General features: G+C 55.4%; 54 protein-coding genes (2 of these 54 only partly in view). 41 read left to right on the forward strand and 13 right to left on the reverse strand.

Features of this window, described 5'->3' with window-relative positions; genetic code table 11:
• The 5 genes from BLR08_RS00550 to glnA all read left to right on the forward strand — a co-directional run.
• A protein-coding gene (locus BLR08_RS00550; RefSeq protein WP_072329957.1) for a sensor histidine kinase crosses the window boundary here: on the forward strand, positions 1 to 1,199 show its 3' portion. It extends 349 nt beyond the left edge of the window; 1,199 of the gene's 1,548 nt are visible here — the last part of the coding sequence; its start codon lies off the left edge, out of view; its stop codon occupies positions 1,197 to 1,199.
• Between the two features lie 37 nt (positions 1,200 to 1,236).
• Positions 1,237 to 2,193 carry a 4-hydroxy-3-methylbut-2-enyl diphosphate reductase gene (locus BLR08_RS00555; protein WP_072329959.1) on the forward strand — a complete coding sequence of 319 codons (957 nt, stop codon included), beginning with the start codon at positions 1,237 to 1,239 and terminating at the stop codon, positions 2,191 to 2,193.
• A 25-nt stretch (positions 2,194 to 2,218) separates the two neighbouring features.
• On the forward strand, positions 2,219 to 2,737 hold the full coding sequence (locus BLR08_RS00560) for a DUF2062 domain-containing protein (protein WP_072329961.1): 519 nt from the start codon (positions 2,219 to 2,221) through the stop codon (positions 2,735 to 2,737).
• 444 nt (positions 2,738 to 3,181) lie between these two features.
• The gene (gene aroF, locus BLR08_RS00565) at positions 3,182 to 4,219 is read left to right on the forward strand and encodes a 3-deoxy-7-phosphoheptulonate synthase (RefSeq protein ID WP_072329963.1); all 1,038 of its coding nucleotides are present in this window, start codon (positions 3,182 to 3,184) and stop codon (positions 4,217 to 4,219) included.
• A gap of 269 nt (positions 4,220 to 4,488) precedes the next feature.
• The gene (gene glnA, locus BLR08_RS00570; RefSeq protein ID WP_072329964.1) at positions 4,489 to 5,913 is read left to right on the forward strand and encodes a type I glutamate--ammonia ligase; all 1,425 of its coding nucleotides are present in this window, start codon (positions 4,489 to 4,491) and stop codon (positions 5,911 to 5,913) included.
• A 290-nt stretch (positions 5,914 to 6,203) separates the two neighbouring features.
• Here the strand turns inward: glnA and BLR08_RS00575 are convergent, their stop codons facing one another.
• Positions 6,204 to 7,322 (reverse strand): acyltransferase family protein, encoded by a 1,119-nt coding sequence (locus BLR08_RS00575; RefSeq protein WP_072329966.1) that lies wholly within the window; start codon positions 7,320 to 7,322, stop codon positions 6,204 to 6,206.
• Between the two features lie 182 nt (positions 7,323 to 7,504).
• Between BLR08_RS00575 and BLR08_RS00580 the strand changes: the two genes are divergently transcribed.
• Positions 7,505 to 7,924, forward strand: a complete 420-nt coding sequence (locus BLR08_RS00580; RefSeq protein ID WP_072329968.1) for a hypothetical protein — start codon at positions 7,505 to 7,507, stop codon at positions 7,922 to 7,924.
• A 12-nt stretch (positions 7,925 to 7,936) separates the two neighbouring features.
• On the opposite strand, the gene BLR08_RS00585 is transcribed toward BLR08_RS00580, so the two are convergent.
• Both BLR08_RS00585 and BLR08_RS30915 read right to left on the reverse strand, forming a co-directional pair.
• The gene (locus BLR08_RS00585; protein ID WP_072329970.1) at positions 7,937 to 8,719 is read right to left on the reverse strand and encodes a metallophosphoesterase; all 783 of its coding nucleotides are present in this window, start codon (positions 8,717 to 8,719) and stop codon (positions 7,937 to 7,939) included.
• A 142-nt stretch (positions 8,720 to 8,861) separates the two neighbouring features.
• Positions 8,862 to 9,026 carry a hypothetical protein gene (locus BLR08_RS30915; RefSeq protein WP_176835379.1) on the reverse strand — a complete coding sequence of 55 codons (165 nt, stop codon included), beginning with the start codon at positions 9,024 to 9,026 and terminating at the stop codon, positions 8,862 to 8,864.
• Between the two features lie 312 nt (positions 9,027 to 9,338).
• Between BLR08_RS30915 and BLR08_RS00590 the strand changes: the two genes are divergently transcribed.
• The 7 genes from BLR08_RS00590 to BLR08_RS00620 all read left to right on the forward strand — a co-directional run bounded on the left by BLR08_RS00590 (position 9,339) and on the right by BLR08_RS00620 (position 15,217).
• Complete coding sequence (locus BLR08_RS00590) at positions 9,339 to 9,545, forward strand: helix-turn-helix domain-containing protein (RefSeq protein ID WP_072329972.1); 207 nt, start codon at positions 9,339 to 9,341, stop codon at positions 9,543 to 9,545.
• A gap of 176 nt (positions 9,546 to 9,721) precedes the next feature.
• Positions 9,722 to 10,684, forward strand: coding sequence for a nucleotidyltransferase domain-containing protein (locus BLR08_RS00595; RefSeq protein ID WP_072329974.1), 963 nt, complete (start codon positions 9,722 to 9,724; stop codon positions 10,682 to 10,684).
• Between the two features lie 27 nt (positions 10,685 to 10,711).
• Positions 10,712 to 11,512, forward strand: coding sequence for a hypothetical protein (locus BLR08_RS00600; protein WP_072329976.1), 801 nt, complete (start codon positions 10,712 to 10,714; stop codon positions 11,510 to 11,512).
• Positions 11,509 to 11,793: a PqqD family protein gene (locus BLR08_RS00605; RefSeq protein WP_072329978.1), complete on the forward strand. Its 285-nt coding sequence runs from the start codon at positions 11,509 to 11,511 to the stop codon at positions 11,791 to 11,793. Before BLR08_RS00600 ends, BLR08_RS00605 begins: the two co-directional genes overlap by 4 nt.
• Before the next feature lie 28 nt (positions 11,794 to 11,821).
• The gene (locus BLR08_RS00610; RefSeq protein WP_083537035.1) at positions 11,822 to 12,253 is read left to right on the forward strand and encodes a S24/S26 family peptidase; all 432 of its coding nucleotides are present in this window, start codon (positions 11,822 to 11,824) and stop codon (positions 12,251 to 12,253) included.
• On the forward strand, positions 12,250 to 14,061 hold the full coding sequence (locus BLR08_RS00615; protein WP_072329982.1) for an ABC transporter ATP-binding protein: 1,812 nt from the start codon (positions 12,250 to 12,252) through the stop codon (positions 14,059 to 14,061). Before BLR08_RS00610 ends, BLR08_RS00615 begins: the two co-directional genes overlap by 4 nt.
• 31 nt (positions 14,062 to 14,092) lie before the next feature.
• Positions 14,093 to 15,217, forward strand: a complete 1,125-nt coding sequence (locus tag BLR08_RS00620) for a glycosyltransferase family 4 protein (protein ID WP_072329984.1) — start codon at positions 14,093 to 14,095, stop codon at positions 15,215 to 15,217.
• A gap of 87 nt (positions 15,218 to 15,304) precedes the next feature.
• Here BLR08_RS00620 and BLR08_RS00625 read toward each other — a convergent pair whose 3' ends face one another.
• Together BLR08_RS00625 and BLR08_RS30920 are read right to left on the reverse strand one after the other, a co-directional pair.
• Entirely contained in the window at positions 15,305 to 18,115 is a 2,811-nt protein-coding gene (locus BLR08_RS00625; protein ID WP_072329986.1) for a PA14 domain-containing protein, read from the reverse strand.
• Positions 18,116 to 18,318: 203 nt separating this feature from the next.
• Entirely contained in the window at positions 18,319 to 18,477 is a 159-nt protein-coding gene (locus BLR08_RS30920) for a hypothetical protein (RefSeq protein WP_176835380.1), read from the reverse strand.
• 318 nt (positions 18,478 to 18,795) lie between these two features.
• Between BLR08_RS30920 and BLR08_RS00630 the strand changes: the two genes are divergently transcribed.
• The 20 genes from BLR08_RS00630 (at position 18,796) to BLR08_RS00725 (ending at position 42,460) form a co-directional block, all read left to right on the forward strand.
• Complete coding sequence (locus BLR08_RS00630) at positions 18,796 to 19,551, forward strand: YveK family protein (RefSeq protein WP_072329988.1); 756 nt, start codon at positions 18,796 to 18,798, stop codon at positions 19,549 to 19,551.
• Positions 19,532 to 20,170, forward strand: a complete 639-nt coding sequence (locus tag BLR08_RS00635; RefSeq protein ID WP_072329990.1) for a CpsD/CapB family tyrosine-protein kinase — start codon at positions 19,532 to 19,534, stop codon at positions 20,168 to 20,170. Before BLR08_RS00630 ends, BLR08_RS00635 begins: the two co-directional genes overlap by 20 nt.
• A 417-nt stretch (positions 20,171 to 20,587) precedes the next feature.
• The gene (gene galU / locus BLR08_RS00640; RefSeq protein ID WP_072329992.1) at positions 20,588 to 21,481 is read left to right on the forward strand and encodes a UTP--glucose-1-phosphate uridylyltransferase GalU; all 894 of its coding nucleotides are present in this window, start codon (positions 20,588 to 20,590) and stop codon (positions 21,479 to 21,481) included.
• A gap of 25 nt (positions 21,482 to 21,506) precedes the next feature.
• Positions 21,507 to 22,196, forward strand: coding sequence for a sugar transferase (locus tag BLR08_RS00645; protein ID WP_072329994.1), 690 nt, complete (start codon positions 21,507 to 21,509; stop codon positions 22,194 to 22,196).
• A 36-nt stretch (positions 22,197 to 22,232) separates the two neighbouring features.
• On the forward strand, positions 22,233 to 23,609 hold the full coding sequence (locus BLR08_RS00650) for a UDP-glucose dehydrogenase family protein (RefSeq protein ID WP_072329996.1): 1,377 nt from the start codon (positions 22,233 to 22,235) through the stop codon (positions 23,607 to 23,609).
• A 15-nt stretch (positions 23,610 to 23,624) separates the two neighbouring features.
• A complete protein-coding gene (locus BLR08_RS00655) occupies positions 23,625 to 24,782 on the forward strand; it encodes a glycosyltransferase (protein WP_072329998.1) in 1,158 nt (385 codons plus the stop codon).
• Complete coding sequence (locus BLR08_RS00660) at positions 24,779 to 25,972, forward strand: glycosyltransferase family 4 protein (RefSeq protein WP_072330000.1); 1,194 nt, start codon at positions 24,779 to 24,781, stop codon at positions 25,970 to 25,972. Before BLR08_RS00655 ends, BLR08_RS00660 begins: the two co-directional genes overlap by 4 nt.
• Positions 25,953 to 27,389, forward strand: coding sequence for a hypothetical protein (locus BLR08_RS00665; protein WP_143151540.1), 1,437 nt, complete (start codon positions 25,953 to 25,955; stop codon positions 27,387 to 27,389). The genes BLR08_RS00660 and BLR08_RS00665 overlap by 20 nt, the downstream gene beginning before the upstream one ends.
• On the forward strand, positions 27,386 to 28,657 hold the full coding sequence (locus BLR08_RS00670) for an efflux RND transporter periplasmic adaptor subunit (protein WP_072330004.1): 1,272 nt from the start codon (positions 27,386 to 27,388) through the stop codon (positions 28,655 to 28,657). The genes BLR08_RS00665 and BLR08_RS00670 overlap by 4 nt, the downstream gene beginning before the upstream one ends.
• A 57-nt stretch (positions 28,658 to 28,714) precedes the next feature.
• On the forward strand, positions 28,715 to 30,412 hold the full coding sequence (locus BLR08_RS00675; protein ID WP_072330006.1) for a hypothetical protein: 1,698 nt from the start codon (positions 28,715 to 28,717) through the stop codon (positions 30,410 to 30,412).
• 6 nt (positions 30,413 to 30,418) lie between these two features.
• Positions 30,419 to 31,768: an oligosaccharide flippase family protein gene (locus BLR08_RS00680; protein WP_072330008.1), complete on the forward strand. Its 1,350-nt coding sequence runs from the start codon at positions 30,419 to 30,421 to the stop codon at positions 31,766 to 31,768.
• Between the two features lie 3 nt (positions 31,769 to 31,771).
• Positions 31,772 to 32,920, forward strand: coding sequence for a glycosyltransferase family 4 protein (locus BLR08_RS00685; protein WP_072330010.1), 1,149 nt, complete (start codon positions 31,772 to 31,774; stop codon positions 32,918 to 32,920).
• 30 nt (positions 32,921 to 32,950) lie between these two features.
• On the forward strand, positions 32,951 to 34,126 hold the full coding sequence (locus BLR08_RS00690) for a glycosyltransferase family 4 protein (protein WP_072330012.1): 1,176 nt from the start codon (positions 32,951 to 32,953) through the stop codon (positions 34,124 to 34,126).
• Positions 34,127 to 34,139: 13 nt separating this feature from the next.
• Positions 34,140 to 35,102, forward strand: coding sequence for a glycosyltransferase family 2 protein (locus BLR08_RS00695; protein WP_072330014.1), 963 nt, complete (start codon positions 34,140 to 34,142; stop codon positions 35,100 to 35,102).
• Positions 35,102 to 36,304, forward strand: a complete 1,203-nt coding sequence (locus BLR08_RS00700) for a glycosyltransferase family 4 protein (protein WP_072330016.1) — start codon at positions 35,102 to 35,104, stop codon at positions 36,302 to 36,304. Before BLR08_RS00695 ends, BLR08_RS00700 begins: the two co-directional genes overlap by 1 nt.
• The gene (locus tag BLR08_RS00705) at positions 36,288 to 37,505 is read left to right on the forward strand and encodes an acyltransferase family protein (RefSeq protein WP_072330018.1); all 1,218 of its coding nucleotides are present in this window, start codon (positions 36,288 to 36,290) and stop codon (positions 37,503 to 37,505) included. The genes BLR08_RS00700 and BLR08_RS00705 overlap by 17 nt, the downstream gene beginning before the upstream one ends.
• A gap of 6 nt (positions 37,506 to 37,511) precedes the next feature.
• Positions 37,512 to 38,690, forward strand: a complete 1,179-nt coding sequence (locus BLR08_RS00710) for a glycosyltransferase family 4 protein (RefSeq protein WP_072330020.1) — start codon at positions 37,512 to 37,514, stop codon at positions 38,688 to 38,690.
• Entirely contained in the window at positions 38,687 to 39,928 is a 1,242-nt protein-coding gene (locus tag BLR08_RS00715) for a glycosyltransferase (protein WP_072330022.1), read from the forward strand. Before BLR08_RS00710 ends, BLR08_RS00715 begins: the two co-directional genes overlap by 4 nt.
• Positions 39,925 to 41,061, forward strand: coding sequence for a glycosyltransferase (locus tag BLR08_RS00720; protein ID WP_256257576.1), 1,137 nt, complete (start codon positions 39,925 to 39,927; stop codon positions 41,059 to 41,061). The genes BLR08_RS00715 and BLR08_RS00720 overlap by 4 nt, the downstream gene beginning before the upstream one ends.
• Before the next feature lie 28 nt (positions 41,062 to 41,089).
• Positions 41,090 to 42,460: a sugar phosphate nucleotidyltransferase gene (locus BLR08_RS00725; RefSeq protein ID WP_072330333.1), complete on the forward strand. Its 1,371-nt coding sequence runs from the start codon at positions 41,090 to 41,092 to the stop codon at positions 42,458 to 42,460.
• A 63-nt stretch (positions 42,461 to 42,523) separates the two neighbouring features.
• Here BLR08_RS00725 and BLR08_RS00730 read toward each other — a convergent pair whose 3' ends face one another.
• Positions 42,524 to 42,892, reverse strand: a complete 369-nt coding sequence (locus tag BLR08_RS00730) for a helix-turn-helix domain-containing protein (protein ID WP_072330024.1) — start codon at positions 42,890 to 42,892, stop codon at positions 42,524 to 42,526.
• Positions 42,893 to 43,312: 420 nt separating this feature from the next.
• Positions 43,313 to 43,684 carry a helix-turn-helix domain-containing protein gene (locus BLR08_RS00735; RefSeq protein ID WP_072330026.1) on the reverse strand — a complete coding sequence of 124 codons (372 nt, stop codon included), beginning with the start codon at positions 43,682 to 43,684 and terminating at the stop codon, positions 43,313 to 43,315.
• Between the two features lie 260 nt (positions 43,685 to 43,944).
• Between BLR08_RS00735 and BLR08_RS00740 the strand changes: the two genes are divergently transcribed.
• The 3 genes from BLR08_RS00740 (at position 43,945) to serC (ending at position 45,946) form a co-directional block, all read left to right on the forward strand.
• Positions 43,945 to 44,289 carry an XRE family transcriptional regulator gene (locus tag BLR08_RS00740; protein WP_072330028.1) on the forward strand — a complete coding sequence of 115 codons (345 nt, stop codon included), beginning with the start codon at positions 43,945 to 43,947 and terminating at the stop codon, positions 44,287 to 44,289.
• Positions 44,290 to 44,510: 221 nt separating this feature from the next.
• On the forward strand, positions 44,511 to 44,696 hold the full coding sequence (locus BLR08_RS00745) for a hypothetical protein (protein ID WP_072330030.1): 186 nt from the start codon (positions 44,511 to 44,513) through the stop codon (positions 44,694 to 44,696).
• Positions 44,697 to 44,857: 161 nt separating this feature from the next.
• Complete coding sequence (gene serC / locus BLR08_RS00750; RefSeq protein ID WP_072330335.1) at positions 44,858 to 45,946, forward strand: 3-phosphoserine/phosphohydroxythreonine transaminase; 1,089 nt, start codon at positions 44,858 to 44,860, stop codon at positions 45,944 to 45,946.
• A gap of 68 nt (positions 45,947 to 46,014) precedes the next feature.
• Here serC and BLR08_RS00755 read toward each other — a convergent pair whose 3' ends face one another.
• Positions 46,015 to 46,731 carry a response regulator transcription factor gene (locus BLR08_RS00755; RefSeq protein ID WP_072330032.1) on the reverse strand — a complete coding sequence of 239 codons (717 nt, stop codon included), beginning with the start codon at positions 46,729 to 46,731 and terminating at the stop codon, positions 46,015 to 46,017.
• 198 nt (positions 46,732 to 46,929) lie between these two features.
• Here BLR08_RS00755 and BLR08_RS00760 point away from each other — a divergent pair, with 198 nt between their 5' ends.
• On the forward strand, positions 46,930 to 47,394 hold the full coding sequence (locus BLR08_RS00760) for a tRNA (cytidine(34)-2'-O)-methyltransferase (RefSeq protein ID WP_072330034.1): 465 nt from the start codon (positions 46,930 to 46,932) through the stop codon (positions 47,392 to 47,394).
• Between the two features lie 183 nt (positions 47,395 to 47,577).
• The gene (locus BLR08_RS00765) at positions 47,578 to 47,841 is read left to right on the forward strand and encodes an AbrB/MazE/SpoVT family DNA-binding domain-containing protein (RefSeq protein WP_176835405.1); all 264 of its coding nucleotides are present in this window, start codon (positions 47,578 to 47,580) and stop codon (positions 47,839 to 47,841) included.
• Positions 47,842 to 47,897: 56 nt separating this feature from the next.
• Here the strand turns inward: BLR08_RS00765 and BLR08_RS00770 are convergent, their stop codons facing one another.
• Positions 47,898 to 49,466, reverse strand: a complete 1,569-nt coding sequence (locus BLR08_RS00770; RefSeq protein ID WP_072330038.1) for an alpha/beta hydrolase — start codon at positions 49,464 to 49,466, stop codon at positions 47,898 to 47,900.
• Positions 49,467 to 49,694: 228 nt separating this feature from the next.
• Between BLR08_RS00770 and BLR08_RS30500 the strand changes: the two genes are divergently transcribed.
• Positions 49,695 to 49,856 carry a valine--tRNA ligase gene (locus BLR08_RS30500; protein ID WP_143014308.1) on the forward strand — a complete coding sequence of 54 codons (162 nt, stop codon included), beginning with the start codon at positions 49,695 to 49,697 and terminating at the stop codon, positions 49,854 to 49,856.
• A 355-nt stretch (positions 49,857 to 50,211) separates the two neighbouring features.
• On the opposite strand, the gene BLR08_RS00775 is transcribed toward BLR08_RS30500, so the two are convergent.
• From BLR08_RS00775 to BLR08_RS00790, 4 genes are read right to left on the reverse strand one after another with little or no spacing between them, the layout of a single operon-like run.
• The gene (locus BLR08_RS00775) at positions 50,212 to 51,288 is read right to left on the reverse strand and encodes a phosphodiester glycosidase family protein (protein ID WP_072330337.1); all 1,077 of its coding nucleotides are present in this window, start codon (positions 51,286 to 51,288) and stop codon (positions 50,212 to 50,214) included.
• Positions 51,289 to 51,307: 19 nt separating this feature from the next.
• Complete coding sequence (locus BLR08_RS00780) at positions 51,308 to 51,751, reverse strand: hypothetical protein (RefSeq protein WP_072330040.1); 444 nt, start codon at positions 51,749 to 51,751, stop codon at positions 51,308 to 51,310.
• Positions 51,748 to 53,373 (reverse strand): response regulator, encoded by a 1,626-nt coding sequence (locus BLR08_RS00785; RefSeq protein WP_072330042.1) that lies wholly within the window; start codon positions 53,371 to 53,373, stop codon positions 51,748 to 51,750. The genes BLR08_RS00780 and BLR08_RS00785 overlap by 4 nt, the downstream gene beginning before the upstream one ends.
• Positions 53,354 to 55,171, reverse strand: a complete 1,818-nt coding sequence (locus BLR08_RS00790) for a sensor histidine kinase (protein WP_072330044.1) — start codon at positions 55,169 to 55,171, stop codon at positions 53,354 to 53,356. The genes BLR08_RS00785 and BLR08_RS00790 overlap by 20 nt, the downstream gene beginning before the upstream one ends.
• 242 nt (positions 55,172 to 55,413) lie before the next feature.
• Between BLR08_RS00790 and BLR08_RS00795 the strand changes: the two genes are divergently transcribed.
• Both BLR08_RS00795 and BLR08_RS00800 read left to right on the forward strand, forming a co-directional pair.
• Positions 55,414 to 56,298, forward strand: a complete 885-nt coding sequence (locus BLR08_RS00795) for a carbohydrate ABC transporter permease (RefSeq protein ID WP_072330046.1) — start codon at positions 55,414 to 55,416, stop codon at positions 56,296 to 56,298.
• On the forward strand, positions 56,298 to 57,020 hold the 5' portion of the coding sequence (locus BLR08_RS00800) for a carbohydrate ABC transporter permease (protein WP_072330048.1). The gene runs 114 nt beyond the window's last position; only the first 723 of its 837 coding nucleotides appear in the window; the start codon lies at positions 56,298 to 56,300; the stop codon falls past the right edge of the window. The genes BLR08_RS00795 and BLR08_RS00800 overlap by 1 nt, the downstream gene beginning before the upstream one ends.

Raw genomic sequence — 57,020 nt, forward strand, 5'->3', positions numbered from 1 at the left:
TGCTGGCCGGTGACAGCGATTGCCTGTACGAGAAGGTCCGGATCAAAGGCTACGACTTCCTGCTCTACAACGCGCCGGTCTATGCTTCTACCTTTTTCGGTGTGCAGGACCAGCCGATCGGGATGATGCAAGCGGCCTTCTTCATCGGGCATTACGAGCAATTATTCGGCAAGCTGCGGCTGGTGCTGACCGTTACGATGCTGCTGGGCATCGTGCTGGCGGCTTCGATCGGCTGGTTCCTCGCCCGAAAGGCACTGCGTCCTATCGAGCAGGTCATAGCGGCGACCAATCAGATCGAGAAGGGCGCCGATCTGCAGCGGCGCATCGAATACAAGGGGCCGGGGGACGAAATAGGCGTGCTGACCGAGACGATCAACGGCATGCTGGGCCGGCTTCAGGGCGCGTACCGGGAGATGGAGGAGGCTTATGCGGCGCAGCGGCGGTTTGTATCCGATGCGTCGCATGAGCTGAGGACCCCATTGACGACGATCCGGGGCAATGTGGAGCTGCTGGAGAAGATGTGGAAGCAAACTCAGCGGCAGCAGGAGGAGGCCCGGACGATGCCCGCCATCGAGCTGAGCCTGGAGGCGATGCGCGACATCTCGGACGAAGCCGAGCGCATGTCCCGGCTTGTCAACGATCTGCTGGCGCTGGCCAGGGCGGATGCGGGCTTCCAGATGACGAGGCAGCAGCTGGAGCTTAAGCCGCTGCTCGAGGATGTAGCGCGCAAGGCGTCCATGCTGCCCCGGACCTCGACCTGGACGGTGGGCGATCTGAGCGATGCGGAAGGGACTTTTATTTACGGCAATCCGGATTATATGCAGCAGCTGCTGTTCATCTTTATCGAGAACGCCTTCAAGTATACGGAGAAGGGCAGCGTTCGTTTGGAAACAAGGCGTCATGACGGCCAGATCGGAATCTGCATCCAGGATACGGGCATCGGGATGGATAAGGATGAGGTGCCGCATATTTTCGACCGGTTCTACCGGGCCGATATCTCCCGCGGGCAGAAGACGGGGATAGGACTCGGCTTGTCCATCGCCAAGTGGATTATCGATGAGCATGAAGGCTCGATCGAGGTGACGACGCGCAAGGGAGAGGGCACCGCCTTCGTGATCTGGTTTCCGATTACGCCAAGCGCCGTCTCAGGGAGCAGCGAATCGTCCACCCATTTCCTCTCTGACGGGAATCGGGTATAATGGAGTGACAGACTATTTTCGACAGGCGGTGCGAGGCATGGACGTCATCAGAATTTCTCCCAGAGGTTACTGCTACGGAGTCGTGGATGCGATGAAGCTGGCTATGCAGACGGCTCAAAATTTTAATTTGCCGAGGCCGGTTTATATATTGGGCATGATCGTTCATAATGCTCACGTGACCGATTTTTTCGAGAAGGAAGGCATCATCACCTTGGATGGGCCGAACCGGCTGGACATTTTGGAGCAAATCACGGAGGGCACCGTTATATTCACGGCGCATGGGGTATCTCCGGAAGTGCGCCGCCGTGCCAGGGAGCGCGGGTTATCCATCGTGGATGCGACCTGCCCGGATGTCACGAAGACGCATGATCTGATCAAGGAGAAAACGGCCGAGGACTATCATATTATTTATATCGGCAAGAAAGGCCATCCTGAGCCTGAGGGAGCGATCGGCGTGGCTCCGGAGAGGGTGCATCTGATCGAAAGCCTCCAGGATATTGACCATTTGGAGCTGTCATCGGAGAAAATCGTTATTACGAACCAGACGACGATGTCTCAGTGGGACATCAAGCATATTATGAACCGGCTGCTGGAGAAGTTCCCGCGGGCGGAGATTCATAACGAGATTTGCCTGGCTACTCAAGTGCGCCAAGAGGCGGTGGCAGAGCAGGCGAAGGATGCGGATCTGGTCATCGTCGTAGGAGACCCGCGCAGCAACAACTCCAACAGGCTGGCTCAGGTGTCGGAGGAGATTGCCGGCGTCAAGGCTTACCGGATCGGAGATATATCCGAGCTGAAGCGCGAATGGCTGGCTCCCGTGCGCCGGGTAGGCGTTACTTCGGGCGCTTCGACACCGACTCCGATTACGAAGGAAGTTATCGATTATCTGGAAAATTACCGGGAGGAAGATTCCTCGACTTGGGAAATACGCAGAACCGTCAATATGGACCGTCTGATTCCAGCAGTCCGAACGAAAGCCGGCAAAACAGACTGATCAGGAAAGAAAGGGATACAGGCCTATGCGCACAGCTGCGAAACCGAGAGACAAGTTCCGACTTCATTCCATGGGCCGCTGGTTCAAATACAAGTATGTGCTGCTGATTCGCGCCAAAGGCGGACCCGCAATGGTCGCCATGGGCTTCTCCATCGGATTGTTCGTGGAGATGTTCACCCTGCCTACGGCCGGCCTGGCTTTCTTTCTCATCTTTCCGCTGGTGTATGTGCTGAGAGGAAGTGTAGCCGCTGCGCTGATCGGCTTCGTATTCGGCAAGGTGATCTATATCCCTTTCTCCTTCCTTCATCGGGAGGTCGGAGGGCTCGTGATGCCGCACCGCATTAACGGCCAGTGGCTCCAGATGCTCCCGCACTGGCTGGATTCGTTCATCCGGTTTAATCTGAAGCTGTTTGTCGGGGGAGTCATCGACGGGTTGGTTCTCGGCCTTATCGTTTATTTTCCGATCAGATGGGCGCTGGAGTGGTTTCATCAGAAGCGCAAGGAGAAGCGGCAGAGGCGCAAGGAACAGCTGCTGCCGAGCTAGTTTGCCTGCCTGAGCTTAGTCTTAAGGCTTAAGTCACATATTTATCGATACAAGGAAGCTCCCGGCGGGGCTTCTTTTTTGCGCAGCAGAACGTTTGATATCCTTATGGAACGAAGCATAGGGGAAGAGGATTTTTTTTAAAGCGTTATCCAGAAGTTTCGCCGCGTCCATTCAAATGGGACATGACTTCAAGAGCGGTTGGAACCGCAAATCCATTCCCCCACGCACCAAAGGAGGGAGCCATACGCAGAGGGGAGTGAGACAAGACGCAGAGAGCAGAGAGTGGGGGGACACCTATCCGCAAGAAACGCTTGACGCTAGGCCGGATAGCAGTATATAATCACTTTAACGATTAAAAGCTTAAAAGCGAATAAGCGTTGAAGCGTCTAAGTAATGAATTCTTGTCCGATTCCGATTTCCGATTTTAGAAAGGATGGATATCCAATGATCGCAATTCTGTCTAACAAAACACCCGAAGAGCGCGTTCTGGAAGTCGTTCATTATATTGAAAAGCATGGCGTGCAGGCGCATGTTTCCCGAGGCGTGGACCGGACGGTCATCGGCATTATCGGGACGGCCAGCCCTGTCCTGGCCGAGCAGCTTCGCCAGCTGTCAGGCGTGGAGCAGGTTGTGAAAATTTCGAAGTCCTATAAGCTGGCCAGCCGCGATTTTCATCCTGACCCGACGGTTATCAAGATTAAGGATGTGGAAATTGGCGGCGATCAACTGGTCGTGATGGGAGGCCCTTGTGCGGTGGAATCGCCCGAGCAGATCGACGAGATTGCCCGGCTGGTCAAGGCTAGCGGGGCGCAGGTGCTGCGGGGCGGAGCGTTCAAGCCGAGAACAGGGCCATACAGCTTCCAGGGCGTAGGAGTGGAAGGGCTCGTCATGATGGCGGAAGCGGGACGCAAGCACGGAGTGCTGACGATTACGGAGGTCATGACGCCGGAATATGTGGACGTATGCGCGGAATACGCGGATATTCTTCAAGTGGGTACGCGCAATATGCAGAACTTTGATCTGCTCCGCAAGCTGGGGACGATCCAGACCCCGGTGCTGCTGAAGAGGGGCTTCAGCGCGACGTATGACGAGTTTCTGAATGCGGCGGAATATATTCTTGCGGGAGGGAATCCGAACGTTATGCTCTGTGAGCGCGGAATCCGAACGTTCGAGACATATACGCGCAATACGCTGGATCTGGCCGCCATTCCGGTGCTGCAATCGCTTAGCCATCTGCCGGTCATCTCGGACCCGAGTCATGGCACCGGGCGCCGTGAACTGGTCGAGCCGATGAGCAAGGCGTCGGTCGCGGCAGGGGCGAACGGGCTGATCGTCGAGATGCACACCGACCCGGATAACTCGATGACCGGAGACGGGGTCCAGTCGCTGTTCCCGGACCAGTTTGCCCGTCTGATGCAGGATTTGGAGCAGCTTGCGCCGCTTTGCGGGAAGCGGTTCGATACGCGCAAGCAGCCTGTGTAGATAACGGAAGGCCATGATATTCGGTTTTGCCAATGGATGAACTTGATGCTGCCTAGGGGAGAGGCGGCGTCAAGTTCTTTATTTTTGTCGGAACTGTGAACGTATTTGTTCGAGTGTGAGAATACCTCACATATCCATAAAAAATACCTTACATAAGTATTGACGATTCTCGTCGATAAGTTTTATAATAACCACATATTCAAGAGAAAACTTGAACAATGAGCGATCGAACAGCCTGAAATGTTCGGAATTTAGGAGGTAGGCAGTCTATGTCAGTTCAAAATGTGTTAAACACCATCAAGGAAAAAGGTATTGAGTGGGTAGACTTCCGTTTTGTCGATCTGAACGGCAGAGCGCATCATATTTCTTTGCCCGCGGTTGAAGTGGATGAGTCCACATTCGAAAACGGCGTAGCGTTTGACGGTTCTTCCATCGTGGGCTTCCGCGGCATCGAAGAATCCGATATGGTGATGCTGCCGGATACGGAATCCTCCTATATCGATCCATTTACGGCTCATCCGACTATGATCATTATGTGCAGCATTCATACGCCAGACGGCGAGCGCTATGAGCGCGATCCGCGCGGTATCGCCCAGAAGGCAGAAGAATATTTGCAGAAAGCCGGCGTCGGCACAACCGCATTTTTCGCGCCTGAATCCGAGTTCTTCATCTTCGACGAGGTTCGTTTCGAGAGCAAGCAAAACTCTTCCTCTTACTTCGTAGATTCCGAAGAGGCTCACTGGAACTCCAACCGCAAGGAAGAAGGCGGCAACCTGGGCTTCAAGATCGGCCACAAAGGCGGATACGTGCCTGTTGCTCCTACGGATACGCAGCAAGATATTCGTTCCGAAATGTGCCGCCTGCTGATGGAAGCCGGTCTTCGTATCGAGCGCCATCACCATGAAGTGGCAACAGCCGGTCAAGGCGAGATCAACTTCCGCTTCGACACGCTGACCAAAACAGCCGACAACCTGATGAAATACAAATATATCGTGCAAAACACAGCTCGCCAATATGGCAAAGTAGCTACCTTCATGCCTAAACCGCTTTTCGGCGATAACGGCAGCGGGATGCACGTTCACCAATCGATCTTCAATGGCGACGAGCCTTTGTTCTACGACAAAAATGGCTATGCCAACCTGAGCGAAATGGCTCTGAACTATATCGGCGGTATTCTGTACCATGCACCTGCGCTGATCGCCTTGACGAACCCGAGCACGAACTCGTTCAAGCGTTTGGTTCCTGGCTACGAAGCACCGGTTAACCTCGTATTCTCCAAAGGCAACCGTTCCGCAGCCGTCCGTATTCCGATCGCTGCCGTTACGCCTAAAGGCTGTAGAATCGAGTTCCGTACGCCGGACAGCACGGCCAACCCTTACCTGGCATTTGCAGCTATGCTGCTCGCAGGTCTGGATGGCATCAAGAAAAAGATCGATCCGCGCGAGCTGGGCTACGGTCCTTTCGACAAAAACATCTACGAGCTGTCCGATGCCGAGAAGAAAGAAATCCGCAGCGTTCCAGGTACGCTCGACGAAGCGCTTAACGCTCTGGAAGCCGACTATGAGTTCCTGACAGAAGGCGGCGTCTTCTCCAAAGACTTCATCGACAACTACGTGGCTCTGAAGCGTGACGAAGCTAAAGCGGTAGCGATTCGCATCCATCCGCACGAGTATTCCTTGTACTTCGATCTGTAAGAAATATAAAAGCTGCCTGAGGTCTTCGCAGACCTTGAGGCAGCTTTTTTTTAGCTGCGGAACTATAAATTCATAGAGCCGGGAGTCGTTTATACAGCATGGACCCGAATGCGGAGACTATCAGGACCTGGCCGGGCGGTCAGGTCCTTTCTAATACAACTATTGATGCCGGATCCAGAAGGTTCTCAAATCTGATGTTGACGGTATATCATAGCGTGACCGCGACCTCCCCTCTCCCGGGAAGGGATTCCATGGTGGATGGACAGGTTCGCTTCCGCAACTGCCGGTGTTTAGCTGCGTGTATCCGGCCAAGAGGCTCTTGGAGACGACATTTCCGGTCTTACAGGCTTGGCTGAGCTGGGCCCCGTTCGGCCGATCAGATAGATGCCTGCCCCGCTCATATTGAGCAGCCAGGCGATGCCGAGCGAGCCGAATAACCCAAGCGCAAATGCGACCGGGATAAACAGAAATACCGAAGCGGGAGATGAGACCGGGATGAGATACGGCATGATATACACCTGAAGTCCCAGATGAATCCAATAAATCGCAAAGGAATAGTTGCTGACAACCAGAAGCGGCGTAGGGATTCGCTTTAGCCGGGATGCCAGATAAAACAGCAGAATGATCACGCCGAAGGTATAGAACAGCACGTCAATCCGCTTGGAATGAACCGCTTCGATCACCCCGCTGCCGTTGAGGTAAAGCATGATGCCGGCGAAGCCGATGACGACCGCCGCCGCCGCATATTTGTAAGACGCGCAGAAGGCTTTGAAGGCCGCATAGTTTCTGCCGCAGTAGTAGGCTGCCGTGAAGTAAGCCAGCCAGGCCGGGAAAGCAATCGGAACCAGTCTCTTCCAATAATATTCGTTAAACAACGGAGGGGAGAAATTGAACAGTCCGAGATAAGCAAGCGTGATGCCTAGAGAGACGGTCATGACCAGGGCGGGGGAGAAACGTTCCATCCGCAGTTTTTGAAACAGAGCATGCATCACGTAAAATTGAAAAATAATAAGAATAAAATAACCGTGAAAATCGGCGAAGAACAGATTGCGGATGCTTTGAATCAGGAAGGCCCGGAGCACGTCTCCCGGATAGTGGCTAATAGCGAAGAGCAGCGCATAAATCAGAGCCATCGTGAGAAAAGGGAGGGCGATAAACTTCAGTCTTTTCGTAAAAAAGCCGGAAGGCAGACGATTCGGATACGAGTAAGAGAGCAGGAATTCGGAGATAAAAATAAACATCGGCGTGCCGAACATAAGCAGCATCTGACCGGATTCGAGAAGCTGAGCCATGGCGGCCGGAAGCTCAAGGGAATCGTACTTGCTGAATGTGATGGCATGGAGAAAGACAATAGCCAGACATGCGAGGCTTCGTAATAAAAAAATTTCATTTACTTGTTGTTTCGACATGTTCTCACCCTTCGTATGATACATTTTGTATCTATTATATCACTTTTGTAATAAGCGATGTAATGGTTCTCCAGTACCCATTGACTTGATACATTTTGTATCTTATATTGTTTATGATACAAAATGTGTCGTTTGGGGCGGATAACCCTACATAACGGCTCACAAAGGAAGGGGAAGAGAACATGCAGGGGATTCCGGATCTTCTAAAGATGGATTGCAGACTTTCCGTATCGCGTATCGATAACCGTCATGTGCAAACGAAGCAGGCGAAGGTTGAGCTCACCTATATGGACGGGAAAACGGTCCGCTTTGTCAGCCAGCTGGCGCTTCCCGTGCACCGGCACATCATCGTATCGTTTACGCTTGCGCTTCCGGGGCGCACGGTCGTTTTCACAGGCAGGCTGGCGGGAAGCGTGAGCGCAAACGGCGTTCACCGCTACACGGCTATCCATACGCTGGATGAGGCAAGCCGGAAGGAACTGCTGAAGCTCATCGGTCAGCGCCAAGGCTACAAGGAGCTGCAGCGGGATAAAGCGGCGGACTGTTACCTGTTTTTTCACTCCGCGCCGGAGCCTGTCTCATCGATCGACAGGCTCGCCTAAGCAGGGGCATGCTCATAGCTCATGAATCGTAACTTCGCTCCGCACCAGAAATCTGGCATTAAAAGCTGTTTGCCCCAGTCCCTTCGAAATGTAATAAGCCCCGTTATTCGTCGTGTGCAGCCCCTTGTATATCCCCCTGGCCGGCAGCGGTCCCATCGGTCTGAAGCGGAAAAACAGCGGCACGTTAAGCTGCCTGCCGTGCAGATGGCCTGCCATCAAATATCCGAACGGACGGTTCAGCTTCAGTACAATATTCGGATCATGGGTGATGACGACCGTGGGTTTATTCGGGGTAGTCCCGGAGAAAGCCAGGGCGGGATTGCTCTTGCCGCTGCTCAGATCATCGATGCCGACGAGCTGGAAGCGGGGGAAATCGACCGATTCATTGCGAAGCACTCTAATTCCGTAAAGCTCGATAAAACGAATCAGCCTCCGCACCTTGGGCTGCTGATAATCATGATTGCCCAGTACGGCATAAGCCGGAATAGCGCTGTCCCGGATAACGGCCAAGTACCGCCCCAGCCGGGGAAGCTGCGCGGGAAGCTTGGTGAAGTCTCCGGTTACAAACAGGTAGTCCGGTTTCTCTTCCGTCAAGACGCGTCTGATCCTTGCAGGGGGAATCCGCATTCTCTCCACATGCAGATCGCTAAGCTGCAGCGCCTTGATGCCAATTCCGGCGTGGAAGCGGATGCGCTCCACCTTCAGCCACTGGGTGGGCAGGATCAGCAAGGCGTATACAAGCAGCGCAGCGGTAAGCAGAGCAGCCGTCACGGCTATAATCGTGAATATATTCATCACCTTCCTTGCCCATGCGTTCGTGACTTAATTGTAGCATGCGGCAGGGGAGAAGAAAAACCTGCGCGCTGCAAAAAGACCTGTATGCTGCTCTCAAGCAAGAGCAGGATATCAGGTCTGATCGTCGACTTGGGATCAAGTCTTATTTGGGAAGAGGTCCCCAGGTGTGGTCCTGACGCAAGCATACTTTTTCCGGAGGATTTGTATGCTCAACCGTTGCGATTTTAATGCAGCTGGATAAGCCGGTTTCAAAAACGATGGATTCATGTTTCACGATTTCCGGCTTGCTGTACAACTTTTTGCTCATATTTGTCAGCTCCCTGTTCTTGATATGGTGATTGATACAATTTGTATCTAGGACTATTATACAATATCCTTTTCTTTTTTAGCAAGCCTATTGATTAAAATTTGATTTCTAGGAGTTTTGACGCATTTTGGCGAATATTTGGCGATTGAAAGCAAAGAAATCAGAGCCTAGCTTTGCGGGCGGAATACATCAAAAAAATATTAAGATACAAATTGTATCGAAAGGCGAAAGCGTGTATAATGTAACATAAACCACAAAAAGTTTGGGGGACGGAATGTTGATCAGTACAAGAGAGAGGAAGGATAGGCAACCATGAAGTTAGGAAAGAGAATTTCCCAGCTTAGGGAAACAAGACAGTTGACACAGGGCGAGCTGGCGCAAATACTCGGGGTAACCCGCGCAGCGCTTTCTCATTATGAGAATGACCGCAGGCAGCCGGCCTACGATACTTTGAAGAAGATCGCGCAATACTTTTCCGTAAGCGTAGAGTATGTAATGGAAGAAGTGGAAAGCAAGTAAAAAGAATCCTATAACATGAGATGAATACGCTTTCTAACGAGCCGGGGAGAAAAACGTCGGGAATGGCTTGACATGATACAATTCGTGTACTAAAGTAGGGTTTGAGTGATACGAATTGTATCCTTTTGTTTAATTCTAAGTAAATAGGGTAGCGAGAAAACGACTTGGAGGGTACCATGCTGATCCCTTTTTTGCAAGCCTTATACCATGACCATCTGCCCTTCCCGCGAACGGAGGAAGAATACCGGCAATTGATGGAAGAGATCGAACTATTCGTGCTGGCTCCGCAAGTGCATCATCTGCTCCAAGCGGGCGGCCGGCATGAGGAAATTCCCGCCTGGTTTCGGGAGAAGCTGAAGGAAAGAACGGCGCAGGCCAGCTATCACAACATGTTTATGAAGCATAAAGAGGACGAGATTTTGCAGCTGTTCGAAAGACAAGGGCGCCGGGTTATTCCGTTGAAAGGCATTCAGTTCGCCAAGCGTTATTTTGGCCATTTTGCCGCAAGGGTGACAAGCGATATTGATCTGCTGATTCCTGCCGCCGAGCTTCAGCAGGCTATCGCTCTGGTCGAGACGCTCGGCTACGAATTCGAGATTGTCAAAGATCACCATGCGAGGCTGCAGAAGAAAGACGGACTTATGGTCGAGCTTCATTGGACGCTTGACAAGCTGCAGTGGTCCGAGCTGCGCGCCGAGCCTTTCTGGAACAGCGCCGAGCCGCTTGGGGAGTTTCAGCATGTCAAGCAGCTCTCCGCTTTGCATACATTTTATTTTATATGTCTGCACGGAGCCAGGCATCAGATGGATTCCGTCCGTTATGTGCTGGATGTTGCCCAAATGCTGCATTCCGCCCAGGACGAAATCCCGCTGCGCGCGCTGATGGAGCTGGCCCGCCAGGATAAGACCTCGAGAAGAATACAGGCCGTATTGTCGATTGTGTACTCCCAATTTCCGCTTCTCCAATCCAGCCATCCTCTTCCCTTCGATATTCTGGATACGCATTGGGACTATCCGACGATCAGGAATGCGAGACTCGGGATCAGGTCCAACAAATATTACAGGTATAAACTGTTTTTCCGGCATTTTATATTCGATACGCTTAAGCATCAGATGAAGTCGGTTCGCAAGGCTTATTAAGATGCGGCGCAAGGAGCTGATAACGACATGACAAGGATCAAGGCCAAGATTGAAGTCGATATCGCGGACCATCACGTAGTCTTCGAGACGCAATCGGAGTGGATAGCGGCGTATATCCGGGATAAATTCGCCGAGCTGGCTGTCGAAGCCTCAGGCGCGGAGGCCGATCTGTATATTGCCGTAGAGGATGGGTACGGCGAAGCCTTCGTGGATTACGATGTGGCCGCCGAACGGGACGGCGAGCGTGTGATCTATACGCGCACGGATTACAGAATTGAGCTGGACAGCTCGTACCGGACGGCGCAGGTGGGGGTTTATGATGATTTTGCTTTAAAGCATGCGCTTGTCAATGTATTCAGCGCCTTTCTCACTCACCGGGAATGGGGACTGCTAGTTCATTCCTCCTGCATGCTGCAAAGCGGGCGCTCTTACTTGTTCGCCGGCCATTCCGGGGCGGGAAAGTCAACGGTTGCCCAGCTCTCCTACCCAAGACCTATTTTGTCGGATGAAGCGACACTGCTTCGGATAACGGAAGAAGGGGTTCAGGTGTATACGTCCCCGTTTCGCAGCGATACCCGGATGCCGGAGCTGAAGGGACCGTACCCCCTGGCGGCGGTTCAGTTTCTGCGCCAGTCTCCGGAAAACAGGCGGGTGCCCGTCTCCAAGGTCGAGGGGGTCGTAGGACTGATGAACCGCGTCTTTTATTGGGCGCATGATCCGGAGGAGACGAGAAAGGTGCTGCGCTTATGCCGGAAACTTATCGAGCATGTGCCTGCCTATGACCTGCATTTTCAGAAAAACGATACCTTCTGGGAGGAAATATCATGACCAATCCGATTGTTTCAACTGCGTACCGCCGGGCGGCGAATGCCGAAGCCTTTGAAGTCGAAGGGCAGTGGGTGATCATGCATGCGGATCAATATACGATAACGAAGCTCAATGAAGTGGGCGGCCTGATCTGGTCGAAGCTGGGCGAGGAGCAGACCTCGGAAGCGCTGGTCGGCGCGATCCTGGATCAATACGAGATAACGGAGCCGGAGGCGGAGCGGGACGTGGACGCATTCCTGACGCAGCTGCTTCAGCTCGGTCTGATCGAGTATGCGGGCTAGCGGACAGACGGCGCAGGCGATCCGCCGAATGCTGGCCTCCAAAGGATACGTCGACATTCCGTCGCATGGGGTAAGCATGTTTCCTCTGATCCGCACCGGCAATATTTGCAGGTTCGAGCCTTTCTCGGCCGAGCGCCTGCAGGCGGGCGATATTTTGCTTTATTTGTCGGATAAAGGCGTATTGGTCGGCCACCGCTATTGCCGGCAGACGAGGGAGAACGGGCGGACGCTGTTTATTTGCAAGGGAGATTCTCAGGATTACGACGATCCTCCGCTGACAAGCGAGCAGCTGCTCGGCAGACTGGTCTCGATCCGCAAGGGGCGCGTCGAGCTTCGGGCGGACGGCCTGCTGCTGGCGGGCTGGGGCAAGATCATCATCCGGCTGCCGCTCCTATCCACCGGTATCCACTGGTATCTGAGAGCGGCAAGAAAACTACGGGGAATGAAGGCTGTTACATGAAGAGTGCGGGCAAGCTGCAACGCAAAGTGAAAAAGCTGCTGGAAATCGGGGAATTCCGCAAGCCGATGGCCTTTCTGCTGCGGTACGTATTTCGATATTGGGAGACATACTTCTGGCTGTTCGTTTTCATGTTCACGAATATTGGAGTCACGCTGTTCTTCACATGGTTCATGCAGAATGTCACGGACGCGGCCATCGCCAAAAACGCGGAGCAGGTGACCCGGCTGCTGCTGTATGGCGTCGGTTTTATCGCGGTCACCAGCCTGATGTATTTCTTCGGCACGTATCTGGAAACGTCGGCGGTTCAAAAAATCCGCCGCGATGTGAAAAACGATTTATTCGCGCATATGCTCCGGCTGCCGAGCCGTTATTACGGAGAAAAGCATTCGGGCGAGCTGGTGTCGCATCTGACCAATGACGCCGGCAGCATCGACGGGGCGATCGGCGGCAATCTGATCGGCATGATCCGGCTCCCGTTAATGGGCATCGCCGCTTTTATTTATCTGGCGAACATCAACTGGCAGCTGACGATGATATGCGTGCTGCTGGGGCCGATCGCCGCTGTGTCGGGGCTTGTGTTCGGGAAGCTGCTTCGCTCGAACAGCAAGCTGCTGCATGAGAAGCTGGCCGGGCTGCACAGCTTCCTGAACGACAGCTTTGCCGGACAGACTGTCATCCGTTCCTTTACGCTGGAGAAGCTGGTTCACGATAAGTACAAGGGGCAGAACGAGGGCCTGCTGGGGCTGGAGCTGAAGCTGGCCAAGCTGCGCGGATTTTTCCAGGTGGGGGCGAGCGCAGCGGGCACGATAGCATTTATCGTAACGCTGGGGATCGGAGCGTACTTCATCATGCAGGACACGATGACGGTCGGAGCCCTGCTCGCCTTCATCAATCTGATGAACCATCTGGTCGCTCCGCTAACCGGGCTTGCGGCCATCTGGGGCTCCTTCCAGCGTTCCATCGCAGCGGTAGAGCGCATTCAGCGGGTGCTGGACATACCGGCCGAAAGTCCCGAGCTGCTGTCCCAGACGCCAGCGCCCAAGCTGGAGCATGGCATTGAGCTGCAGAACGTATCGTTCAGCTATGACGGGAGCAAGCCTGCCGTCGCCGGCTTCGGTCTGACGGTTCCGGCCGGGAAAGCGGTCGCGCTGGTTGGCCCGAGCGGGGCGGGCAAGAGCACGATCTTCAATCTCATGATGGGCTTCTATACGCCGGATGCCGGGCAAATTCTGATCGACCGCAAGCCGCTTCGTTCGTTTTCCTTCGCCGAATTGCGCAGCTGCACGGCTTATGTGCCGCAGGACACCTACTTATTCGCAGGGACGATCCGTGAGAATATCGCCTTCGGCAAAGCGGATGCAAGCGAGCTGGAAATCGTGAAGGCGGCGAAGGAGGCCAACGCGCATTCGTTTATCACCGAGCTGCCCGGCGGCTATGACACGGAGATCGGCGAGCGCGGCGCCAAGCTGTCCGGGGGCCAGAGACAGCGTCTGGCCATAGCCCGCGCGCTGCTCAAGAACGCCCCGATCCTGCTGCTGGACGAGGCGACCTCGGCGCTGGACAGTGAGACCGAGCACCAGGTGCAGGAAGCGCTGGAGCGCCTGATGCGCAATCGGACGACGATCGTCATCGCTCACCGGCTGTCCACAATCATGAATGCCGATCTGATCGTCGTAGTCGATGAAGGCAGGATCGTCGAACAGGGCACTCACCACGAGCTGCTGGCGAAGAAGGGAATGTATGCCCGTCTGTACCAGCTGCAGCTCGGCGATCAGGGAGGGCTTAGAACGGCCGGAGGGCTGATGTAAGCGTATGTGAAATCCGGGAGGACAATGAGTTATGAAAAAAATGAGGCTGCTTATCCTGAGTCCGGTTGCCGAGCGCGGCGGCGCCGAGCGCGTCATGGTCGATATTCTCAAGCATCTGAATGCCGACCGGTTCGAGGCGGAGGTTGTATTTTTCCAGCAGGGGAGACTGGTGCAGGAGGTGGAGCAATTAGGCTGCAGGACCCATGTGCTGGCAGCGGCCCGATTGCGCAATGTGACCTCCTACGTGCGGGTCATCAACCAGCTGCGCGGCCTGATTCGAAGCCGGGGCATCGACCTGGTGGTCAATTGGATGCCCAAGGCTCACTTATACGGCGGAGTGGCGGCGCGTCTCGAACGCAAGCCGGCGGTGTGGTGGCAGCATGGGGTCCCTGACAAGCATTGGCTGGACCGGCTTGTATCGCGAATCCCTGCGACCGGGGTGCTGTGTCCTTCCTTGATATCCAAGCATTATCAGGAGAAGCTGAAGCCCAGAGCGCCGGTGCTGCTCAATAATCTGGGCGTAGATCTGGAGGAGTTCCCTGTCGCGCCTCCTGAAGGAAGCGACTTCCGGGCCCGTCACGGCATACCGCAGGAAGCCATCGTATTTGCCTTCCTGGGCAGGCTGCAGCGCTGGAAAAGACCGGATGTTGTCATTCGCGCATTCAATCGGGTAAGCCGGATGCATCCCGTCTATATGCTGGTGATCGGCGGAGCGCTGTTCGGTCTGGAGACGGAATACGAGGATGAGCTTCGGGCGATCGCCCGGGAGGCCGGGCATCCGGAGCGCATTCTATTCCTAGGTCATCAGCAGCAGGTCGCTCCGATCCTGGCCGCTACCGATGTCGTCGTGCATGCGTCGCTGCTGGAGCCCTTCGGCATGGTCATTACCGAGTCGATGGCGCTGGGCAAAACGGTGCTTGCCGTAGGACGGGGAGGCCCCAAGGAAATTATTAACAGCGGATTCGACGGGCTGCTGTACGATGGAACGGAGGATCAGCTTGTCGAGCTAATGACGAGTATTATAGAAGGAAAGGTTTCCGTCCAGACGCTCGGCAAAAATGCCCGCTCCACGATAGAATCCCGCTTTACGGCTCATAAGATGGCCGAGCGGTTCGAAAACAACCTGAACCAGCTGCTGGTGCAGGCCAAGGCCTGATAGCGCATCCGGCGGCAACGCCAAAGAAGGCTGCTTCTTAAGCTCTTGCGAGCTGGAGAAGCAGCCTTCTTGCTGTCTGTCCGGCGGTTACTGACGGTTTTTCCAGAGCACGCCGCGCACATCGTAGTTCCATTGCGGGAAGGTCGCGGTAATGCCGTTCACCGTCGTCATCTGGATGCGAACCCCATCTCCATCCTTCACCTGCGGCAGGTCAATGGATTTGCGGACATTTTGCGTCACATTGACGATCGCCGCCTGATTGCTTTTTCCTGCCGTTACCAGCTCGCGGTGCTGGTTGGCGCTGGCCCAGAGCAATCTGACCGTTTGAGCGGTCGAATAAGGGGAGGAATAGGCCAGGGTTAACGTGTACGGCTGACCGGCTTTCAATTCGATGGAGCCGTTGCGCTTCGTTTCGCACCAGTTCACCAGCTTCTGATCCCCTACCCACAGCTCGACCCGGCAGTTAGGCGACTCGATGATGAAGGTATAGGTCTCCGAATATTTTGGGACGATAGTCCCGACCCATTTCCAGGAGCCTTTTCGGGCCGGAAGCATCTCCTCGGTCGTATCGAAATTAATGAGCTTGACGTCGCGGGCCGATTCTTCCTTCTTGAATTGCTCATCTACATACGTGATTTCCTTGAAGGTCGAGGAGGATCTGGCCGGATAAGGTCCCCAGGATATGGAGGCCAGCCCCGTGCTGTTGGGCACGAAGGACAGGACGGCTCCTCCGGCAGGCTTCCTCTCCAGCTTGACATCCCGAATCACCGGTCCCTGAAGCAGCTCTTCAATAACAAGGAATCTCGGGTAGTCTACCGTTTCCAGCTGAACCGTGATTGTCTGAAGGGTGGCCTTCTTTATTGTAACCGGCATATAGCGGTTGTCGATCGGGTCGTAAGCACTTACCTTGGCACCGAGCCCTTGAACATTGGATAAGGTGACCTCGATAGTTCTCGGAGCCATATCGTAACGGGCCGGATCAAGCGGATCCTTGCTCGCATCACGCGTTTGCGCCAGGTTGCGGGTTACGGCATAGTAGCCGACAGCGAACTTGTTTGCCTTCAGTTGGGTAGGCAGAATGGCAATGTCCTCATAACGGTCCGGATTCATGGCGCTGCTGTCTCCCTTGAAATCAAGCCGGGGGGCGGAATCCTTCAGCTCGGAAACCTGCAGCTCCCGCGGATTGTCGAGGGTATCACCCGTTTTCATCAGGCTGACTACTCCCGCCAGCGCTTTCAGCTGGGGACCGGATTTTTCCCGGACGGCCGGAGTCAGCACATATTTGTTTTTGCGCAGCTCGTCGAAGAAGGCCATCGGAATAACGCCGTTCGATAAGTCGTTATCCTTCGCCGCGAAGAGGGTAACGGCCTTGACCCCCTTATGGCTGAAAAAGGTATAGTGACGCAGGGTGGACTTGCTCCCGATCCGGTGCATCACGTTCAGCAGCGCAGGGTCCTGATTCGTGGCCCCGGTTTGCTTCATGAGCTCGCGGGCAAAGTTCAGGCGGGCCATGTTCACCTCGGACATCCAGACCTCGGTGGGAATTCCGTTTCCAGGGTTAGCATAGCGGCCATGCAGGCTCCATGGACCGGGGAAGGGCTGCAGATCCCGGACGGTAAACTCGGTTTGCACGGCGTAGAACCATTTTTCCGGAAAAAACGAGATGTAATCCGGGACAAAGGTGCTGGGTGTCCGTGTGTCGTCCAAAATTTTATCCTGCTGTACATTGAAACCGGCCGGATTGATGTAATCGTAGCCGGTATAAGGATGCCGGCTGAAGCCGTCCATTCCGTACCAGTTCTCGGTGCCGTTTTCCCAAGGGCGCTGATTGGAGAAGCCGCTGATGACTTTGACGCCGGGCAGCTGGTTGGACGCGTTTTTGACATAGTTGATCGTCAGCGGAAGAATGATTTCGGGGCCGGTCATCGTATTTCCCCCTGCGGAATAGCTGATGGGGGAGCTGAATTTGAAGCCGGGTTTGTAATAATTGTTAATATCCAGGAACTGGCTGCCGAACGTATACTCGTTCCATACTTCCAGATCGAACCCAGCATCGGCTGAACCGGCTGTACCCAGCGTATTTTTTACATACTTCGTGACGGTTGCCACGTATTTGACCCAGCCGTCCAGCGTTTCCTGAGCCGCCGGATTCGGAGCGCCGCCCTCGAATACGGCTCCGGAGAACGGCTGATACTTGAATTTGCGGAGCGTAAGCTCGCCCTTCGCGATTGCGCGAGGCAGCGGAGCGGACAGCTCGCATCTGCCGGTGACGGGATCAATGCTCGTGATGACCGGATACATGGACTGATAAGCCATATTCACCAGCCCCGTGTAGCGCGGAACGATGCCGGCCGTCGAGGTCAGATAAATTTCTTTGGCGCCTGCCGCTGCATTTTCCTTTAATGTAAATTTTAGGTCTTCAGCTGGCACCGGCAGACCGGCATTGGCATTTAATAGCACGAGAGGACGAATCTTGTGCTTCTTCAAGGCTTGCAGGATCTGGGTGAACTGAGTTTCCGAATAAGGCTTCAGCTTGGTATCGTCCTCATAAGAAAGGCTCCCCCAGCCAATCTCGATCCGCGCCCTGCGTATGCCCGACTCCGCCAGAACCTGTGCCGTGGCATCGGCTTCCTGCGCATTGACATTGAACACAATAGCCGGTGTTTCCAGGAAGCGATTCGCATCCCAGGTGTCCATATACGATTTCCAAGGCGCGTGATAGAAGGAACGATAGCCGAAAGGAACTTCCTGCTGCCGCCAATCCTCATACGATTGTCCCTCAGCCGCGGCACTGAAGCCGGGGGTGTTTGAATCACCGAATGGCACTGCCCCGGTCAAGCTCATGGCGGCGACAATCCATGCAAGTAATGACAATCGCTTCCATCCTGGTTTTTTCATCCTTGCCCCTCCTTCATAAATTGTTGTTGCCTCTGGCTACTTTACCATCTAGGGTATGAAAAAAATATCGGACTTGTTCCTCAAATCCCGAGGCAGCACTCTTTTCTCCATTAACCGCCTATAGGGATTAAGACACCCGTCCGACATTAAAAAAAAGAAAACACCAGAGACGATTGATCGCCTCTGGTGTTCGTTTTTGTTTTTTAAAGATTATGCCAAGTATTGTCTGACTTCAGGCATACGCGCTGAACCGGATCGGTACCGTCAACGGTCGCGACTTTGATGCAGCTGGACAAACCCGTTTCGAAACTGATCATTTCATGGTTCACAATCTCAGGTTTAGCATAATATTTCTTCTCCAACTCACTCACCTCCTACCCTATATCTCTATTTCTCGGAAATAAGATACGTTATGTATCTAGGTGGATTATATACGTTGTGTATCAAGATGTCTAGTCCCCAGATTTCGCTTATTTTAAATGATCGTAAAAAAGCAATCAAAAAAGTTAAATTTAGAGGAAATTACAAAGAAATGCGTAATTTCGTGACAAGGTTAACAAAAAAAGTGGTTGACAAGATACATATTGTATCATAGAGTAAGGGTATGATCTTTGATACATTGTGTATCCTTTTGATTCCTTTATCACGAACAATGCCATTATCCCATTACGGAGGTTAGTATGGAGCCCAAAGAACTGATGCGTGTGCTTAAGAAACGTTTATGGATTGTCCTGCTCGTGGTTGCTATAGCTACGATTACGACAGCGATGTACAACAAGTCCAATTATCAGCCTATTTATCAAGCTTCGACAAAAGTCATCGTCAATAAAACAGTCGAATTGGAGCAGCTTGGCAATGAACAAATGGACTTGGGCTCAATGGCCTACAGCATCCGTTTGATAGACACCTACAAGGAAATAATCCGGACGCCGGCGATTATGGAGAAGGTCGTCCAGCGTTATCCGGACCTCAAGCTGACGGCGGGCGAGCTGAGCCAGATCATCAACGTCCAGTCCATTAACAACACTCAGGTGATGACCATCATGGTCAGAGATTTTTCTTACGAACGGGCGATGCAAATCGTAAATGCGGTGACCGCTGTCTTCCAGAGCGAAATCCCGAAAATTATGAAAGTGAACAATATAGAAATTTTGCACAACGCGGAAATGAAAGAAAGGCCGGTTCCGGTTAATCAGCAATCGAACATGTATGTGTTCATCAGCGCTTTCGTCGCTCTCGTCTTTGCGCTTGGCGCCGTGCTGCTGCTGGAGTTCCTGGATGACACCTTGAAATCGGAGCAAGACGTAGAACGGGTCATGGGGCTGGAGCTGCTCGCGGCCGTCCCTGTCATGAAAAAAAATCGGGCGAAATTCGTGAAGCAGGCGCGGCCTCGGAATCAGGGAGGGGAGATCAGCTATGCGACAGTCGAAAACTAACGAAGCATCTCAGCCGGAGCTTCCGGACGCTTACGTGGAACTGCGGGTGAACATCGACTTCAAGTCTTCTTCGGAGAAAGGGATCGGGACAGTTGCCGTAACATCGGCCGGGCGCGGCGAAGGGCGGACGACGACCGCTGTCAATCTGGCCAGCGCCTACGCCCAATCGGGGAAAAGAACAGTTCTTGTCGATGCGGACATCCGCAATCCCGGCATCCATGCCGTGTATGGCGACTCCAATACGCGAGGCTTGACGAATGTTCTGAACGGGACGAGCGAATTATCCGAGGCGCTGGCAGTTTCCGACATGAGGAACTTGTCGCTGCTCTATGCCGGCCCGGGAACGGCACAGGCTTCGGATCTGCTCTCTTCCAAAGAGATGGATGATCTGCTGCTGAGGCTGAAGCGGGAATTCGACATCGTTGTTGTCGATGCGCCTCCGGTGATCGGTCATATCGATTCGAAAATTGTCAGCGCGAAATGTGACGGCGTTGTGTTTGTCGTGCAGCAGGGCAAGGTGAAGCGTTCTTTGGCCAAACGGTCGAAGGAAGAGCTGGAGCGCGTCAAAGCGAACATTTTGGGTGTCCTCATGAATAAGGACAAGACGGTCAAAGTTTAGCGGACCGGTTCGTAAGCATGCATGTTGTGAAGGTTGAAGAGAATTGACGAAATAGCGGGAAATCCTGCCGGACAGGAACAGGTAATGCCTACTGTACCTTTATCATTGTAGGCACTCGGCCATGCTGTGGGTGATTTCACCTTAGACATCTATTGTCAAGGGTGTGGCGTGAGGGGGGGTTCGATGCCCCGATTTTTCTAAAAAATCTATAAAAATGCTACTTATGCCGTTTTGCTGCAGCCGGTTTACCGGATGCGTGGAGGCGGGCGGCGAATCAAAAAAACGGCATAGTTAGTCTTTTTATCCATGATGGTGTACCGCGAAAACCTGGCTGCACGCACCTGAATTTCTTCATCTTGAATGGTTTTCGTCTTTTTATATATCATACTTATCCTATAAGACATGGAGGAATTAGTGATGAAGAAAGTAAGAAAAGCAATCATCCCGGCAGCGGGTCTCGGAACCAGATTCCTTCCTGCCACGAAGGCTATGCCCAAGGAAATGCTTCCTATCATCGACAAGCCTACCATCCAATATATCGTCGAAGAGGCGGTAGCGTCCGGCATCGAAGATATTATCATCGTGACCGGCAAAGGAAAGCGGGCGATCGAAGATCACTTCGATCATGCCTTCGAGCTTGAAAGCAATCTGGCTGAGAAAGGAAAGCTGAAGCTGCTGGAGGAAGTGCAGCGCTCGGCCAAGGTCGATATTCACTATATCCGCCAGAAGGAACCGAAAGGTCTCGGACATGCCGTATGGTGCGCGAGACGGTTTATAGGCGACGAGCCGTTCGCCGTGCTGCTCGGCGACGATATTGTAATGAGCGACAAGCAGCCCTGCCTGAAGCAGCTGATCGACCAATACGATCAGACAGGTTCCTCCGTCATCGGCGTTCAGCCGGTATCCGATCAGGAAACGCAGCGCTACGGGATCATCGATCCGGTCAGTAAGGCCGGCGATCTGTATGAAGTCCGGTCGTTCGTGGAGAAGCCGGCGCTGGGGACCGCGCCGTCCAATCTGGCGATTATGGGACGTTATGTGCTGACCGCGGATATTTTCCCGTTCCTCGATCTGCAGCTTGAAGGCGCCGGAGGCGAGATTCAGCTGACCGATGCGATTCAGAAGCTCAACGAGGCGCATCGCGTGTTCGCTTACCACTTTGCCGGCAAGCGGTACGATGTCGGCGAGAAGCTCGGCTTCATCCTGACGACGCTGGAGTTTGCGATGCGCAGCTCGGAGCTGCGCGCCCCGCTGCTGCGCGCGATGGAGCAAATGATTGAAGACAGCGCCCTGCCGCAGGCGATCGGCTAATCGGCTAGAGGAGGCACAATATACGATGTCGGATACGAACAATGCGGAGGCTTTGGGCTCGCGGCCTAATTATAAGGAAAGCAGTATCGGTGTGGAAGCCGGTTCCCGCAAAGCTTACTTGTGGGCCAAACGGGCCATGGACATTATCGGAGCATTCGCCGGTCTGCTGCTGCTGCTGCCGGTGTTTGCGGTCATTTCGGTGATGATCAAGCTGGAAGACCCTAAGGGAACCGTGTTTTTCCGCCAGATGCGGGTTGGAAAAAACGGCAAGCCGTTCGCCATGTATAAGTTCAGATCGATGGTATGGAATGCCGAAGCGCTGCTCCAGGAGCTGCTCGACAAAAACGAGATCCAGGGCGCGATGTTCAAAATGAAAGATGATCCGCGCATTACGAAGGTCGGCAAGCTATTGCGGGTGACCAGTCTCGATGAGCTGCCGCAGCTCTGGAATGTGCTGAAGGGCGAGATGAGCCTGGTCGGGCCGCGTCCTCCGCTGCAGCGGGAGGTCGATCAGTATACCCGCTACGACAAGCAGCGTCTGCTGGTTGTGCCCGGCTGCACGGGACTGTGGCAGGTAAGCGGCCGCAACGGACTGTCGTTCGAGCAGATGGTGGAGCTGGATTTGTATTATATTCGTCATCAAAGCCTGTGGATGGACATCAAGCTGATTGTCCGAACCGTATGGATCATGTTTTTTCCGAAAAATGCGTATTGACCGTACAATCTCAAGCTGGGTAAGGGGAAAAGGATAATGAACGTTAGCGTCATTGGAACGGGCTATGTGGGATTGACGACAGGCATTTCGCTTGCCTATCTCGGCCACCAAGTCACCTGCGTGGATATTGACGAACGAAAGATTGAAGGCTTGAAGGCAGGGGTTCTGCCCATCTATGAGCCCGGTCTGGATGAACTGCTGAAGGAGTCGGAGGAGCGCATCCGCTTCACGACTTCTTACGAAACGGCGGTATCCGAAGCCGAAGTCCTTATATTTGCCGTCGGCACGCCGGCTAATGATGACGGTTCGCCGAACCTCACTTATTTGTTCGGGGCGGCCGACGAAGTGATGACCCATCTGGTCGACAAGGATACGCCGACCGTACTTGTCAATAAAAGCACTGTACCGGTCGGGACCGCCGACTATATCGCCGAGAAGATCAAAGCCTTCGGCCTTCGGGACAAGGCCGTCATCGCTTCGAATCCCGAGTTTTTGCGCCAGAGCCGCGCCGTGTCGGATACGCTCTATCCGGAGCGTATTGTCGTGGGCGGAGACGAGGAGGCCGTGCGAACGCTGCGGGAGATGTATGAAGGTCTGGTGAGCCAGACCTTCCGCGCTCCGGCGTTTGCGCCAAGGCCGGAAGGTCTGACGGCCGTGCCGTTTCTGGCTATCGATCTGCGCAGCGCGGAGCTGGCCAAATATGCGGCCAATGCGTTCCTCGCGATGAAGATCAGCTTCATCAACGAAATCGCCAATGTGTGCGATGCGGTCGGAGCCGATGTCAGACGGGTTGCGGATGTGATCGGAGGCGATGCGCGGATCGGCAAAGCTTTCCTGCATGCCGGCATCGGGTACGGAGGCAGCTGCTTCCCGAAGGATACGCGGGCGCTGCATCATATCGCGGATACGAACGGCTACGACTTCAAGCTGCTGGCGGCCGTTATTGAAGTGAACGGAGCACAGAAGTTCAAGCTGATCGAGAAGGCCAGGGAAAGCCTCGGCACGCTCTACGGCAAGAAGATCGCGGTGCTGGGCTTGACCTTCAAGCCCGGAACCGACGATATCCGCGAAGCCCCGAGCCTGCCGATCATCCAGGCGCTGATCGCGGAAGGAGCCGAGGTGCGGGTTCACGACCCGATTGCGCTGGGCAAGTCCCGGCACTATTTGCCGGCCGAGGCTCGCGCTTGCGAGAGCGTGCGGGAGGCTCTGCTGGACGCTGAGGCTGCGCTGCTGGTGACGGAGTGGCCGGAGTATGCCGAGATCGGCCCGGACAACCTGAAGGCCTGGATGGCCCGGCCGCTCTGGATCGACGGGCGCAATGCCTTTGCCGACCGCTACTCGGAAGAGATGGAATATAGGGGCGTGGGGATTCGGGGCGGCGCCAGCCGCGAGCCGGTTCACGTTCATCTGTAAGGTGGAGAGATAACGATGAGAATCATGGCGATCAGTCATCCCTGCGTAACCGATGTGAATCAGCAATTTTATGCCGAGCTGGAGGCGCTCGGGCATACCGTCCAATTGATCGTGCCTTCCAACTTCCGCACGACCTACTCGGCCGATACGGTCGAAGTATCCAGATGGCCCGACTTTGCCGGCATGATTGAGCAGCGCAAGGTCGGCCTCTCCGGCAGCATTCCGCTCCATTACTACCAGTCCAACCTCCGTCCCTCCATCAAGGCGTTCCGTCCCGATGTGCTGTTCGTGGAAGAGGAGCCGTACTCCGCCAGCGCCTGGCAGGCTTTCTACGCTTCGCGGGACCTCCCGATGAAGCGGGTCGTCTACTCGGCGCAGAACATCCTCAAGCAATATCCGCTGCCCTTCCGCTGGATGGAGCGGTACGTGCTGGACCGGACCGACCTTGCGGCTGTCGTCAGCAGCGAGGTAGGAGAGGTGCTGCGCAAGAAGAACTTTCAAGGCGGGCTGCTTTCGTTTCCGCTCGGAGTCGATACGGGGCAATTTCGGCCGATGCTTGAGGAGCGGCGGAAGCTGAGGCGGGAGCTGGAAGCGGACGAGAAATTTATCGTCGGTTATGTGGGGCGATTCGTCGAAGAGAAGGGAATCCGCTTCCTGCTGGAAGCGGCCGAGAAGCTGGCCGGGCATCCGGTCAGCTTTGTCTTCGTCGGCAAGGGAGAGCTGCTGGAGGACATCCGCCGCGTCCAGGCCCGGCATCCCGGGTTGATCCGGATTCTCGATTCGGTTAAGCACAACGATGTTCACCGGTGGATGAATGCGATGGATGCGCTGGCGCTGCCGTCTCTGACCATGCCGAACTGGAAAGAGCAATTTGGCCGCGTCATCGTGGAGGCCATGGCCTGCGGAGTCCCTGTCATCGGCAGCGACAGCGGCCAGATTCCGGTGCTGCTGCGGGAAACCGGCGGCGGCTGGATCGTGCCCGAGCGGGACGCCGAGGCGTTGGCAGCCGTCATCCGCTCCTTGATGGAGCAGCCCGGAGAACGCGACCGCTGTGCGGAGGCCGGCCTTGCGGCCGTCAGCCGCACCTACAGCAAAAAGGGGCTGGCGAAGGCATTCGAGCAGGCTTTGATGAAAGGACAGCCCGAGGAGCAGTCCGGGAGGGCGGCGTTATGACGAGCAGGAAGAAAATTGTAATTGTCGCCCACGATGTCGGCGGCGGCGGGGGGATGGAGCGGCATCTGGAGGAAGTCATCATGCGTCTGAAGCAGGACGCCGATGTGACGGTGGTGGCCGCCTCCATGAAGCTGGCCGATCCGTCCGGCGTCCGCTTTATCCGTATTCCGGTGATGGCGAAGCCTGTGCCGCTTAAGATGATGGTGTTCGCTATAATGGCTACCTTGCGCTTGCTGTTCATCAAGCGCGATTTGCTGCATACGACCGGCGCGATTGTCGCGAACCGCGCGGATGTATCGACCGTACACTTCTGCCATGCCGGCTACGTCGAGGCGACCGGCAACACCCGCTCCAAGCTGAACCGGTCCTTGCTCCGCCGCTGGAACAGCGCGCTTGCTTCCTCTATAGCGCTCGGGATGGAGAGGCTGATCTACAGGCCCGGCCGCACCCGCAAGCTGATCGCCGTATCGGGACGCGTGCGTCAGGAACTGCTCGCTTCGTTTCCTTATGAGCCCCATGAGGTCGAGGTCGTGCCGAACGGGGTGGATATGAGCTGCTTCAGGCCGATGACGGACGATGAAAAACGGACGCTCCGGCTGAAGCACGGCTTGCCCGAGCACGGGAGGTTTGTGCTGTTCATGGGCGGCGATTGGCCGCTGAAGGGACTGGATTACGTCATCGATGCGTTCAACCAAACCGCTCCCGCGTATCCTGACCTGCATCTGCTCGTCGTCGGCAAGGGAGACAAGGAGGCGTACGCGCCGAAGATCGCGGAGGCGGTCCGCTCCCGCGTCATCTTCGCCGGCAAGCGTCCGAACCCGGAGGAATGGTTCGGACTGAGCGATTTGTTCATCTTTCCTTCCAGCTACGAGACCTTCTCGCTGGTCGTCCATGAGGCGGCGGCGGCCGGGCTCGTCGTGCTGTCGACACGCGTCGGCGGCGTCGAGGATTTGATCGAGGACGGGGTCAACGGCTATTGGATCGAGCGGGACGGCGAGCAGATCGCCCGGCGGCTGCGCAGCGTGCTGGATGCTCCCGAAGAGCATGCGGCCATGCGGGAGCGAAGCCGGAGCCGGGTATCCGCTCTGACCTGGGACCACACGTACGGCCTGATGAAGGACATCTACCGCAGCATGCATGAACCACAATACGGAAGTAGGGGCTTCGACATTGAGCGTACTCATCCATAGAATGCAGGATCACCGCGTGCTGAAATGGGCGCTGGTGCTGTTGTTTGTCGTCTGCGGCGGATATTTGCTCGGCAAGTGGTCGCTCGAGCCGGGTAAAATCCGTCTGCTGATTTTTCTGGGGCTGATGCTGCTGGCGCTTCCGCTGACCGTCAAGCATCCCCGCGTGCTGATGTTCGGCATGCTCATCTATTTGCCGTTTCTGGGCTTTTTCCGCCGGATGCTGATCCCGGTGTCCGGATGGAGCTCTTATGATCCGCTGGTCATATTCGTGCCGGTTGTCGTTCTGATGATGGGTTTTTTCTGGATGTACCGGACTTATATCGGACGGCAAGGCATTCAGAAGGAAGACGATACTTACTTGTTCAAGCTCGTGCGCTGGATGATCATCATCGATCTGATCCAGGTTGTGAACCCGCTGCAGGGCAGCATTCTGACCGGCTTCGGCGGCATTATGTTCTACGTCGTGCCGCTGTTCTGGATGGTGCTCAGCCGGCTGTACATGACGGAGGCGTGGCTGAAGCGCATCTATGGGGCCATTTGCGGCATTGCGGTGATCAGCAGCTTGTATGGCTTGAAGCAGATCACTTACGGCTTTGCCGAGTTTGAACGGATATGGATTCAAATTGCCGGCTATGCGGCGCTTATTGTCGGCGATGGCTCGCGGGCATTCTCGTTTTTTACCAATGCCGCGGAATATACGACCTTTCTGGTCGTTTCCGTAGTCATCCTGTGGGTCTATCTGCTGCGCGGCAATGCGGTCCAGCGGCTGTGCGCCGTGCTGATCATCCCGCTGCTCCTGTACTGCATCTTTATGCAGTCCAGCCGCACGCCGGTCATTTTGACGAGTTTGTCGCTCGCGGTTATGACCGTCGTGCATGCCAAAACGACGGCAGGCCGTGTCCTGTCGCTGCTCATCATGGCCGGCATGCTGGCGGGCGCCTTTGTCGGCATCAGCCGCATCGAGAGCAGCAATGAACTGATCGCGCACCAGGTGAACGGGCTTACGAATCCGATGGACGAGGAGCATTCGACTGCCGGCATTCATGTGGCGATGTTCGTAAACGGCATGCTTAAGGGCATTGTGAATCCGCTCGGCTACGGACTCGGGTCTACGACGCTGGCCGGGGCCAAGCTGTCCGACACCGGAGACAGCTCCGAGGTGGATTTAAGCAATATGATGATATCGACGGGAATTGCGGGCGGGCTCGTATACGGGCTGATCCTGCTGGAGACGCTGCGCCGAGCATTCCGGATGGCTCAGAAGCATACGACGGCCCTGATCATATTGGGCATGCTGATAGCTACGCTTGGAGCGTGGTCGAACGGGGGCAACTACTCCGTATGCGCCCTCATCTGGCTCAGCATCGGATTTTTGGATAAATTGACGCTTACGCAGGGAGGAATTAGGCAGACATGAGGAAAAAACGGCGGAAAAACATGCACCTTACCCGTCAAGGCATCACAGCGGTGGTAGCGCTGGGAGTCAGCTTCAGCATCATTACCGGATGTGCGAACGTGTTAGGCTCGAATGCAGCCCCGGCAGTCAACGAGCAGCAGCAGTCCAAGGCCGTCAAGGTGGCCAAGCTGGAGAAGATCAAGCTGGGAGAACCGCCCGAGCTGACCGCGGAAATCGTTTCGTCCGTCCAGTTCGAGCTGTTCGCCAAAGCTTCCGGCGAAGTGACGGAGGTGCTCAAGCGGCGCGGCGATACGGTAAACGAAGGGGATGTCATCGCGAGAATATATTCCAAGGACGCGGACTATGAGCGCAGCAAGGCGGCGATGGCGGTCCAGAATGCGTCCGAAGCGATCAACACGGCGAAGAAGGAGCGGGAGATTACGAAAGCCGGCCTGCAGAATTCCATCTTGAAGGCGGAGCAGGCCCTGCACGATCTGACGCGCAACACGAACAAGCTCAAGAACGATTACGATGCCGGGCGCATCAATAAAACCCCGGTGCAGGAAGCGGAAGTAAAGCTGAAAAACGCTCAGCTGGACCTGGAGCTGTTGAAGCAGCAATTAAAAACCTTGAACGGCCAAGACAACTTGTCGGCGCTCAATCTGCAGCTGAAGGATGCCCAGATGAACGTCGAGAAATGGAATGCGGCTCTTGCCGACCTGGAGATTCGGGCGTCCACCTCGGGCATTTTGACCGAACAAACGCTGGAGAAGGGCGCGCTGACAGACGGAAGCAAGCGGATCGGCGTCATTCAGAAGATGGACCCGGTCAAAATCAAGGCATTCATCCCCGAAGCTTACGTGAAGGCGGTCAGGGAGAAAACGGAATTGACCTTTAACGTTCCCGGCACTACGGAGAAAGTGAAGGGCAAGGTGACTTATATGTCGCCTGTGATCGACACTCAAGCGAAGGGGTACGAGCTGAATCTGGAGGCGTCTAACGCGGATCTGAAGCTGATGCCGGGCACGAAGACACGGGTGCAGCTGCTGGACGAGCAGCAGCAGATCGCGCTGGCCGTTCCAGTATCGAGCATCGTCAGAAAAGGCGAGGATACGTTTGTGTTCGTCCTGAACGGCGATACGGCGGAGCGGCGCAGAGTCGAGCTGGGCCGCATGAGCCAGGATGAGCTGAACCAGGAGGTGCTCGTCGGCGTGAAGGAAGGCGAACAGCTCATCGTCTCCGGTCAAAATCATCTGAACGATAAAGATAAGGTACAACTGACCCCCTAAGCCCAGACAAACTACAAAGCGAGGTATCTATCTGTGAATAAGACGTGGAAGAGAAATATGACTGTATGGATGCTGTCTGCCGCCCTGTGTGTACCGGCGTCGTCGTTCGTGTCGGCCGCCGAGCCGGCCCCGACTGCCGCCGCTCCTGTTGCCGCCGCTTATACTTTGACCGATGCGATCAAGGCGGAGATCAAGAGTGTGCTCAATGAGAATGCCGGCAGTGAGACGCGGATCGGCGTCGTGGTGCGCTTACATAATACATCGGACCGGATGCGGCGCGTTCCCGACTACGAGCTGCGCATGAAAACCGCAGACGGCACCTCGTACACGCTTCGGCCGAGTGCGGCCAATACGACATCCATTCAGTCGCAGGAGAAGGTGGAGCTCAGCTACCTGATTACTGTGGAGCGCACCGACAATGTGGCGCTGGCCTCCCTGGACTGGATTGAAATCGACGAGTTCGAGTACCCGCAGAAAGAAAAAACAGTGCTGAGCATCCCGGTTGCCGGCTTGCAGTGGACGGGAGAAGGGGCTATCCCCGAAACCGCGTTAGTCAAGCCTTGGACTGAGGCCTTCACCCTGCCTGTATTCTCTTCTTCGATCGAATATACGCCGGTAAGCCTGTTTTACCAGAATCAGCCGGAGGGCCGGGTCGCGTTTATCACGCTGCTTGCTGAGAATAAAGGCAAGAAAAAAGAAGCCATCCCACAGCTGCAAATCGACGGACAAGCGGACAGCGGATGGTTCAAAGGCCAGAAGCCGATCGTCCCGTCAGACACGCTGGAGCCCGGAGCGAAGCAATACGTGTACTTCGCCATCTCGGTCGACAACGAAGCCGAGCTGAAGCGGCTTGTGGTGCTGTCTCCGGAAACTTTCGTCCATGCGGATAAAACGACTCTGGATTATACGATCGGAAGAACGGTCATCGACCTACAGGATGTGGACGGCAAGAAGCATGAGGTTCAAAAGCTGCAGGCGTATCAGCCGGGCTCTGCCATTGAGTTCGATCCGCTGAGCAAGCTGATCCGCCAGGGGGTTGAGATTTCGCTGGTCGAGCTGCATATGCATGGCGCGGAAGGCGACGGCTATCAGACGGTGGTCGCCAAGTTCAAGCTGCGCAACAAGCTGGAGAGCCCCATCGCGCTCCCGGACTTTCAGGCGGAGCTGCGCACGGCGGACGGCTTCAGCTACCTGGGGACGCGTCAGAGCACGGTGGACCAGAACCTGATCTCCAACCTGGGGTATGTGATCAGCTATTCCTTCAACGTGCCAAGCTCGGAGAAGGGCGAGAATCTGGTGATGAACCTGCTGGACGCGAAGACGGCGGCGCCTTATTATGTGCCGATCGCTTCCTTCCAAACGAAAACTCAGGAGCAGACCAATGATGATGTGATGCGCTTCTATCCGTTCAACGTGAAGCTGGCGGACTGGACGATCGCTCCTTTATACAATGCCGGCACTTACAATTACAAGATGAATATGACGCTGGATATCAGCCGGGAGGACAATATTGTCGTCAATCAAAACTTCTCCAAGATGAAGGTGGAGCTGGAGGATCAGCTTGGACGCACCCTCGGGTCGGAGACGTTGTCCTTCACGGGAACGAAACGGCTCGTCAGCGCCAAGCAAAGCTTCACATTCAGCGAACTGTATACCGATCAGATCGAAAGCGGTCTGGTCATCAAAATCTACGAGTCGATCGACACGCCGCTTGGCGAAGCCAAACGTCTCGTAAAAACCTTACAGCAAAGGTAGGCAAGCATGAAGCGTCTATTTCTCTCAAGTCTTTCCATTAATGTGCTGGTCATCCTGATCAATCTGATAACGGGGATCATCAGCGCCCGCTATCTCGGTCCGGAAGGACGCGGAGAACTCGCTACCGCCACCCGCTGGAGCATGCTGCTGACGATGCTCTTCACGCTAGGGCTGCCCGGAGCCGTTATCTTTCTGGGCAAAAAAAATCCCGACCGCCAGCGCGAATTTTTCGGCGTATACCTGGTGCTGGGCGTCAGCATGGGCCTGATCGCCTTGGTGGTCGGAGAAACGCTGATGCCTGTGCTGCTGCAGGGCCATGCCGAGCATGTTGTCCTGTTTGCCCAAATTTCGATGCTGGCCGTCCCGTTCGGGCTGCTGGCCGACGGGCTTATCGGGACGCTGCAGACGCTGAACATGTTCCGGCGGGTGCTGCTGCTGCGAATCTTAAACCCCGTCGGCGTGCTGCTCGTCATTACCGGATTGCTGCTTATGGATATGTATACAGTAAAAAACTTCATCATCGGCAGTCTGGTCTGGTCATTCCTGCTCTTTCTGATGACCTTTACCTGGGTATACACGAGCGTTCGCCCCAAGGTGACCCGGGTGTTACAGACGGGGCGCGAGCTGTTTAACAAGGGCGTTCAGATTTACTCGGTCGGTCTCGTCTCCGCCTTCGGCGGCAACCTGGACCAGCTGATCATCTCCCTGTTTCTGACGACTTATATGCTCGGGTTATACACGGTTTCGTCGAGCATAGCCTCGATGCTGCCCTCGATCATCACAGGCGCGCTGGGCACCTTCTTATTCCCCAAGCTGATGGACCTCGCGCTGGACCGGCGCCAGAAGCAGGTAGAGCGGATGCACGGCACCTTGTTTTACGGCACGCTGCTGCTGGCTGCGGCCGCCGCCTGCGTCATTCCCTTCGCCATCCCGTTCGTCTATGGCGCGGATTTCAAGGAATCGGTGCTGATGGGGCAGGTGCTGCTGATCTGCACGCCGATTAACATCGCTTATGCGGTACTGACCAACTATGTGTCCACAGAAGGCAAATTTCATTATGTGTCATTGTCGGAGGTGCTGGGGCTGGCTTCCGGAGTAGGGATGACGCTGCTGCTGGTGCAGCCTCTGCAAGGAGTGGGAGCAGCGCTTGGGGTAGTGACCATGGCTCTTGTGAAATGGAGCTTTATCGTCTACCGGTGCACGAAGATGGGGCTGTCGCTGCGGAGTCTCCTGTACGTATACCCCGAATCATTCCGGGCGATGTTCCGAACGCTGCTTGAAGGGAGCCGGCGCATCGGCCGAAAATCCGCTTCCCGTCAGATGCATGTAGCCGGCGAAACGGAGGGAAAGGTGTAGAGTATGAAAAAAGTGCTTGTGCTGACGAAATATTATCATCCCATACGCAACGGGCTGTCGGATCATACCGTGTACATGGCCAACCTGCTCAGGGAGGGAAGCTACACGGTGTCCGTTATATGCGAGGAAGCGGATAGCCGCCGTCAGCCGGAGCAAGCGGCGGAGGCGGACCGCGTTTCGGTTCATCCGTACCGCGGATACCGGGAGCTGTTCCGGGTGTTCAGCCGGGTATGCCGGACCGAGCGGCCGGATGTCGTCCTGTTCCAATACGTTCCCCATATGTGGGGACAGGGGGGCGTGGCTCCCATCGCTTCTCTGCTGCCGTTATGGATCGGGCTGCGCTTCCGCGTGCCCGTGATCGCTTATTTGCACGAGCTGTTCATGGATTGGAGCGCCAAGCCCAAAGGATTTCTGCTCGCTTTATGCCATCGTTTGCAGCTAGCCATGATTGGCCTCAGCAGCCGTTCCCTCATCATTACGAACAACAAGCGGGAACGGCTGTTGAAGCGGGGTCCATGGAGCCGCAAAGTACACCGGATTCCGGGGGGCAACGTGAGCGGCCGGAAGGAAGACCACCTGCGCAAGCCTTATTATTCCTACCCGTACCTGACCTGGTTCGGCACGATATCGGCTCTGCAGCGGCTGGACCAGCTCGCGCATGCTTTCGCGGGACTCGCGGCGCAGCGGCCGGATGTCCGGCTCGTGCTGATCGGGGGCTTTGACCCGTCGTCCCCGCGCATGGTGGCTCTGCGCAAGCTGGCGGCCGACCATGGGGTGGAAGACCGGCTGGTCATCCGGGGCTTTGTCGAGGATGACGAATTAAGCGATACGCTGTACGGCAGCTTGGCCAATGTGTATGTAGAGGCGAGCGGCCCGTCCGGCAGGCGGGGCGTCATAGCGGCCTATTTGCGCAGCGGCCGGCCGATTATCGCAATTGACGGATCGGAGACGGACGCCGATTTCCGCCATGGGGACAATGTTTATCTGGTCAACGACGGAGATGCAGCCGCTTTGTCCGAGGCGATGCTGCGCGTATGCACGGACGACGGGCTGCGCCGTCAGCTGGAGCGCGGGGCCAGGAAGCTGTACAAGGAAACGTATTCGGACGGAGCCATCTTACATAAGCTTAAGCAAGTATTGGAAAGCGTCTAAATCAGGCAAAGGGAAGGGGCAGGGTGAAACGTGAGCAACGTGTGGCTGGGCTGCAGCGCGGGACTTGGCAGCGGCGGATTGGGAGGGCATCTCGATTTCGTCTACAAGGCCGCGCTGGAAGGAGGGGTAAGCCCTCATGTATATTGCCGCGAGGCTCCGTCCGCAGACGGGTTTACCAGCATTCCGTCCCCCTCGTGGTACCGGTATATCAAATATACGCCGCTCAGATGGAAGCCGTCGGCCCATGTCTACATGGGCGCCGTGCAGTTCGATAAAGCGGTAGCCGCCGCGATGCCGGCTGCACCGGCGGTTTATCATTCGTTCCCGGCGTTCGCCGAAGAAAGCTTCCTCCGCGTGCGGAAGAGCGGCGGCGTGAATGTGCTGGAGGCGGCGACCACGCATGTCGACGAGCTGTATGCCTCGACGATGCAGGAGCACAGGCAATTCCGGATGAGCGGCGAGCCCTTCTCGATGCCCTGGGTAAGCCGTGTGCTGAGGGAGTATGAGCTGGCCGACTATATCACGGTAGCTTCGCGGCTGCAATGGGAAACCTTCGCGGACCGGGGGATTCCGGAGAAGAAGCTGCTGTTCGCGCCGCTTGGCGTCGATACGAAGCGCTTCTCTCCGGAAGAGGGTCAGCCGAGCTTGAGGACGCGGGAGAAGGGAGAGCCGCTGCGGATCATCGCCGTCGGGCAGGTTTCGCTGCTCAAGGGCTTCCCCTACTTGCTCGAAGCGGCGGCGGCGCTGAATGATCCGGAGATCGAGATTACACTGTTCGGCGGCGTCGGCTGGAGAGGGATACGCAAGCTTGTGGATGCCTACATCGGACGCGGCCTGACGATCAAGCTTGGCGTCGGCGACCCGCTGCCTGCGCTTCGCCGCTCTCATATTTGCGTGCATGCCTCGGTTTCGGACGGCTTCGGCCTTGCCCCGCTGGAGGCGATGGCGGCAGGGCTGCCGGTGATCGTGACGGAGGGCACGGGCATGAAGGACGCCGTCAGGGACGGAGAGAACGGCTTTGTCGTTCCGAAGAGAGACGCAGCGGCGCTGGCCGGCAGGCTGGCCGAGCTGAAGACGGATGACGCTCTGCGCATCCGGATGGGAGCCGAAGCCCGGAAGACGGCGCTTGGTTATGATGCGGCCCGCATGACCGCCGCTTATGCGGCTCTGCTGGCGCCCGTATGGAACTTGTCCAAATCCTCATAGGAGGTAGACGTTTATGACGGCTGTATCCGTCTTATTGCCGACTCGCAACCGCGCCGGTTACTTGCGGCTGGCTATTGGCAGTGTACTGGCCCAGACGTTCGGCGACTTCGAGCTGCTGGTGCTGGATGACGGCAGCACAGATCATACGCAAAGGCTGGTTGAGAGCTTCGCCGATCCCCGTATCCGCTATTACCGCCACCCGACTCGGCTGGGCATGGCGTCCAACTGGAACTTCGGGGTCGAGCATAGCCGGGGACGGTATGTGGCATTTCTTCATGACGACGATGAGTGGGAGCCGGAGTTTCTGAAGACGGCGGCCGAAGCTCTCGACCGCGAGCCGGAGGCGGCTCTCGTTTTTACCGATCATTGGCTGATGAATGGCGAGGGCGAGCTGCTGGTGGAAGAAACCCGGGTCAACAGCCGGCTGTGGGGCCGGGAAAGACTCGGCGCCGGATTGCATCAGCCGTTTGGCGATTTGGCTGTTGTGGTCAGGCCGATACATATTGTATCAATGATGTTCCGCCGAAACTTGCTGCCCTCGCTGAGGGAAGGCTTGGAAAGCGGGAGTGTGATCGATTACTGGATGGTGGTGCAGCTCGCGCTGAAGGGCCGCGGCGCTTATTACATCCCTGAGCGGTTAAGCCGTTACCGGGTTCATGCGGGCTCGGAGACGGCGACGGGCAGACTGCGCACCTGCCCGGGGTATATCTGGATGTTCCGCTATCTGCTCCAGGAGCCGGCATGCGCCGTCTATGAGCCGTATCTGCGCAAGAAGCTGATCGGCAGCTACGTCGGCTACGGCTCGGCTCTGCTGCAGGCCAAGCGTTACAAGGAGTCCAGACGGGCATTCGCCAGTGCCTGGCTGCTGGAGCGGACCAATAAAGCTGCGATCGGCGGCTGGCTGCTGAGCTATTTGCCGGATTCCCTATTTCATAGGGCACGGCGCTTTAAGCACAACCGGATGGAGGTTTCCTGATGCGTATTGCTCATTATTGCTACGGCTATTTCCGGGAGGGCGGGATACAGACCTATGTCCGTACGATCTCCCGGGCGCAAGCCGAGCAGGGCCATGAGATGTATTTATTCGACTACTTGACGCCGGAGATGCCGCGCAAGCCTTACGAGGAGCCTTATGGCACCTATCACGGCTTCACATCTCCCCGCGAGCTGGCAGACTTATGCGAGCGCCTCTCCATCGACGTGCTTCATCTGCATGATTACTGCCCCGTTTCGCTGCGGGACGTGCAGGCAGAGGGCACGCGCGTGATCCGGACGATCCATAATCACGGCCTGCATTGCCCCAGCGGCAGCAAGTTTTTCAAGAACGGCGAAAAGGTGTGCGAGCGCGGTTTCAGCTATATGGGCTGCCTGTGGGGCCATATGGTCAATCATTGCGGCAGCCGGCGTCCGAACAAAATACTGGAGAACTTTCAGAGCCTGTTCACCGAGAAAAGGGTGATGGCGGATATCCCGATCATCGCGGTCAGCGATTATTTGCGGAATCAGGTCATCGAGGCCGGGTTCGCTCCGGAGGACGTGAAGACGCTCCATCTGCCCATGCAGTCCAGGAACGCCGCTGCGCCGCAGCCTTTGCCGGACGGCCCTCCGCGGTTCGTATTTCTGGGGAGAATTACGCCGCTGAAGGGCCTGGAATGGCTGATCCGCGCTATAGCGCTTACGGATGAGCCTGTCTGCCTCGATGTGGCGGGCGAAGGCTATGAGGTTCCCCGTCTCAAGGCGCTGAGCGAAAGCCTCGGCTTGGCGGATCGGGTCGTTTTCCACGGCTGGCTGAAGAGCGAGGATTCCATGCGCCTGATCCAGGGCAGCCGGGCCGTGATCGCCCCGTCGCTATGGCCGGAGCCGGCCGGCTTTACGCCGTTCGAGGCGATGGCGCAGAACCGGGCCGTGATCGCCAGCCGGATCGGCGGCCTGCAGGAATCCGTGCGGCATGGCGTCAACGGCCTGCTGGTCGATGTAGGCGATGTGAAGGCGATGGCCGACGCCATCCGGACGCTGGCGGAGGACACGGCGCTGGCGGAGGCGATGGGCGAAGCGGGCTACCGGCTGGTAAAAACCAGGCATGACCTGGGGCAGCACGTGGCCCGGCTGACGGAGCTTTATCAAGAACATGCGGCCCGCAAGGCGGGCAGGAGAGTGAGTCATGGTCAAGGCGCTTAACGGACGGCTGCACGTGGTGGACCAGAGGTCCAAAGCCGCATATTATTTACACGCGCTGCGTTGGTTTTCGGCATTTTATGTGATGATTTATCATCTGCGTCCGGTGCTGTTCAAGGGCTACGAGCAGCTGGAGCAAAAAAGCCTGCTTGTGAAGGGGCTGTATGCGGCGACGAGCATCGGCAATGAATTCGTGATGCTGTTTTTCGTCCTGAGCGGCTATCTGATCGCAGGCAGCGTGCTAAGGTCGGTGGCGGCCGGGACCTGGAGCTGGAAGACGTATTTGCTGAACCGCGTCACGCGGCTGTGGGTCGTTCTCTTCGCTTCGCTGCTGCTGACTTATGTCTGGGCACGGGCCCAGCTCTTTTTATTTCCCCAGTATGACCGGTTCTCGGATTCGCTGGGCTGGCTGGATTTTGTCGGAAACTTATTGTTCCTTCAGGGTCTGGTCGTTCCGAATTACGGCGAGAACATTCCGCTTTGGAGCTTGTGCTACGAGTTCTGGTACTACATGATCTTCCCGTGCCTGATTCTGGCTTTCGTCGCCAACCGGATATGGAAGAGAGTCGTATACGGCGCGGCCTTCCTCGTCATGGCCGTGCTGCTCGGCAAGGCGATCATGCTGTACTTTCTCATCTGGCTGCTCGGCGCCGCGCTCGTGTTGGTGCCTGCTCCCCGGATCTCGGAGCGGCTGCTGACCCGGGTCGCCGTACCGGCTGCCGGCTGCGTGAGCGCCGTGCTGCTGGTTGCCGGCAAAGCCGTGGCGGGTGCGAACGAGCATGCGGCCGGGCTGGCCGGGTTTCTGGCCGTCTGGTTCATTTCGGTCGGCTTTGCCGCGCTCATCTACGCGATTCTTCACGGCTACAAGCGGCAGGCCAGCGTTCAGGAGGTCAAGCGGCTGCATGTGCATGTCGTGCTGGCCGGCTTCTCTTATACGCTGTATTTGACGCATTATCCGATCGTCAATTTTGTTCGCGTCTGGCTGGGCGACGGGAAATGGGGCAGCTGGAACCCGGATCTTCCCCATCTGCTGCTTGCCGTTGTCATAGCGATCGCGATCTGCGTCTATGCCTGGCTGCTGTCGCTGATCACGGAAGCCAAAACCGCGGAGTTCCGGAATTTCGCCAAAAAGCTGCTGGACGCTCCGTTCCGGGGAAAAAAATCTGCCTTTGATGCGAAAGGCCATCATATACAAGGAAGTTGAGGAGCCATGAATATCTTAGCCACGGGAATGGGTTGGATCGAGCATACGCCGGGCGGGCTGAACCGCTATTTTGCCGATTACTTGAAAGCGATGAGCGATTACGGTCATGAGGTCAGGGGCCTGATGACCGCAAGCGGGGAGAGCACGACGGCTCCGGGATATATGGAGGATGTTATCCGCAAGCAGGAGCCGGCCGGTACGCTGACCAGGTCGCGCGCCTTCCGGCAGGCGTTCGCCGCGCAGGCGAAGCGGAAGCGCCCGGATATTTACAATCCGCACTTTGCGCTGTACGCCTCTCTGATTACCCGCAATCTGGTGCCGCAAGGGGTGCCGATCGTTACGCATTTTCATGGACCTTGGGCGCAGGAGGGGATGGTCGAGGACAAGGGCATCGGTCAGAAGCTCCGGTTCCAGCTGAAGAAGAACGTGGAGCTGCTATCCTACCGGCGCTCCGATCACTTCATCGTGCTGAGCCGCTATTTCCGCGATATTCTGGCCCGAGACTACGGCATGGACAGCGATCGCATCCATGTCATCCCCGGCGCGGTGGACACCCAGAGGTTCCGGCCTGCGCCGGACCGCCGGATGGTCCGCGAGCAGCTCGGTCTGCGGGAGGATCAGCCGGTGCTGTTCTGCGCCCGACGGCTTGTCCCGAGGATGGGGATCGACCATTTGATCCGGGCGATGGTACGAGTGAAGCGGGAGAAGCCGGAGACGGTGCTCTATATCGCCGGCAGCGGCATCATGGGCAAGCAGCTTGAGCAGCTGGCCTCCGAGCTTCAACTGGGAGAGACGGTCCGCTTTCTCGGGCGCGTCTCCAATGAAGACCTCGTACGCTGGTATCAAGCGGCCGATCTCAGCATCGTGCCTACGCTGACGCTGGAGGGCTTCGGTCTTGTCACCGTTGAGGCGATGGCCTGCGGCACGCCCGTTATCGGCACGCCTTACGGCGGAACGAAGGAGATTTTGGACGGCCTGTCCGAAGAGCTGCTCTTCGCCGACAGCTCGCCCGAGGCGATGGCCGAGAAGCTGTGCTCCGTTCTGCAAGGCCGCACGGCGATACCGAGCCGGCAGGAATGCCTGGACTACGTGCTGAGCCGTTATACGTGGGATAGGGTGGCCGGCGCGGTGACGCATGTATTTGAACAGGCAAGCGATAAAGGGAAGGGGCATGCAACCCGATGAATATAGCGTTCTATAACCATACGAGCGTGGTGAGCGGAGCCGAGATCAGTCTGTTGTTGACCGCTGCGAATCTGCCGCACTCCCGTGCGATTTTGTTTGCCCCGGAGGGCGAGCTGACGGACCGCGCCGAGGCGATGGGCATCAGGGTGGTCCGGATTCCCGGCTACCGGGCGCGCATGTCGAAGAACCCGCTGAGGCTCGCGAAGGATATGATCGGCATGCTGTGGGCCGGGCATGCCTTCGCCAGATCGATCAAGGCGCATGGGATCGATCTGATTCACGCCAACTCGCTGCGGGCGGGCATTATGGCTGCGCTGTTCATTTGGCTGCACCGCAAACCGCTTGTTTGGCATGTTCGGGATAACCCGCCGCAAGGCATGTTCGGCCGGGCGATCGGATTCGTCGCCAGGCAGACGACGAGCGCCCTGATCTGCATCTCGCAGGCGGTGAAGGAAGGCTTCCAGGGACGCAGGCTGGATGATCGGCTGCATCTGATCCATAACGGCGTTTCGCTGAAGGAGTTCGACGAAGCCGCCAGGAAGGAGCACCGCCGCCGGCTCCGCGAGGAGCTGGATACGCCGCAGGATGCGGCCGTGCTGGCCATCATCGGACAGATCGCGCCCTGGAAGCGCCAGGAGGATGCGATTCATGCGCTGAAGCATCTGCGCAAGAGCGGGCATCAGGCCATTCTGTGGATTGTCGGAGAAGCGAAATTCCGTCAGGAGAATAAAGATTATTGGGATTTTCTGCACAAGCTCGCGGAGGAGTTTGGGCTGCAAGACGCGATCCGGTTCACCGGCTTCCGCGAGGATGTGATGGAAATTTGCAGCGCGGCCGATCTGCTGCTGCTGTGCTCTGATCATGAGCCCTTCGGTCGGGTATTGATCGAGGCGATGTCCCAGTCGATCCCGGTGGTTGGTACGAATGCCGGGGGCGTGCCCGAGATCGTCGTGCATGACTCCTGCGGCCTGCTTTACCCGGTAGGCGATGTGAATGCCCTGACGCTCCATGCCAACAAGCTGCTGCAGTCGCCCGCCTTGCGCATCTCGATGGGACGCCGTGCTGCGGCTAGAGTGAGAGAAGCGTTCACAATTCAGGATACGGCCCGCAAGGTCGAGGCGCTGTACGAGACGATCGTGCCGGGCCGCCGCGCCCGGAGCCAGAGCCAAGCCCCCGGAGCTGCGGACTCGTCCGGTTACGCGCTTGAGACCGGCGGCGGGAAGGAGTTTTCGCGGTGAAGCCATTGAAAGTAGCTATCGTTCACGATTATTTGAACCAGATGGGCGGAGCGGAGCGGGTTGTGGCCGTGTTCCACAAGATGTTCCCGGAGGCTCCGATCTATACGACCATCGTAGACCGCGAAGCGCTGCTGGATGAGCTGAAGGATGCCGACATCCGCACCACCTGGATGCAGCGCATCCCGGGCATTCTGCAGAGATTCAAGCAGTTTTTCTGGCTGTACCCGTTCGCCGTCCAATCGATGGATCTCAGGGAGTACGATCTTGTTCTCAGCTCCAGCAGCGCATATGCGAAAGGGGTGCCGATCGCCGAGAAAACGGTCCATATCTGCTATTGTCATACGCCGATGCGCTTTGCCTGGGACTTCGCCACTTATATGGAAGGGATGAAGGTGCCGGCTCCGCTCAAGTGGCTGGCGAGCAATACCGTGAAGCTGCTGAAGCAATGGGACATCCGCTCGACCCGGAGCGTGCATCATCTCATTGCCAACTCCTCGGTGGTGCAGCAGCGGATCGCCGCCTGCTATAACCGTCAGGCTGTGAAGATTTATCCTCCGGTCGATGTCGAGCGCTACGAGATGAATCCGGAGCCGCTGGGCGATTATTTCCTGGTCGTGTCACGGCTTGTTTCCTATAAAAAAATCGATCTGGCCGTTCAAGCCTGCAGCCGTCTCGGCCGGAGGCTTGTTGTAGTCGGAGGCGGTCCCGACCTGGAGCGTCTGCGGTCGATGGCCGGAGAAAGCGTCCAATTCACAGGACGTCTTTCCGACGAAGAGGTAGTCCGCTACATGCGGCATTGCCGGGCATTTCTGTTCCCCGGGTTGGAGGACTTCGGCATTACGCCGCTTGAGGCCAACGCCTGCGGCAGGCCGGTCGTCGCGTACCGCGGCGGCGGCGCGCTGGATACTGTCCTCCCCGGCGTCAATGGCTGCTACTTCGCGGAGCAGACGGTAGATTCGCTGGCGGCCGCTCTGGAAGATTTCGAGCGAATGAGCTGGAACCCGCAGCAGATTCGCCAGCATGCCGAGAAGTTCAGCGAGCAGCGCTTCCGGGAAGAGCTGATGGCCCTGGTTGAGCGGCATATGCAGGAAGAAAGCGGCGCCTACAGCTATGTGGCTGTTTCCAAATCTTAATCCATAGAAGAGCGGAGAGTGAATGAAGATGAAATTGATTTTATTGTCCGGCGGTTCCGGTAAACGATTGTGGCCCTTGTCCAATGATTCCCGTTCGAAGCAATTTCTCAAGGTACTGAAAAACGACGAGCAGCAGCTCGAATCGATGGTGCAGCGGGTATGGAGACAGCTGGGCCGCGAAGGATTGGCCCGGGACGCTTATATCGCCTCCGGCAAATCGCAGATCGAGATGATTCAAAGCCAGGTAGGCAGCGAAGCGCCTGTCATTATCGAGCCGGAGCGCCGGGATACTTTTCCCGCGATAGCACTCGCCGCCACTTATTTATATTCCATGGTCGGCGTGGGCTTGAACGAGGTGGTGGCGGTGCTGCCCGTCGATCCCTTCGTCGAGGACCGCTTTTTCACCAAAGTGAAGGAGCTGGAGCATGTTATTGCTGAGTCCGGCGCCGACCTGGCGCTGATGGGCGTCAAGCCGACTTACCCGTCGGAGAAATACGGCTATATCGTACCAAGGGAGGGCGAGGAGGGCGCTTATGCGACCGTCAGCCACTTCATCGAGAAACCCCGCGAGGATAAGGCGAAGGAGCTGATCGGTCAGCAAGCGCTTTGGAATTGCGGGGTTTTTGCGTTCAAGCTGAACTATATCATTCAGCTCCTTATTGCTCAGGGACTGCCTATTCAATATGAAGAGATGCTCAAGCAATACGGGAAGATGAAGAAGATCAGCTTCGACTACGAGGTGGTGGAGAAGGCGTCCCATATCGCAGTCGTGCCCTATGACGGCTACTGGAAGGACCTGGGGACCTGGAACACGCTGACGGAAGAGATCGAGACAGGCATTATCGGACGCGGTACCATTTGCCCGGATTCCCGCAACACGCACCTGATCAATGAGCTGGATATCCCGGTGGCGGTGCTCGGTCTGTCGAATGTCATCGTATCGACAAGCCCCGACGGCATTCTGGTGGCGGAGAAGGATGCCAGCCCGCGGGTGAAGGATCTGATCCAGGCGTTCGAGCAGCGTCCGATGTACGAGGAGCGTCGTTGGGGCTCCTACCGCGTGCTGGACTACAAGAAGCAGGCGGACGGCAGCGAAGTGCTGACCAAGCGTATTTTCGTGGCCGCCGGCAAAAATCTGAGTTATCAGATTCACCACAAGCGCAGCGAAGTATGGACGATTATTGCCGGTACCGGCGAAGTGGTCGTGAATGGTTCGTTCGCTCCTGTGCAGGCCGGTGATGTGCTGAAAATTCCGGCGGAAGCGAAGCACAGCATCCGGGCAACGACAGATCTGGAAATTATCGAAGTACAGCGGGGCAGCGAGCTGGTGGAGGAAGATATCATCAGACTTTGCATGTCCTGGGATGAAATATGCGGATACTGCGCCGTAGTAGGCTGATTTTACTCTCTTGCGCAGGCACAATAAAGCCCCCGGTTCTTAGGACCGGGGGCATGTTGCCGTTTAGAAGGAACGCTCGGCTCTGACAAAGGCGATAAACCGTTTCGCTTCCTCCGGCGTCAGTTCCTTGCCGTCGATCGTGAGCGCGAAGTTCTGCAGGATACGTTCGTCGGAAAGCTCGAGGCTGTCTACGAACAGCCGGACCTCCGTATCCAGCACCATCTCGGGATCTTCCGTGCGGCCCAGCAAATAATCGATGGAAACTTTGAAAAAATTCGCAATGTTTACCAGCGTATCATAGTCTGGTTCTCTCCGATTCTTCTCGTAATGCGACAAAGAAGCTCTGGAAATATCCAGCTTTAACGAAAGATCTTCTTGAGTCATGCCTTGTTTCTCGCGCAGCGCGGCGATTCTATTTCCTATTTGCCCCAACAGTGACCACCCCAATCGGTTGTTAAAGTATACCTGATCGTTAGATAGAGGTTAAAAGCTCTGCAGCACCTATTCTTTGAAATTTAGTTCAATCGTCATGTTTCAAAGGGAAGACTCCCGGGTAATTATAGAGCGGAGAACAACCCCCGGGCGCCGGCGCTTCTCTCCGGCGTGCATAATTTTCTGAAATAATGACGACGAACGTTAGCCATTAAGAACAGGGGGGGATCTACAGATCATTTTGGCTTGCGGATAAGTAAATTATACATTACGTATCGTCGTTTGTGAAGAATAGATCAGCATTCCTGCAAAGGAAATTTTAGAGTATAAAATTTACATAAAGATGATACAATATGTATCTGGAATATGTTACAATAAGTATTGTATTCGCAATGGCGATGTCCTAGACATGGGAGGCGGTTATTTAAAAGCGCGTTCCGCTCTCACGAAGGCGATAAAGCGTTTGGCTTCCTCAAAGGACAGCTTCGTTCCATCGATCGTCAATGCAAATTTCTCCATCAGCAGGTCATCCGACAATTCGAGTTGATCGACAAATGATCGGATATTTGGGTCTAAAGTTTGGTGAGGGTCGTTCGTCCTGCCCATTAGATAATCCAATGAAACTTTGAAGAGATCCGCGACCTTCACGAGGGTCTCATAATCTGGTTCTCTGCGGCTTTTCTCGTAGTGGCACAGCGAAGCGCGGGAAATATCGATCTTCTTGGAAAGTTCCTCTTGCGTCATGCCGAATTTCTCCCGAAGAAGAGCGATCCTGTCCCCGATCATATTCATTTTGCGGTTCCCTCCAAACTGCTATTGTACCTAAATATTGAAATTGTCGAATTGTGTTGGTGTCGCTCACGTTTAGATTATACATTACGTAGCAAGGTTTGTGAAGAACTAGAAATGGAAATCACTAGGGACTTTAGTATCGTTTTTGTTAAAGGTTGGATGAAAATGATACAAATAGTATCTTTTTTGTGATACAATGAGTATATAGTTACAAGGTAGACGTCTTGCCATTCCACACAACCTTTAGGAGGAATACCCGAATGATAGGTACACGTATTCAAAATTTGCGGCATCAGAAGCGTATGTCCATAACAGAGCTTGCTGCACGGGCAGGCGTCGCCAAGTCGTATCTGAGTTCTATCGAACGGGATTTGCAGTCCAACCCGTCGATTCAGTTTCTGCGGAAGCTTGCTCCGGTTCTTGGGGTTAATGTGCAAACGCTGATTCTTCATGACGCATCCGAGCATAAGCCGGAGCCTCTGGATCAGGAATGGGTTCAGATCATTCAGGAGCTGAATGAGCTTGGGATGAGCAAGGATTCGCTGAGGCGCATTGTCAGACAGCTCAAATCGCGTGAAAACCTCACTTATGAGCAGGCGCAATAAGCAGATTTCTATGCTTGTGTGACAATACTTGACAAATGCCGGGAGGAATTCCGTTCATTTTCAAATCTAAAAAAATCTTTAGGTTTGCAAAAATAGCTATTTCAGACTATCAAAAAATAACGGATTTGCCGATAAAATACTCTACGTGGATAAGGAGTAATATTCATTTTTGAATATGACCAGAGAGCAGACTTGAATTAACAACAGAGAGAGAGGTTTTTATGGAAACAGCCATATCTTTGGACATTAAGCATGCGTTGAGGCAAATGGGCATAAATCCTATCAAAGCCATGGATATATTAGCCTTTGAAACAGCGGGCCATGTAATTGCCGGAATGGAGCAACCCTCTAACACCGCTCTCCCTGAAAGTAACCATGCGTATCATACCCGCGAGCTGGAGCGCTAAGCCGCCTTGCCCCTCCGTTCTCTTACACTTTTCACTTGGCAATCGGTTTCTGCTTGGATTGTTAGCCCGGGGTCGGGCTGCCGGAGAAACTAATACTTGAATCGGCGGCGCATCCTTTGCTATCATAGCGATATCCTATGAAAAGCAAAGGTGTGAAGCCAGTGACTAAGCGCGCATACAATTTCAACGCAGGCCCGGCAGCCCTGCCTCTGGAAGTTCTCCAGAAGGCGCAGGAGCAATTTGTTGAATATCAGGGCATCGGGATGTCCATCATGGAGATTTCGCATCGAAGCTCCCAATATGAGCAATTGAATGAAGAAACGCAGAGCCTCTTGAAGGAACTGTACGCCATCCCGGACGGCTACAAAATCATGTTCCTTCAAGGCGGGGCCAGCACCCAGTTTGCCATGATCCCGATGAACCTGCTGAAGGCCGGTCAGACAGCTTATTATGTACAGACGGGCGCCTGGGCTACGAAAGCGATCAAAGAGGCCAAGCTGTTCGGCGAGACGGCGATCGCAGCCAGCTCCGAGAGCGACAGATATACGAGAATTCCGGATCTAAGCCAGCTGAAGCTCGGCGATGATGCGGCGTATTTGCATATCACGTCCAACGAAACCATTGAAGGCACTCAATATGCGGAATACCCGGATACAGGCAGCGTGCCGCTGATCGGCGACATGTCCAGCGACATCTTGTGCCGTCCGGTGGACGTCTCGAAGTTCGCCATGATCTATGCGGGCGCGCAGAAAAACCTGGGGCCTTCGGGCGTCACTGTGGTCATCGCGCGAGACGAGCTGGTCCGGGAATCGCCAAAGCATCTGGCGACGATGCTGCGCTACGACACGCACGCCAAGGCGAATTCCCTGTACAATACACCTCCGGTATACTCCGTCTACATGATGAATCTGGTGCTGAAGTGGGTCCGCGACAACGGCGGAGCAGCAGCCATGGAGAAACGCAATAAGGAGAAGACCGGCTTGATCTACGAGGCGATCGACCGCAGCGAAGGCTTCTACCGCGGTGTAGTTCAGCCTGCTTATCGCTCGATCATGAACATCACGTTCCGGATGGAGAACGAGGAGCTGGAGAAGAAATTTGTCAAAGAATCGGAGCAGAACGGATTCGTCGGGCTGAAGGGCCACCGCGATGTCGGAGGCTTGCGCGCATCGACCTACAATGCCGTTCCTTTCGAAGCTTGTCAAGCGCTCGCTGCTTTTATGAGCGATTTCCAGCAGCGTAACGGTTAATATCCGGCTTTAAGCCGCCAACAACAACTCCGCCCGGGATGCTTACGCATCCCGGGCGGAGTTGTTTGTCAAGCCGGCGATTCCTTCATCGTAGGCTCGGCGAGCTTATAGCCGACATTGCGAATCGTAACAATAAACTCGGGCGTGCGCGCATTCGTCTCGATTTTTTCGCGCAGATGGCTGATGTGCACGTCTACGATACGCGTGTCGCCCAGAAAATGATAATCCCATACGCCATGCAGCAGCTGCTGGCGGCTGAGCACTTTGCCGCGATGCTTGCAGAGGAAGAGCAGCAGATCGAATTCCTTGGGCGTCAGCTCGATGGATTCGCCCTTTACTTTCACCTCGCGCTGATCGGGCTGGATGACGATGGGCCCGATCTCGACCGGCGGGTTTCCGGGGGAGGAAGGGAGAATTTGGATACGCCGCAAAATCGCCTGAATCCGGGAGATCAGCTCCTGGGGGCTGAACGGTTTGGTCATATAGTCGTCCGCGCCGTTGTCGAGGCCGGCGATTTTGTCGGACAAATCCTGCATGGCGGTCAGCATGACGATGGGGACCATATTGTTTTGGCTGCGCAGCTTGCGGCATACCTGGATGCCGTCCATTTTGGGCAGCATGAGATCGAGCACGATGACGTCGGGCCTGAATTGCCGGATGGCGTTAAATACTTCTTCCCCGTCATAAACGCAGTAAACCTCGAAGCCAACCAGCTTCAAGTTGAATTCTATCAGCATCGAAATCGAAGGCTCGTCGTCGACAACAAGAATTTTCTTTTTCATCATTTCCAAAGTTCTCCTTTACGGGTTTATTTCACAGAGGTCCCTGCCGGCTAAGGCTGATGAAAGGTTGATAATCCTCCGTATTGCGATTATGATCGTAATAGATTGCGGCAGCTTCCTTGCTATTATCTCAAGGGACCGTCAACCTTATATTAAGATGGCGTAAAACGAGTGTAAAATGTGAAAGGAATGTTACTGGTTATGGCGTTTCATATCGTATTGGTCGAGCCGGAAATTCCGGCCAATACCGGCAACATCTCCCGTACTTGCGCAGCGACCGGCACCTGGCTCCATCTGGTGCGTCCGCTGGGCTTCGATACGGATGACCGCACATTGAAGCGGGCGGGGCTGGATTACTGGCATTCGGTGAAGCTGGAGTATCATGATTCCTTCCAGGAAGTGAAGGATCTTTATCCGGATGGCCGGTTTTTCTTCGCTACGACGAAGGCGGACAAGCTGTACACCGAATGGGAGTTTCAGGACGGGGATTTCCTCGTATTCGGCAAGGAGACGAAAGGACTCGACCCGGGCCTATTGGCCGAGCATCCGGACTCGTGGATGAGACTTCCGATGACCGACGCGGTCCGCTCGCTGAACTTGTCCAATTCCGCTGCTATTATTCTTTATGAGGGCCTGAGGCAGACGGGATTTGCCGGGTTGAAGTAAGAGAGGCCGGGACATGGCCCGCCGCTGTTTCAGATGCGCGCAAATCGGGTATGAAGGTTGGTAAGGCCGGCGTGGCGCTGCAAGAAAAAGGAACAAAAGGCGGCAGGAATTTTTACACGGGTGTCGAATTGTTAGGGAAGTGAATTCAGTTTCACAGAGTGTATAAAGTGAGGTGAATTGATGATGAAACCGGCAGGTGTCGTACGCAAGGTCGACCAGCTAGGGCGGATCGTGCTTCCCAAGTCGTTGCGCAAACGATATCAGATGAATGAAGGAGATCCGGTAGAAATACTCGTGAGCGGCGATCATATTATTTTGGAACGCTTCCGTCCACGCTGCGTTTTCTGCGGCTCGATGGAGCAGGTGAGCGATTTCAAAGAAAGACATATTTGCTCCGAATGCTTGGGAGAGATGTATCATTTGAGACCAAGCAATTCGCAGGCTTAAGATTTCCATAAGACCCGAACAGGCTTGCCGGAACCAGATCCGGCAAGCCTGTTTTGCTATAACAGTTTTTCCATCAGGCGCTGCCACTTCCGCATTTCCTTCGCGTTGCCTGTTCGTCTGTAAATCCCGATCAGCCTTTCGTAGAACAGCAGCTCATCCCCCGTACCATACTGAAGCCCGCTGTGGAGGAATGCGACGGCTTCCATATATTGTCCTTGCGAACAGCCGTAGTCTGCGGCCCATAGAGACAAGCTTTCCCACAGCAGCTCCACCGTATCCTTCTGCTTCAAGGAGAAGGGATCGTAGCATCCGGGCAATATTTTACCCTGCAGCTTCTCCAGCAGAAGCCGGCACATCGAATACCTGTAAACGCTGTCTTCCGTATCCCGGGCGAGCTGGAGCTGCTTGAGCAAGCTGATCAAGTCGCAATCGACATCAAAGTTCAGCTTCACCGCATCCCGTCCTATGGTAAGGCAGGGGGTGTCGAATTCGGGGGATTCGAGCAGCTTGGCGAAATGGCTCAAATATACCCGCAAATTGTTCATAGCCTGTGAGAAGTCTTTCTCCGGGAACAGCGCATCGCATAGCTGCTCGCGAGTCGCGCTGCGGTGGAAGGCCAGGTAAACCAGCAGACTTTTGGCATGCCGCGTGTTCCAGCCATGCGGGCGGAACTCGCCGCCGATGGCTACCTCGAATTGGCCGATGCAGCGAATCCGGATCTGAGGGCGTCCGGCTGCCGCAGGAGACAGGCCGTTCTCCCAATGTGAGCGCATCCATTTTCTCAGTTCAAGCTCGAGGGGATGCGGTTTCCAGCCCTCTACGCGCTTCAGCCGCCGGACGAATCGGTCGATGAAATCCGCCGTATAGGCCGGTTCATCCACGAACACAAGGCTAGCGGCGTCCGGTATGATCAGAGTCGATGCGGTCTCGCTGAGCTGGGAGGTAAAATAAGCAAGCGATGGAGGGAATCCGGGGTCCTGCTCTCCGCCTATCAGCAGCAGGGGCTGATGAATGCCCGCCCGCATGGTCATATCGAATCCTGCAGCCGCTGCCGACTCCAGCAACTGCCGGTATAATCTCCGGGATACCCGGGCGAATGCATCCCGTATCCGTTCAGCCATGTGCGGAATCTCCGCAGCCCGGCTGCTCAGCGCAGGGAGCCGCAGATCGGCATAATGGCGCATAGAGTCGGCGCGCTCCAATTGACTGATTCGCGCTTCCAGCTGCAGGCGCATGGCTGCAAGCGGTGCAGGCCACAAGGGAGAGATCAGCACCGTGCATGCGACTTGATCCGGATACAGCCAGGCGAAGCGTTCAGCTATGTAAGCCCCGGTATCATGAGCGATCAAAATGACACGCTCTTCCGTCAATGACCGCAAGAGAAGCAGCAAATCCTCCGCCATCGATTGGAAGGAAAGCGGATGCAAATCGTCCTCGCTTTGTCCGTGCCCGGCTATATCATAAGCCAAGACCGCATAGGATTCCGTCAGAAGCGACAAAATCGGCTCCCAGATGGCGGAGGACAAGCCAGCCCCATGAAGCAGCACGATCGTGCCGAGAATCTGCTTCTTTGGATGAGGAAACCAGTCGTAGTAGGTGCGAAAGCCGCGTAATGACAAAAACATAAGTCAAAAGTCCTCTCCTGGCCATAATAATGTGAGAATATATAGGAAAATGGGCCTAGGCACTAAGACAGTATAGCAGAAATTTGATCAAAATATAATTGAGATTGGTTGAATTATTGTAAATTATGATAAATTTGTAACCTTTCTGTAACGGTCGATATGGTAAAATTCACATTAAAGGGAAATGAAGTAAAATTCGCAGCTTAAAAAGGATGGGACTATACGGCAATGAATACGGCAAAGGGGAACCCTGTGGAGCTGGATATTTATGAGCTGATCAAGCAATTGGGCTTGGACGCCGAACGCTGGAGAAAGGCGAGTTTGAGTGAAATTATCGCAGACAAGCCTGCAGTCGATAGCGAGTTCGATGAGGACGGAGATGCTGAATAGCAGGACCTTTGGAATGGCGGGAATGATGGTTGATACAGTTCGTATCTAGCAGGGGGCGAAGACGCAGACAACAAACCTGGGCGGGGTGAACGAAGCGATCGGTATGCGCTAAGGCCGATCGTTTCGTTCACCCCGTCGTTTTGCTGCAGGGCTTACAACCCTTTAGTTTTGTCTTCATTGTAGGAAGCTGTAAGCATTGCTGTAATAAAAAGTAGAAACACGGTAATGACTAACCAAAATGTAGCGGACATGTTCAGCACCTCCCAATCTGTATTATAACCAACAGCCGTTCAAAAGAAAACGTATAAATCCGAAGAAACCGTTATAAATATGTGAACGCAATTTAGAACGCGACTTACTTGAAAAATAAAAAATTGGTAGCAAGCGTACGCAGTCTGCCGTTGTCGGACGGGCGATTGATCACCTGTCCGTCGAAGATCAGGCTGGAGGAACCCCCGCCGTCCAGATTGTAAGCATCCTTGATGCCGAGTGCCGCCAGCTTGTCCTGGAGCTCGCTCAGCGTTGCTCCCGACTTGCCGTTCTCGTCATATCCATCCGTTACGATAAAGAGCAGCTGATCGTTCTTGAAGCTGCCGACGACTGTCCGCGGCGCGCGCGCCGGCGAGGTAGCCCACTGGGCAGGAATCGGCTGCTTCTTGCCGCCTTGCAGCAGGATGGGGACGAAGGTGGCGCCGAACGCAGGCTTCAGCTTATCCAGATCCTCCTGCTTGTAGAACTTGCCTCCGATCAGCTTGCGATCTGTGCTGAGTCCGATAAATGTCAGATCCTCGAACGATGGCTCGAAGCCGTATACATATTTCCCCCCGACAACCGTCGTACTGAGCGGGTAGCGCTTGCCCGAGCGAGGGTCGTCGGCAAAGCCCCCGGCATTAACTCCGGCGATGGCGCCGTAGCGGCGAACCGCCTGCATCGTCGTTTCGCTTCCGCCGACCTTGTCTTCCCCGAGCACCATCTTCATGCCCTTATCCGATTTCAAATCCACCTTAAGCGCATAGCCTTTGTATCGCTCTTCGGTGAAGGTATACAGCTTCAGGTCGATATTGCCGGAGCTGGCCGTTCGCGTCATCTTGCCGCCCAGCTTGGCAGCAACCCGGGAGTCGAACACCGCCGCGGGGCGGGCAGCGGCTGCATCGGCCAATTGCGACATTCGGCCGGCTTCGGCCGAACTTTTGGCGTACAGCTCATAATACTTCTCAATCGTGGAGCGCGTTAGCGCCGCATCGCCGCCGGCACGATCCAGCCGGGAGAGCGCGGACTGCACGGATTCCTGCTGCTGCAGGCTGACGGCCGGCAGCTTCGCAGGCGAGTCCAGGCTGACGGTTGGCTGGCTCCATACCAGAAGCCCTATCACGCCGAGGAACGGAGCCAGCGCCAGCAGCATCATGCGGTTGATACGCTGAATGGGATTCAGAGTCATGCGATAGCCTCCTTTACTGCAGCGCATCGAGCTGCTTCTTCAACTCGTCCAGCTTCTTGGTGACCTCGGACAGCTGCGTATACAGCTGGTTGCTGTTATCGGTTTTGCTGCTGGCGCTGTCCTTGGTGAAGGAGAGCAGCTCGTTCACCGCATCGATCTTCGTCTGGAGCTGCTTCATATCCGTGCCGACCTGTGCCTGCAGCTCGGCAATTTGCGCCTGATATTGCTGCTGAATCAGCGCCAGCTGGGCTTCGGTCTGAACGGAGATATCCGCCTTCAGCTGCTGCTGCAGGCGGTCGGTGTATGCTTTCGCGCCCCAGCCGCCTAAGCCTACAAGCAGAGCCCAGACTGCCAGCAGAAGCACATAGGTTCTCGCGCGCTTGGTCCGGGGCTTGCCGCTTCGGACGGGCATCTCATGGGCTGGCGTACCGGAAGGAGGCTGTATTGGAGTATTCAAGATTCTCTCCCCTTTCTGTACTCGTTCGGAGAGACGCCCTCCATCTTCTTGAACACCTTGCTGAAATATTTCTCATCGTCATATCCCACCATAGCAGCGACCTGGGCGATGCGCAGATGGGGATTAAGCAACAGCAGTTTCGCCTTCTCCAGGCGAATGCCGCTTAAATAATCGGATAAGTTTTCACCGAATTCCTGTTTGAATTTGCGGGAAATATATTCGCGGCTCAAGTAAAAATGGTTGGCTATCTCCTGCAAAGTAATGTCCTGATGATAATGATTGCGAATATAGGCGGCGATGTCAAAAATAACGTTGCTCTCCTGCCGCTGCGATTGCAGCAGCTGCTTGGACAGCTCGGTCAGGCTCCGGACAAGCTGCTGCTCCCACAGCTCAAGGGCCAGCCTTCCTTCTTCGTCCGTCGGAACCTGAAAGCGTGCTTCTTCCTGCTGCGGGCGGTCGGATGGCGGATGATCGCCAAACCATTCGTTCAGCCAGCGGTTTTTGTAGCCGTTGTATTCATGCCACCATAACTCTAGCTGCTCGCTGTCGATGGTCTTGAGTTGCTTGACGGTCTGAATCCAGGCGCCGACCGATTTGCGGATCTGCTCTTCACTGCCGCTTCTGACCGCATGGCGTATGCTTTCGGCATGGTCATTCATCGAGAGCAGGGTAGGGGCATGGGCGATGCTGTCCTTGAATTCATGGATGCGCTTGTCCCGGGCGAGCAGATTGCGGCGTCTTAGCGCCAGCTTGGCTTCCGAGTATGCCTCGCGGAGTGCCTCGGGGAAAGCCATGATGCCGCTGACGCCCATGTCGAGCGAGCTTTGGAACGTATCGGTGATGCACGTCTGAACAAGCTGCAGCAGAACATTCGACTGCTCCAGTTCATTCCACAGGAGCAAGACGATCTCTTGATCATTGTTCCAGTAGCGGAAGGCAACGCCGGCGCGCTCGGAACGGTTATCTGTGAGCACTTCGTTGCACACATTGATCAGAGAGAAGTAGACAAGGTCCCACTCTGACCAGAAGCTGTCCTTCAGCTTGCCGCTGATCGTATCCAGGCTCAGGACGGCTAGCCGGCATTGTTTGACGTGGGACCCCAGCTCGTACGTCTCGGCAATCTCCTTGGCATACTTATCGAACGTTTTGGGCTCCGAGACAAGATTCGACCATATCGTATCCCAGTAGACGGGCTTGATCTGATTCATCTCTATATTTTGCTCATGCTGCTGCTGACGCTGGGCCTGTTCCTTGAGCAGCAGCTCTACGGCGCGGGATACCGTCTCTACCAGCTGATCGGCGTCGATCGGCTTCAAGATATAATCGACGCCGCCGTATTTGACCGCATGACGGACCAGATCGAACTCGTCATGCCCGCTGATGACGATCGTCTTGGCCTCAGGCATATGCTCATGGAGCCAGACCATCAGCTCCTTGCCGTTCATTAGCGGCATCATCATGTCGGTAAACACCAGATGCGGACGATGCTCCTGCATGAAGGCGACGGCTTCTTCGCCGTCCTGGGCTTCGAGCAGGGTGTCGATTCCGAATTCGGACCAAGGCACGAGCAGCTTGATGGCATCCCGGACATGCTTCTCATCATCAACGATCAATGCGATCATTATCTTCCTCTTCCTTTCGCTTGCCTGGGATAAGAAGCCTCACCTGAAATCCGCCGAGAGGCCCCCTCCGTTCCAAGTGCATATGAACCTCTTCTTCATAATACAGCCGAAGCCTTGCTATAACGTTCTGTAACCCGATGCTCTCCGTCTCCCCCAGGTTGTCCGTCTTCTGTCTCAGCTTAAACCGCAGTTCGGCCAGCCGCTCCTCGCTGATGCTTCGTCCGTTATCGGACACATCCAGCACAAGCTGTCCCGTCTCATCGCAGCCGGCCGTGATCGCGATGCGTCCGGTCTGGGTCCGGGGATCGAAGCCGTGCTTGAAGTAATTTTCCACGAGCGGCTGCAGGATCATTTTGGGGACCAGGCGGGCGGCCGCCTCCTCCTGCACCTTATATTCCACATCCAGTTCGCTGGCGAACCGCTGCTGCTGCAGCTGGAGATACGAGCGGACATGGTCCAGCTCCTTTTTCAGCGGCACGAAGGTTTCGTTCGTGTTCATGCCGTAGCGCATCATTTTGGCGAGCGAAGAAAGCAGCGAATAAACCTTGGGCGCTTCGTGCTGCAGGGCGAGCGTACCTATCGATTGCAGAGCATTATATAGGAAGTGCGGGTTAATCTGAGCCTGCAAGGCTTTTAACTGATTTGTCTTATTGGCAATCTCCAGCTTGTATTCTTTGGTGATCAGCTGGTTGATCGTCTGCATCATTAGCCGGAACCGGTGGGCGAGAATAGCGAACTCGTCATTGCCTTTGACGTGAATATCGACCTCCATGTTGCCGGTCTGAATCTTGCCGATATAGCCGAGCAGCTTCTTGATCGGTGCGGTGAACCGGAACGAGATGAACACGGTGCCGGCTATAACGACGACCATGAAGGCCAGCAGGATCATAGCATTGGCAAAGGTGAGCTGTCTGGCATGCTGATAAAGCAGCTCATTCGGAATTCGCTTGACGACCGTCCAGTTGACATAGGGTTCGTTGATCCGTTCGTAAATATGAATGCCCTTGAAGGCGGAGTCGCTCCAGTTATAGCTGCCTCTGTCGTTCTCCCGGGCGAGCAGCTCGGTCACCCAAGGCTCGCCGAGCTGCTTGCCGCGGAAGGCCGGTTTGGAGCCGTATACGACGGTGCCTTCGCTATCTACGATGTAAAGCTCTTCGCCTTGCGAGTAGAGCTGATCGGCAATGGCATTAATAAAACCGATATTGACGTCAACCGAGATCGAACCTAGATCCTCCATCGTCAGAGAGTTTAGGATAGATCGGTGCAGAGTAAAGACGATTGAAGCAGGCAGCGGATTGACAGGCTGTATGCCGTACGTATGGCTTGGATGCGTAGCCTCGATACGAAGGTCGCCCTTGCTGATATCCGGGAGATAGGCGCTTTCCCCTTCACCGCGCGGGTTGAGATTTCCTTTCGTATATAAATAGGCCTTGTCGGTCACCTTGATGTACAGGTAAGCCTGGTGAATTTCCTTGATCGTATTGGTAATGCTCTGCAGCCCGCGCACGATCTCGCCCCGGCTGCTGTAGGACGTCGCTCCATCCTCGATGACCGCGTACAGAGAGGTGTCATTATAGACGAGGAGCGAGGCCTGCTTGATGCCCTCCAAATAATTAACCAGGTTTCTGGTGCCTTGGTAGATCAGATTCGAGTTGGTCTGGATCGTGTCCCTGATCACCTGCCGCTCCGTTACCAGATAGGTGACAACGATCGAGGTGGACAGCGGCAGCAGCGTGGCGACCAGCAGAAATAAAATCAGCTTGTTGCGTATGCTGTTGCGTATGCTGTTGCGGATCATGGTTGTCCCTCCTCAGGGCTTTCCGAAGGAAAGCCGGCGTCGAAAGCATGAACTTTGGGCTTTCTGAAAGAAAGCCGGCGTCGAAAGCGTAAACTTCAAGCATCAATTGTATCAACAATAATCAATAAATTCCACCTGTTACGTCACGAGATTGCGTGTTCACAGGTCTGGCGTTTTTTTATACTTAAAGTATATTTTAACGATGAGTTGCAGATTGTAATACAGAAAAGGAGGAGGTTCCCATGAAGGAAAACCAGCGGTTCTCGACAACGCTGCAGCAGCTCGTGTTCGTCGGGCCGGCTTTCGTTTTTTTTACTATCATTGTGTTAATCCCCTTCCTCATGAGCATGTACTACTCGTTCACCGAGTGGAATGGGGTAACCTCTCATGTGAAATGGGTCGGCTTCGACAACTTTAAGCAGATTTTGGTCAACGATAAAGACTTTCATAAGTCGTTTTGGTTTACGACCCGGTTTACGGTGACCGAGGTGATTCTCTCCAACATAGTCGGCTTTGTCCTGGCCCTGCTGCTGACGCAGGCGCTCAAGACGAGAAATGCGCTGCGTACCGTATTTTTTATGCCGAACGTCATCGGCGGCCTGCTGCTCGGCTTTATCTGGCAGTTTATTTTCGTCAAAGGCTTCGCCAATATCGGAGAGCTGACCGGACTTGGTTTCTTCCAGCTTCCATGGCTCGGCGATGCGCCGACCGCTTTCTGGGCGCTTATTATCGTCAGCGTTTGGCAGCATGCCGGCTATCTGATGGTCATCTATATCGCAGGGCTGGCCAACGTGCCGAAGGAGCTGCAGGAAGCGGCTTACATCGACGGCGCCACCCGCTGGCAGTCGCTGCGCAGCATTACGCTGCCTCTGATCATGCCGTCCGTCACCGTCTGCCTGTTCCTGACGATCTCATGGGCCTTCAAGATGTATGACCTGAACGTCTCGCTGACCCAGGGCGGACCGTTCAACTCGACGCAATCCGTTGCGCTCAACATCTATGAAGAGGCGTTCCGCAACAACCGCTACGGGCTCGGCACGGCCAAGGCATTTCTGTTCTTCGTCATCGTAGCGATTATTACAATGATTCAAGTCCGGGTAACGAAGAGCAGGGAGGTGGAGGCCTAATGGAAACGACGAAAAATTACAGCTTCCGCCTGTTCTCGCTCGAAGTGCTCGCCATCATCCTGGGCCTGCTGTTCCTGGTGCCGTTCTACTTCGTTATCGTGAACTCCATGAAGACGTTCGGGGAGCTGCTCGTCAACTCCTCGAACCTGCCGCAGTCCTTCAATCTGGCAAACTATGCCAAGGTATGGACGATCATGAAGTTTCCGCGGGTATTCAGCAACTCGCTGCTGATCACCGTGATCAGCAATCTCGGTCTTGTTGTCATCAGCTCGATGGCCGCTTATCGTTTGGTCCGGTATCCTTCACGGTTCAACAACCTGCTGTTCCTGGCCTTCGTTGCCGCGATGGTTATCCCGTTCCAGTCGATCATGATCCCGCTCGTGAAGGTCGCGAGCCAAGTGGGTCTGATGGACAGCCGTCTGGGCCTGATCATCTGCTACTTCGGCTTCGGCGTATCGCTCAACGTGTTCCTTTACCACGGGTTCATCAAGTCCATCCCCCGGGAGATCGAAGAATCGGCGCGGGTGGACGGCTGCTCTCCGTACGGCGTGTTCTGGCGCATCGTGTTTCCTCTGCTGAAGCCGATGTCCGTGACGATTGTTTTGCTCAACAGCTTGTGGATCTGGAACGACTTCCTGCTGCCGCTGCTCGTGCTGAACAGCCCGGATCTGAGAACGATCCCGCTGGCGACCTATTCGTTTTTCGGCCAGTACACGAAGCAG

The organism is Paenibacillus sp. cl123 (genome assembly GCF_900101595.1).
Classification (GTDB): Bacteria; Bacillota; Bacilli; order Paenibacillales; family NBRC-103111; genus Paenibacillus_G.

What these genes read in the sequence shown, in the direction of transcription:
- BLR08_RS00645 (WP_072329994.1), top strand. Translation starts at nt 21,507, where the DNA reads ATGTCGGATACGAACAATGCGGAGGCTTTGGGCTCGCGGCCTAATTAT.
- BLR08_RS00620 (WP_072329984.1), top strand. Translation starts at nt 14,093, where the DNA reads ATGAAAAAAATGAGGCTGCTTATCCTGAGTCCGGTTGCCGAGCGCGGC.
- glnA (WP_072329964.1), top strand. Translation starts at nt 4,489, where the DNA reads ATGTCAGTTCAAAATGTGTTAAACACCATCAAGGAAAAAGGTATTGAG.
- BLR08_RS00795 (WP_072330046.1), top strand. Translation starts at nt 55,414, where the DNA reads ATGAAGGAAAACCAGCGGTTCTCGACAACGCTGCAGCAGCTCGTGTTC.
- BLR08_RS00790 (WP_072330044.1), bottom strand. Translation starts at nt 55,171, where the DNA reads ATGATCCGCAACAGCATACGCAACAGCATACGCAACAAGCTGATTTTA.
- BLR08_RS00635 (WP_072329990.1), top strand. Translation starts at nt 19,532, where the DNA reads ATGCGACAGTCGAAAACTAACGAAGCATCTCAGCCGGAGCTTCCGGAC.
- aroF (WP_072329963.1), top strand. Translation starts at nt 3,182, where the DNA reads ATGATCGCAATTCTGTCTAACAAAACACCCGAAGAGCGCGTTCTGGAA.
- BLR08_RS00755 (WP_072330032.1), bottom strand. Translation starts at nt 46,731, where the DNA reads ATGATGAAAAAGAAAATTCTTGTTGTCGACGACGAGCCTTCGATTTCG.
- BLR08_RS00600 (WP_072329976.1), top strand. Translation starts at nt 10,712, where the DNA reads ATGACAAGGATCAAGGCCAAGATTGAAGTCGATATCGCGGACCATCAC.
- BLR08_RS00705 (WP_072330018.1), top strand. Translation starts at nt 36,288, where the DNA reads ATGGTCAAGGCGCTTAACGGACGGCTGCACGTGGTGGACCAGAGGTCC.
- BLR08_RS00575 (WP_072329966.1), bottom strand. Translation starts at nt 7,322, where the DNA reads ATGTCGAAACAACAAGTAAATGAAATTTTTTTATTACGAAGCCTCGCA.
- BLR08_RS00685 (WP_072330010.1), top strand. Translation starts at nt 31,772, where the DNA reads ATGAAAAAAGTGCTTGTGCTGACGAAATATTATCATCCCATACGCAAC.
- BLR08_RS00610 (WP_083537035.1), top strand. Translation starts at nt 11,822, where the DNA reads ATGCTGGCCTCCAAAGGATACGTCGACATTCCGTCGCATGGGGTAAGC.
- galU (WP_072329992.1), top strand. Translation starts at nt 20,588, where the DNA reads ATGAAGAAAGTAAGAAAAGCAATCATCCCGGCAGCGGGTCTCGGAACC.
- BLR08_RS00765 (WP_176835405.1), top strand. Translation starts at nt 47,578, where the DNA reads ATGAAACCGGCAGGTGTCGTACGCAAGGTCGACCAGCTAGGGCGGATC.
- BLR08_RS00630 (WP_072329988.1), top strand. Translation starts at nt 18,796, where the DNA reads ATGGAGCCCAAAGAACTGATGCGTGTGCTTAAGAAACGTTTATGGATT.
- BLR08_RS00695 (WP_072330014.1), top strand. Translation starts at nt 34,140, where the DNA reads ATGACGGCTGTATCCGTCTTATTGCCGACTCGCAACCGCGCCGGTTAC.
- BLR08_RS00555 (WP_072329959.1), top strand. Translation starts at nt 1,237, where the DNA reads ATGGACGTCATCAGAATTTCTCCCAGAGGTTACTGCTACGGAGTCGTG.
- BLR08_RS00770 (WP_072330038.1), bottom strand. Translation starts at nt 49,466, where the DNA reads ATGTTTTTGTCATTACGCGGCTTTCGCACCTACTACGACTGGTTTCCT.
- BLR08_RS00595 (WP_072329974.1), top strand. Translation starts at nt 9,722, where the DNA reads ATGCTGATCCCTTTTTTGCAAGCCTTATACCATGACCATCTGCCCTTC.
- BLR08_RS00785 (WP_072330042.1), bottom strand. Translation starts at nt 53,373, where the DNA reads ATGATCGCATTGATCGTTGATGATGAGAAGCATGTCCGGGATGCCATC.
- BLR08_RS00700 (WP_072330016.1), top strand. Translation starts at nt 35,102, where the DNA reads ATGCGTATTGCTCATTATTGCTACGGCTATTTCCGGGAGGGCGGGATA.
- BLR08_RS00660 (WP_072330000.1), top strand. Translation starts at nt 24,779, where the DNA reads ATGACGAGCAGGAAGAAAATTGTAATTGTCGCCCACGATGTCGGCGGC.
- BLR08_RS00735 (WP_072330026.1), bottom strand. Translation starts at nt 43,684, where the DNA reads ATGAATATGATCGGGGACAGGATCGCTCTTCTTCGGGAGAAATTCGGC.
- BLR08_RS00745 (WP_072330030.1), top strand. Translation starts at nt 44,511, where the DNA reads ATGGAAACAGCCATATCTTTGGACATTAAGCATGCGTTGAGGCAAATG.
- BLR08_RS00670 (WP_072330004.1), top strand. Translation starts at nt 27,386, where the DNA reads ATGAGGAAAAAACGGCGGAAAAACATGCACCTTACCCGTCAAGGCATC.
- BLR08_RS00760 (WP_072330034.1), top strand. Translation starts at nt 46,930, where the DNA reads ATGGCGTTTCATATCGTATTGGTCGAGCCGGAAATTCCGGCCAATACC.
- BLR08_RS00615 (WP_072329982.1), top strand. Translation starts at nt 12,250, where the DNA reads ATGAAGAGTGCGGGCAAGCTGCAACGCAAAGTGAAAAAGCTGCTGGAA.
- BLR08_RS00715 (WP_072330022.1), top strand. Translation starts at nt 38,687, where the DNA reads ATGAATATAGCGTTCTATAACCATACGAGCGTGGTGAGCGGAGCCGAG.
- BLR08_RS00625 (WP_072329986.1), bottom strand. Translation starts at nt 18,115, where the DNA reads ATGAAAAAACCAGGATGGAAGCGATTGTCATTACTTGCATGGATTGTC.
- BLR08_RS00740 (WP_072330028.1), top strand. Translation starts at nt 43,945, where the DNA reads ATGATAGGTACACGTATTCAAAATTTGCGGCATCAGAAGCGTATGTCC.
- BLR08_RS00710 (WP_072330020.1), top strand. Translation starts at nt 37,512, where the DNA reads ATGAATATCTTAGCCACGGGAATGGGTTGGATCGAGCATACGCCGGGC.
- BLR08_RS00650 (WP_072329996.1), top strand. Translation starts at nt 22,233, where the DNA reads ATGAACGTTAGCGTCATTGGAACGGGCTATGTGGGATTGACGACAGGC.
- BLR08_RS00605 (WP_072329978.1), top strand. Translation starts at nt 11,509, where the DNA reads ATGACCAATCCGATTGTTTCAACTGCGTACCGCCGGGCGGCGAATGCC.
- BLR08_RS30915 (WP_176835379.1), bottom strand. Translation starts at nt 9,026, where the DNA reads ATGAGCAAAAAGTTGTACAGCAAGCCGGAAATCGTGAAACATGAATCC.
- BLR08_RS00590 (WP_072329972.1), top strand. Translation starts at nt 9,339, where the DNA reads ATGAAGTTAGGAAAGAGAATTTCCCAGCTTAGGGAAACAAGACAGTTG.
- BLR08_RS00560 (WP_072329961.1), top strand. Translation starts at nt 2,219, where the DNA reads ATGCGCACAGCTGCGAAACCGAGAGACAAGTTCCGACTTCATTCCATG.
- BLR08_RS00675 (WP_072330006.1), top strand. Translation starts at nt 28,715, where the DNA reads ATGACTGTATGGATGCTGTCTGCCGCCCTGTGTGTACCGGCGTCGTCG.
- BLR08_RS00585 (WP_072329970.1), bottom strand. Translation starts at nt 8,719, where the DNA reads ATGAATATATTCACGATTATAGCCGTGACGGCTGCTCTGCTTACCGCT.
- BLR08_RS30500 (WP_143014308.1), top strand. Translation starts at nt 49,695, where the DNA reads ATGAATACGGCAAAGGGGAACCCTGTGGAGCTGGATATTTATGAGCTG.
- BLR08_RS00680 (WP_072330008.1), top strand. Translation starts at nt 30,419, where the DNA reads ATGAAGCGTCTATTTCTCTCAAGTCTTTCCATTAATGTGCTGGTCATC.
- BLR08_RS00725 (WP_072330333.1), top strand. Translation starts at nt 41,090, where the DNA reads ATGAAATTGATTTTATTGTCCGGCGGTTCCGGTAAACGATTGTGGCCC.
- BLR08_RS00655 (WP_072329998.1), top strand. Translation starts at nt 23,625, where the DNA reads ATGAGAATCATGGCGATCAGTCATCCCTGCGTAACCGATGTGAATCAG.
- BLR08_RS00580 (WP_072329968.1), top strand. Translation starts at nt 7,505, where the DNA reads ATGCAGGGGATTCCGGATCTTCTAAAGATGGATTGCAGACTTTCCGTA.